The 57,671-nt window shown below is 43.9% G+C and carries 51 protein-coding genes, 2 pseudogenes and 1 riboswitch (2 of these 54 cut by a window edge); of the genes and pseudogenes, 50 read left to right on the top strand and 3 right to left on the bottom strand.

All coding sequences use genetic code 11. The features are described 5' to 3' along the window. The 3 genes in view from REC12_RS16145 to REC12_RS16135 are tightly spaced (at most 20 nt apart) and all read left to right on the top strand, a layout consistent with a single transcriptional unit that may run on beyond the window. A protein-coding gene (locus REC12_RS16145) for an alkaline phosphatase family protein (RefSeq protein ID WP_308896236.1) crosses the window boundary here: on the top strand, positions 1-1,233 show its 3' portion. It extends 756 nt beyond the left edge of the window; 1,233 of the gene's 1,989 nt are visible here — the last part of the coding sequence; its start codon lies beyond the left edge, outside the window; it ends in the stop codon at positions 1,231-1,233. A 20-nt stretch (positions 1,234-1,253) separates the two neighbouring features. Further along, on the top strand, positions 1,254-2,501 hold the full coding sequence (gene trxB, locus REC12_RS16140) for a thioredoxin-disulfide reductase (protein ID WP_374214216.1): 1,248 nt from the start codon (positions 1,254-1,256) through the stop codon (positions 2,499-2,501). A gap of 2 nt (positions 2,502-2,503) precedes the next feature. Continuing rightward, positions 2,504-2,833 (top strand): thioredoxin family protein, encoded by a 330-nt coding sequence (locus REC12_RS16135; protein WP_308896234.1) that lies wholly within the window; start codon positions 2,504-2,506, stop codon positions 2,831-2,833. Here the strand turns inward: REC12_RS16135 and REC12_RS16130 are convergent. Then, positions 2,826-3,728 carry a LysR family transcriptional regulator gene (locus tag REC12_RS16130; RefSeq protein WP_308896233.1) on the bottom strand — a complete coding sequence of 301 codons (903 nt, stop codon included), beginning with the start codon at positions 3,726-3,728 and terminating at the stop codon, positions 2,826-2,828. The genes REC12_RS16135 and REC12_RS16130 overlap by 8 nt on opposite strands. Before the next feature lie 356 nt (positions 3,729-4,084). Here REC12_RS16130 and REC12_RS16125 point away from each other — a divergent pair, with 356 nt between their 5' ends. The 5 genes from REC12_RS16125 (at position 4,085) to REC12_RS16105 (ending at position 8,591) form a co-directional block, all read left to right on the top strand. Beyond that, positions 4,085-4,837 (top strand): ABC transporter ATP-binding protein, encoded by a 753-nt coding sequence (locus REC12_RS16125; protein WP_308896231.1) that lies wholly within the window; start codon positions 4,085-4,087, stop codon positions 4,835-4,837. A gap of 74 nt (positions 4,838-4,911) precedes the next feature. Further along, positions 4,912-6,015, top strand: a complete 1,104-nt coding sequence (locus REC12_RS16120) for an NrtA/SsuA/CpmA family ABC transporter substrate-binding protein (RefSeq protein WP_308896229.1) — start codon at positions 4,912-4,914, stop codon at positions 6,013-6,015. 197 nt (positions 6,016-6,212) lie between these two features. After that, positions 6,213-6,998, top strand: a complete 786-nt coding sequence (locus REC12_RS16115) for an ABC transporter permease (RefSeq protein WP_308896227.1) — start codon at positions 6,213-6,215, stop codon at positions 6,996-6,998. 4 nt (positions 6,999-7,002) lie between these two features. Continuing rightward, positions 7,003-7,839, top strand: coding sequence for an ABC transporter permease (locus REC12_RS16110; RefSeq protein WP_308896225.1), 837 nt, complete (start codon positions 7,003-7,005; stop codon positions 7,837-7,839). Continuing rightward, positions 7,818-8,591, top strand: a complete 774-nt coding sequence (locus tag REC12_RS16105) for an ABC transporter ATP-binding protein (RefSeq protein WP_308896224.1) — start codon at positions 7,818-7,820, stop codon at positions 8,589-8,591. The genes REC12_RS16110 and REC12_RS16105 overlap by 22 nt, the downstream gene beginning before the upstream one ends. A gap of 118 nt (positions 8,592-8,709) precedes the next feature. On the opposite strand, the gene REC12_RS16100 is transcribed toward REC12_RS16105, so the two are convergent. Then, on the bottom strand, positions 8,710-10,104 hold the full coding sequence (locus REC12_RS16100; RefSeq protein ID WP_308896223.1) for a sigma-54 interaction domain-containing protein: 1,395 nt from the start codon (positions 10,102-10,104) through the stop codon (positions 8,710-8,712). Positions 10,105-10,489: 385 nt separating this feature from the next. Between REC12_RS16100 and caiT the strand changes: the two genes are divergently transcribed. From caiT to REC12_RS16015, 17 genes and pseudogenes are all read left to right on the top strand, one after another. Continuing rightward, positions 10,490-12,079 carry an L-carnitine/gamma-butyrobetaine antiporter gene (gene caiT / locus REC12_RS16095; protein WP_308896312.1) on the top strand — a complete coding sequence of 530 codons (1,590 nt, stop codon included), beginning with the start codon at positions 10,490-10,492 and terminating at the stop codon, positions 12,077-12,079. A gap of 33 nt (positions 12,080-12,112) precedes the next feature. Next, on the top strand, positions 12,113-13,537 hold the full coding sequence (locus tag REC12_RS16090) for a trimethylamine methyltransferase family protein (protein ID WP_308896222.1): 1,425 nt from the start codon (positions 12,113-12,115) through the stop codon (positions 13,535-13,537). Positions 13,538-13,651: 114 nt separating this feature from the next. Continuing rightward, positions 13,652-15,103, top strand: a pseudogene (gene mttB, locus REC12_RS16085) ([trimethylamine--corrinoid protein] Co-methyltransferase). Positions 15,104-15,204: 101 nt separating this feature from the next. After that, a complete protein-coding gene (locus REC12_RS16080; protein WP_308896220.1) occupies positions 15,205-15,840 on the top strand; it encodes a cobalamin B12-binding domain-containing protein in 636 nt (211 codons plus the stop codon). A 324-nt stretch (positions 15,841-16,164) separates the two neighbouring features. After that, positions 16,165-16,998: a VanW family protein gene (locus REC12_RS16075; RefSeq protein WP_308896219.1), complete on the top strand. Its 834-nt coding sequence runs from the start codon at positions 16,165-16,167 to the stop codon at positions 16,996-16,998. Between the two features lie 332 nt (positions 16,999-17,330). Beyond that, a complete protein-coding gene (gene spo0A, locus REC12_RS16070) occupies positions 17,331-18,125 on the top strand; it encodes a sporulation transcription factor Spo0A (RefSeq protein ID WP_308896217.1) in 795 nt (264 codons plus the stop codon). 543 nt (positions 18,126-18,668) lie between these two features. Next, positions 18,669-19,637, top strand: coding sequence for a LysR substrate-binding domain-containing protein (locus REC12_RS16065; protein WP_308896215.1), 969 nt, complete (start codon positions 18,669-18,671; stop codon positions 19,635-19,637). A gap of 157 nt (positions 19,638-19,794) precedes the next feature. Continuing rightward, positions 19,795-20,484 (top strand): DUF1287 domain-containing protein, encoded by a 690-nt coding sequence (locus REC12_RS16060; RefSeq protein ID WP_510167177.1) that lies wholly within the window; start codon positions 19,795-19,797, stop codon positions 20,482-20,484. A 230-nt stretch (positions 20,485-20,714) separates the two neighbouring features. Further along, a complete protein-coding gene (locus REC12_RS16055) occupies positions 20,715-21,119 on the top strand; it encodes a cupin domain-containing protein (protein WP_308896213.1) in 405 nt (134 codons plus the stop codon). 26 nt (positions 21,120-21,145) lie between these two features. Next, the gene (locus REC12_RS16050) at positions 21,146-21,466 is read left to right on the top strand and encodes a carboxymuconolactone decarboxylase family protein (RefSeq protein WP_308896211.1); all 321 of its coding nucleotides are present in this window, start codon (positions 21,146-21,148) and stop codon (positions 21,464-21,466) included. Positions 21,467-21,478: 12 nt separating this feature from the next. Further along, the gene (locus tag REC12_RS16045) at positions 21,479-21,952 is read left to right on the top strand and encodes a flavodoxin (RefSeq protein ID WP_308896210.1); all 474 of its coding nucleotides are present in this window, start codon (positions 21,479-21,481) and stop codon (positions 21,950-21,952) included. Between the two features lie 313 nt (positions 21,953-22,265). Then, entirely contained in the window at positions 22,266-22,988 is a 723-nt protein-coding gene (locus REC12_RS16040; protein ID WP_308896208.1) for a FadR/GntR family transcriptional regulator, read from the top strand. 482 nt (positions 22,989-23,470) lie between these two features. Further along, positions 23,471-26,020: a molybdopterin-dependent oxidoreductase gene (locus REC12_RS16035; protein WP_308896206.1), complete on the top strand. Its 2,550-nt coding sequence runs from the start codon at positions 23,471-23,473 to the stop codon at positions 26,018-26,020. Positions 26,021-26,034: 14 nt separating this feature from the next. Further along, positions 26,035-26,586 carry a DMSO/selenate family reductase complex B subunit gene (locus REC12_RS16030; protein WP_308896204.1) on the top strand — a complete coding sequence of 184 codons (552 nt, stop codon included), beginning with the start codon at positions 26,035-26,037 and terminating at the stop codon, positions 26,584-26,586. A gap of 44 nt (positions 26,587-26,630) precedes the next feature. Continuing rightward, on the top strand, positions 26,631-27,503 hold the full coding sequence (locus tag REC12_RS16025) for a dimethyl sulfoxide reductase anchor subunit family protein (RefSeq protein ID WP_308896203.1): 873 nt from the start codon (positions 26,631-26,633) through the stop codon (positions 27,501-27,503). 84 nt (positions 27,504-27,587) lie between these two features. Further along, positions 27,588-27,716: pseudogene (locus tag REC12_RS16020) on the top strand (lipid II flippase family protein); the annotation flags it as partial. 158 nt (positions 27,717-27,874) lie between these two features. Next, entirely contained in the window at positions 27,875-28,462 is a 588-nt protein-coding gene (locus REC12_RS16015) for a hypothetical protein (protein WP_308896201.1), read from the top strand. Between the two features lie 1,086 nt (positions 28,463-29,548). Here REC12_RS16015 and REC12_RS26525 read toward each other — a convergent pair. Then, positions 29,549-30,058 carry a CBO0543 family protein gene (locus REC12_RS26525; protein WP_374214218.1) on the bottom strand — a complete coding sequence of 170 codons (510 nt, stop codon included), beginning with the start codon at positions 30,056-30,058 and terminating at the stop codon, positions 29,549-29,551. A 291-nt stretch (positions 30,059-30,349) separates the two neighbouring features. Between REC12_RS26525 and REC12_RS16010 the strand changes: the two genes are divergently transcribed. From REC12_RS16010 to REC12_RS15890, 25 genes are all read left to right on the top strand, one after another. Further along, a complete protein-coding gene (locus REC12_RS16010) occupies positions 30,350-31,480 on the top strand; it encodes an aldo/keto reductase (RefSeq protein WP_308896199.1) in 1,131 nt (376 codons plus the stop codon). A gap of 342 nt (positions 31,481-31,822) precedes the next feature. Further along, positions 31,823-32,455: a cobalamin B12-binding domain-containing protein gene (locus REC12_RS16005; protein ID WP_308896198.1), complete on the top strand. Its 633-nt coding sequence runs from the start codon at positions 31,823-31,825 to the stop codon at positions 32,453-32,455. A 102-nt stretch (positions 32,456-32,557) separates the two neighbouring features. Further along, positions 32,558-33,352 carry a methyltetrahydrofolate cobalamin methyltransferase gene (locus tag REC12_RS16000; protein WP_308896196.1) on the top strand — a complete coding sequence of 265 codons (795 nt, stop codon included), beginning with the start codon at positions 32,558-32,560 and terminating at the stop codon, positions 33,350-33,352. Between the two features lie 21 nt (positions 33,353-33,373). Next, complete coding sequence (locus REC12_RS15995) at positions 33,374-34,804, top strand: trimethylamine methyltransferase family protein (protein WP_308896194.1); 1,431 nt, start codon at positions 33,374-33,376, stop codon at positions 34,802-34,804. Positions 34,805-34,825: 21 nt separating this feature from the next. Then, positions 34,826-36,094, top strand: a complete 1,269-nt coding sequence (locus tag REC12_RS15990; RefSeq protein WP_308896191.1) for an MFS transporter — start codon at positions 34,826-34,828, stop codon at positions 36,092-36,094. Between the two features lie 194 nt (positions 36,095-36,288). Beyond that, entirely contained in the window at positions 36,289-37,563 is a 1,275-nt protein-coding gene (locus REC12_RS15985; RefSeq protein ID WP_308896189.1) for a PocR ligand-binding domain-containing protein, read from the top strand. A gap of 13 nt (positions 37,564-37,576) precedes the next feature. Continuing rightward, positions 37,577-38,239, top strand: coding sequence for a cobalamin B12-binding domain-containing protein (locus REC12_RS15980; RefSeq protein WP_308896187.1), 663 nt, complete (start codon positions 37,577-37,579; stop codon positions 38,237-38,239). Positions 38,240-38,436: 197 nt separating this feature from the next. Then, positions 38,437-38,629, top strand: a riboswitch (cobalamin riboswitch). A gap of 639 nt (positions 38,630-39,268) precedes the next feature. Continuing rightward, positions 39,269-39,799, top strand: a complete 531-nt coding sequence (locus REC12_RS15975) for a helix-turn-helix domain-containing protein (protein WP_308896184.1) — start codon at positions 39,269-39,271, stop codon at positions 39,797-39,799. Positions 39,800-40,301: 502 nt separating this feature from the next. Beyond that, on the top strand, positions 40,302-41,714 hold the full coding sequence (locus tag REC12_RS15970) for a trimethylamine methyltransferase family protein (protein ID WP_308896183.1): 1,413 nt from the start codon (positions 40,302-40,304) through the stop codon (positions 41,712-41,714). Positions 41,715-41,743: 29 nt separating this feature from the next. Further along, positions 41,744-42,310, top strand: a complete 567-nt coding sequence (locus REC12_RS15965; RefSeq protein ID WP_308896181.1) for a helix-turn-helix domain-containing protein — start codon at positions 41,744-41,746, stop codon at positions 42,308-42,310. Between the two features lie 419 nt (positions 42,311-42,729). Then, positions 42,730-44,136, top strand: a complete 1,407-nt coding sequence (locus tag REC12_RS15960; RefSeq protein ID WP_308896180.1) for a trimethylamine methyltransferase family protein — start codon at positions 42,730-42,732, stop codon at positions 44,134-44,136. Between the two features lie 193 nt (positions 44,137-44,329). Beyond that, the gene (locus REC12_RS15955) at positions 44,330-45,205 is read left to right on the top strand and encodes a branched-chain amino acid ABC transporter permease (RefSeq protein WP_308896178.1); all 876 of its coding nucleotides are present in this window, start codon (positions 44,330-44,332) and stop codon (positions 45,203-45,205) included. Positions 45,206-45,218: 13 nt separating this feature from the next. Then, positions 45,219-46,226: a branched-chain amino acid ABC transporter permease gene (locus tag REC12_RS15950; protein ID WP_308896176.1), complete on the top strand. Its 1,008-nt coding sequence runs from the start codon at positions 45,219-45,221 to the stop codon at positions 46,224-46,226. Between the two features lie 142 nt (positions 46,227-46,368). Continuing rightward, positions 46,369-47,646, top strand: a complete 1,278-nt coding sequence (locus tag REC12_RS15945) for an ABC transporter substrate-binding protein (protein WP_308896175.1) — start codon at positions 46,369-46,371, stop codon at positions 47,644-47,646. A gap of 87 nt (positions 47,647-47,733) precedes the next feature. Then, positions 47,734-48,453: an ABC transporter ATP-binding protein gene (locus tag REC12_RS15940; protein ID WP_308896310.1), complete on the top strand. Its 720-nt coding sequence runs from the start codon at positions 47,734-47,736 to the stop codon at positions 48,451-48,453. A gap of 68 nt (positions 48,454-48,521) precedes the next feature. After that, complete coding sequence (locus tag REC12_RS15935; RefSeq protein WP_308896174.1) at positions 48,522-49,229, top strand: ABC transporter ATP-binding protein; 708 nt, start codon at positions 48,522-48,524, stop codon at positions 49,227-49,229. A gap of 219 nt (positions 49,230-49,448) precedes the next feature. Then, entirely contained in the window at positions 49,449-50,882 is a 1,434-nt protein-coding gene (locus REC12_RS15930; protein ID WP_308896172.1) for a trimethylamine methyltransferase family protein, read from the top strand. Between the two features lie 25 nt (positions 50,883-50,907). Continuing rightward, complete coding sequence (locus REC12_RS15925; protein WP_308896170.1) at positions 50,908-51,804, top strand: sugar phosphate isomerase/epimerase family protein; 897 nt, start codon at positions 50,908-50,910, stop codon at positions 51,802-51,804. A 155-nt stretch (positions 51,805-51,959) separates the two neighbouring features. After that, a complete protein-coding gene (locus tag REC12_RS15920; protein ID WP_308896168.1) occupies positions 51,960-52,586 on the top strand; it encodes a cobalamin B12-binding domain-containing protein in 627 nt (208 codons plus the stop codon). Between the two features lie 101 nt (positions 52,587-52,687). Continuing rightward, entirely contained in the window at positions 52,688-53,485 is a 798-nt protein-coding gene (locus REC12_RS15915; protein ID WP_308896167.1) for a methyltetrahydrofolate cobalamin methyltransferase, read from the top strand. Between the two features lie 41 nt (positions 53,486-53,526). Continuing rightward, the gene (locus tag REC12_RS15910) at positions 53,527-55,263 is read left to right on the top strand and encodes a methyl-accepting chemotaxis protein (protein WP_308896166.1); all 1,737 of its coding nucleotides are present in this window, start codon (positions 53,527-53,529) and stop codon (positions 55,261-55,263) included. 125 nt (positions 55,264-55,388) lie between these two features. Continuing rightward, a complete protein-coding gene (locus REC12_RS15905) occupies positions 55,389-55,724 on the top strand; it encodes a (2Fe-2S)-binding protein (RefSeq protein ID WP_308896164.1) in 336 nt (111 codons plus the stop codon). After that, entirely contained in the window at positions 55,717-56,943 is a 1,227-nt protein-coding gene (locus tag REC12_RS15900) for an NAD(P)/FAD-dependent oxidoreductase (RefSeq protein ID WP_308896162.1), read from the top strand. The genes REC12_RS15905 and REC12_RS15900 overlap by 8 nt, the downstream gene beginning before the upstream one ends. A gap of 28 nt (positions 56,944-56,971) precedes the next feature. Then, positions 56,972-57,247 (top strand): (2Fe-2S)-binding protein, encoded by a 276-nt coding sequence (locus tag REC12_RS15895; RefSeq protein WP_308896160.1) that lies wholly within the window; start codon positions 56,972-56,974, stop codon positions 57,245-57,247. Then, a protein-coding gene (locus REC12_RS15890) for an NAD(P)/FAD-dependent oxidoreductase (RefSeq protein ID WP_308896158.1) crosses the window boundary here: on the top strand, positions 57,240-57,671 show its 5' portion. Its footprint extends 756 nt past the window's final position; the window shows 432 of its 1,188 coding nt (coding positions 1-432); the start codon lies at positions 57,240-57,242; its stop codon lies off the right edge, out of view. The genes REC12_RS15895 and REC12_RS15890 overlap by 8 nt, the downstream gene beginning before the upstream one ends.

Raw genomic sequence — 57,671 nt, 5'->3', positions numbered from 1 at the left:
AGGCGTTTCGGCTTAATTATTGCCGAGGATGGCCAAACCTATAATAAGCTTCAGATTTATGTCACGAAAAATGACGAGCGGCCCATCGGTGAAGCACGAGTGAATGAATGGAGCAAGTTTATTTTTGACACCTATTTAATCAATGGTGAGAAACGGCCTGTTGCCTATAAAATCAAGGTCACAAAACTAAATCCGGAGGGCAGCAGTCTGGAATTTTACTATTCCTTTGCTCAAGATCTGCAAGGGGACAAATATTTTTATCCGCCTGAACTATGCGCCGAGCTTGTGGAAAATGTAGGCCCGATGCTGCAGCCCTCGAATTATGACCGCCATAATGTAATTGCGGATACGATAGTCATTGAATCTATGGCGGATTATTACCAATGGCACGAGGCTGCCTTTGCTTACTTGCTGACAAACAAAGATTGGGATTTGGTCTACAGCCATATTCACGGCATTGATATGCTTAATCACTACTACATTGATTATACTTTGGCGCAAAATTCCCCTGATTACGAACGCTACATTGGCCTAATTGCGCAGATGTATGAAATAAGTGATCATTACGTCGGTGAATTACTCAAACATGTCGATGAAAACACTGCAGTGGTGATAGCTTCCGATCATGCCGCCATCACGCGGAAAGCGGGGTATGAGTATCCCTTGATCGGCGACATGTGGGGGATGAACGTCGGGGTTATGTCTGAGCTGGGCTACACAAATTTGCAAGAGGTCAACGGCGGACTGCAAATCGACTGGGAAAACAGCCGGGCTGTCGCTCAAAGAGCCATGTACATTTATGTCAACCTTAAAGGCCGTGATCCTCAGGGAATCGTCGAACCGGAGGAATACGAAGAATTGGTTCGGGCTATTATTTCTGATTTGTATAGTTATCGCGATCCCAAGACCGGCCGCAGAATCATCAAAGTCGCCTTGAACAAGACCGATATGGAGGCCTTGGGCTTGGGCGGTCCATACTGCGGGGATATACTGTACGTTCTGGAAGACGATTTCAGCCGGACGCATGGCAATGGCTTCAGCAATCAAACCTTGAACGGCTATTCCTGCAAATGCCTGTTTATGATGGCAGGGGCCGGGGTTAAAAAGGGTCATGCTCTTGACAACAGGACCGTCCGGGTGGTTGACATTGTGCCGACCATCTGCCATTTGGCCGGAGCGCCGATGCCTGCGAATGTTGAAGGCGGCGTAATTTACCAGGCTTTGGAAGGATAGAGGCGAGTAATGGGGGACAAATGATGGAATACGATCTTGTCATTGTTGGCGGTGGCCCGGCAGGACTTACCGCGGGAATTTATGGGTCCAGAGCAAAGCTGAAAACAGCGATTATTGAGAAAGCCGCATTGGGCGGGCAGGCTTCTGCCACGCGGGAAATAGCCAATTTCCCCGGTTTTTTGGAGAATAGCGGCGGACCGGAATTGATGAAGGCCATGTCGGACCACGCGCAAAGATTCGGAGCGGAAATTATTAAAGATGAAGTGACGAAGCTCGAATTGGAGGGTGAAAGGAAAAATCTTTGGACGAAGAAAGGCAGCCGGATGACAGCAAAAGCTGTCATCCTGGCCGCCGGCTCCCAGCCCCGCTCCTTAAATATTCCCGGAGAAAAGAAATTCAGAGGCAGAGGGGTTTCCTATTGCGCCACCTGTGATGCGGAGTTTTTTGAGAATGAGCAGGTCGTAGTGGTTGGCAGTGGGGATGCGGCCCTGGAAGAAGCCGTCTTCATTGCTAAGTATGCGAGCAGGGTCACTGTCATCGTCATCCATGATGAAGGGCATGTCGATTGCAATAAAGTAAGCGCAGAAAAAGCCTTTCAAAATCCAAGCATCGAATTCCTTTGGCATTCGGTTCTAACAGAAATCGAAGGTCATGAGGATGTCGAGTCCGTAACTATAAAAAATTTAAAAACCAACAGTACGACCCGTTTTAAGACTAACGGTGTGTTTATCTATGTAGGCGGAGTTCCTCAGACCGAATTCCTAAAAAAGCAAGTGGCTGAAGATGAAGCAGGTTATATTCTTACCAACGATCTGATGGAAACATCGCTCAAAGGGGTTTATGCTGCCGGGGATGTCAGGGCCAAATATTTGCGCCAAGTGATTACGGCGGCAAGTGACGGGGCTATAGCCGCTGTTGCCGCAGAAAGGTATCTCGCAGAAGAGGCGGATTTTCAAGCTCAGATCTTAAACTCCCCCAAGCCCGTATTGCTCTTCTTTTGGTATCCGGGCGACGAACAGGCTCTCAAGTTGTTGTCTTTGCTGGAAGGGATTGCCTCTGAATTAGACGATAAGATTCGCCTGGCAAAAGTGGATATGTCCCGCAAGCAAGGGATTGCCCAGAAATATAACGTTCAGACGGCTCCGGCAGTCCTGCTGCTGCACAAGGGAGAGGTTTGCCGGGAACTCCCAAGCGATCCTGAGCAGGCAGGCTCACCTGGCTACCGACAACTGCTGCTAAAATACTTAAGTGTGGGAGAGGAGGGATAGTTGTGGCTCAAGACCTGTTAAGCGGTATTTCTGCCGGCGAATTTGACAAAGCAACTTTCGACAGCAGCATACCGTCCCTGGTTTTCTTTGGCGCCGCAAGATGCCATGTCTGCAAAGAGCTGCTGCCGACAGTTGAAGAAACTCTGTCTCACTATAACGGCAAAATCAAGGGGTTCTGGGTTGATGTCGACGAGAATAAACCCTTGTTCCAGCGTTTTCGCTTAAAGGGAATACCTAATTTGCTGCTGATCAGCCAGGGTGAAGTTAAGTGTAAGCTTGGAGGTCTGCACACCCGGGAAGAGCTCCTGGAGATGATTGATCAATTTACGTAAGGAGCGTATTGTGGCAGGCAAGTTTAAGCGTCTTGACAAATTCCTGAGCTGCTAAAGAAATGGGAAAGCGCTTGGACCAAATTAATCCGACCGTCATGTCTAATTTAACATCATTGATGTCAATCGGGATCACTTCACCGCTTTTGAAGTAGGTATCATCTTTGGCCATAAACTTAGGGAAGAAAGAAATGGCCATTCCCTCAGAAATCACTCGCTTAATGATTTCAAAGTTGGAAAATCTGAAAGAGACTTGCGGGATCGTATAGTTTTTAAGGATACTGGAGATCCCCCCGTTGTTTCGAAACTCATTGTTGTAGGCGACTATGGGATAGTTCAGAGCTTCCTTTAACGAAACGGATCTTTTTTGCGCCAGCGGGGATTTCTTGCCGACGTAGATTAAAAATTCGTCATGGAATAATTCCTCGCTGCAAATATCTTTGCCCTGGATTTCCTGAGTGAGAATGACCCCTCCGATCTCAAGTTTGCCGGACTGAATTCCTTGAAGAATATCAATCGACTCTTCTTCTAATAAATCCACTTCAATATTAGGTTGGCGCAGTTTCAAATCCGCTATGGCGCAAGGAATAATTTTATTGCACAGGCTGGGGATCATGCCAACGCAAACGTGGCCGGTCAGGGTAGAGGAATTGGCAATTTGTTTCATGTCCTTGATTTCTTCCAGAATTCCCAGAGCTTTTTTAATAATAATTTCTCCTACTTCCGTAGGGTAAACACCGTGAGTCGTGCGTTTTAGGAGGATAGCACCCAGTTCATCTTCGAGTTTGCTGATTGACAAGCTGATAGCCGGCTGCGAGATGTAATTATGCTCCGCTGCTAAAGAGATTGACTTATACTTAGCAACCTCTACCAGATGAATCAACTGTTCTAGCCTCATATTCCGCGAACCTCGATTCCTTATTTCAGGTAAATTCAATTGTCTATTCTCCAATATCAGGGCGAAATCCTTTTTTAGGAATACACTCCTGCTTGAAATCGAAACCTGAAAAGCAACTAAATCATTAGATTATAAAATTAGTTCCAACAGTCAATGATTGGCATATGAATTGCAATTATATCTGCTTTAAATCTTATACCCGGTATATATGCCTGTCATTGCACTTTGAGCACTGTCAATCCTGTTCGGGCCTTCAAAAGAGCGACCCTTAGCTCGGAAATTTAGAAAATTCCGGCACGTATTCGGGGATTAAGGTTTAAACCACGGCTATTTAAGCTCTGAAAGGGGGGAAACCATTGTCCGCTGAAACCAGTAACCCGAAAGTGGTTGTAACTAATTTAACGAAACAATTCGGCGATTTGCTTGTTCTGGACGACATCAATTTTACGGTCGGCAAAGGAGAATTTCTCTGTATCGTTGGCCCTACAGGCTGCGGTAAGACCACGTTTCTCAATCTTTTATCAAAGTTGATGCCCTCAACCAGGGGAAACATTTACATTGACGGTGAAATCGCCGATCCCAAACGGCATAATATTTCATTTGTATTCCAAGAGCCTTCTTGTATGCCTTGGCGCACGGTCAGACAAAATGTGGCCTATGGCATGGAGATCAAGAAAATACCTCAGGAGCAGGCCAAAAGCAGATTGGAAAAAACGTTGAAGCTTGTCGGCCTGGCTGATTGTGCAGATCTTTATCCCAATCAGATTTCTTCAAGCATGGAACAACGAGTTGCGGTTGCCCGAGCCTTTGCCGTGAACCCGGATCTCCTGTTAATGGATGAACCCTATGGTCAGCTCGATGTTAAATTGCGTTATTACCTGGAAGATGAACTGATACGTATTTGGGGAGAATTTAAAAATACTGTTATTTTTGTCACCCATAACATTGAAGAGGCGGTTTATCTGGCGGAAAGGATTCTAATTTTAAGCCCTAAGCCGACCACTGTAAAATCCGAGCTTAAAGTTGACCTGCCCAGGCCCAGAAACCCGCTTGATCCATCGTTTATAGAACTGAGAAAACAGGTTACAGAGTTAATTAGGTGGTGGTAAGCAAAATTCAGAGAAAGGAGGATAAGGTCAGTTAAAGATATTTTGTGCAAAATTTAACGAATGGAGGGATTTGTTTGAACAGAAAGTTAAGGGGTGCGATAACTGTTTTCACAATCATCGTAGTGACTCTCGTTTCTGTCGGCTGCGGAAATTCGGCCACGACGACAAATTCAGCAGCCCAAAACGCTCCGGTCATAAGGGCTGCGCTGCAAGGTGCTTATGATACCTGGCCCGCCTGGGAACTGTCCCAGGGGGATCAAGCCAAAAATGGCTTCCAGCTGAAGATGACCTATTTTGATTCCGGCCCGCAACAAATAGAGGCTTTGGCCTCGGATCAGTTCGACATTGCCCAGATCGGACCCGCTCCGGCTATGGTAGGCGCTTTAAAATATAACTTGCAGATCATCGGCATAGCGGATGACGAATCTCTGGCGACGGCCATTTTGGCCCGGCCCGACAGTCCGCTTTTAAAGACTAAAGGCTACAATCCGCAATACCCGGATGTTTACGGCACACCGCAGGACCTTAAAGGCAAAGATGTTTTTGTTTCCACGGTCACCACCGGGGAAGTATTGCTGATTAATTATCTCAAAGCCTTGGGTTTGAGCGAAAAAGATGTTCACATTACCAACATGGAGCAGCCGCAAATGCTCTCGGCTTTTTCCAGCGGTAAGGGAGATACGGCAGTCATGTGGTCGCCTTTTACCTATACCGGGTTTGATAAAGGCTGGAAAGTTGTCGCCGATGCTTCAACCGCCAAGGCTCCGGCAGTAATTTTTATCGTCGCCACGAAAAAATTCTGCGATCAACACCCTGAGTTAGTGGAAAAGTATTTAGACGCTTATATGAAAAAAGAAGTGGAACTCAAAAAAAATGAAGCGACTCTGGCCGCGGAATACAGCAAATACCTTAAGGAATGGAGTGCTCTCACTTGGGACGAGAAACTCGCCCAAACCGACATGCAAAAGCACCTTACCTATGACCTTAAAGCCCAGTTGGATTGGTTTGATGATTCCCAAGGTCCCAGCAAAATTGAAAGCCTTCTGAGCGATGCCAGCGCTGCTTTTACGGCAGGCGGTAAATTTACGCCTCAGGAAAGAGAACAGCTTGTCAAATTTGCCTATCTCAACACGTCTTTCCTGAAAAACTTAGGCAAAAGCCAAGGGTTAATTAAGTAGCCAAGATAATGGAGATTAAACCTTTGTTTAAAGAAGTGGAAGTGACTGTCACTCACTTCCGCTTCTTTAGCAATAAAAGTTTATAGTTATTGCAAAGCGCTGGTTTTTCAAATCCTTAGTTCAATTAGCAGTCGTTTGTGAAGTGTTGATCACCTGTATACCCATCTTCTAACAGGAACGAATGATGGAGGGCAGCTATGACGAAACCTGAAATAAGAAAAATAGCCTTGACTTGTATCTCCTTACTGAGTTTAATAGCTTTTTTTGTCTTTTGGCAAATGATCATTGAATTCAAGATCGTTCCCAATAACCTCTTAGCCTCCCCTGTCCAGGTCATAAAGTTATTTTTTGTCAAGTTAACGGCAGTCGATCCGGAAGGGGCAACGTTGATCAGGCATACTATCGTCAGTCTGGAAGAAGCGCTGCTGGGCTATGTCTGTGCCCTGATCATCGGGATTCCTTTAGGCTTAGCCATGGGGTGGTTTAAGGTTGTCGACGGCTTGGCCCGGCCGATTTTTGAAATGATCCGTCCCATTCCCCCGGTGGCCTGGATTCCCTTAGCTATTTTTTGGTTCGGAATAGGGCTGACGAGCAAAGCCTTTATTATTTTCTTTGCGGCCCTTGTGGCGAGTGTCATCAATTCTTACACCGGCGTGCGCCTGACCAATCCAACCTTTATAAGAATGGCCCGGGCCTATGGCGCTTCCAATTGGGAAATCTTCTGGCAGGTTTGTATCCCCTCCGCCTTGCCTATGGTTTTTGGAGGCTTGCAAGTGGCTTTAGCGGGGGCTTGGACCAGCCTGGTAGCCGCCGAACTCGTGGCCGCCGATTCCGGACTTGGCTATCTCATCAATGTGGGAAGACGTCTGATGAGAGTTGATCTGGTAGTCCTGGGCATGTTCATGGTAGGGCTGACCGGTGTGCTGATCGCCTTTATTGTCAACAGAATCGAACGGCGTCTGGTTGCTGGAGTTAGGAGGTAGGCAAATGATTGAGCAGAATACCGGTACGCGCCGGCAGCGGGGAAATCAGGGCGAAAAATTGGCAATACACGCCTTGTTGGGGAGCAAGAAAATTTTGTATTTGATTTCCCTGCTGATATTTTTCGGCTTGTGGCAGCTGGTTCATATCACCGGGTATCATGGGCAAAGCATCTCCGGGCCGCTGCAGGTAATTCAGGAGCTAGTTAAAATGTCCGGCGACGAGCTGGCCGGACATACGATCTTCGGCCATCTTTGGATTAGTTTTCGGCGGGTAATTATAGCCTTTGGGATTGCCGTGGTCATCGGAGTGCCTTTGGGCGTATTAATGGGCTTTAGCCCCATAGCCAACGCCATCGTGAGGCCGGTTTTTGAATTATTTAAGCCGATGCCGCCAATTTCCTGGATTTCTTTAGCCATTCTCTGGTTTGGCATTAGTGAAACTTCCAAGGTATTTATTATTTTAATCGGGGCCTTAGTACCTTTGATAATAAACTGTTATAACGGAATTAGAGTAGTGGATGAGGAACTTTATCATGTTATCCGCATGTTAGGCGGCAATCGGCGCGACGAGATTATTAAAGTCATGTTTCCGGCTTCTTTTCCGACTATTTTTGCCGGTTTGCAAATCTCTTTAAGTATGGCCTGGGGCAGTGTCCTGGCCGCAGAAATGGTAGGGGCCAGAGAAGGCGTTGGTTTTATAATTATCGCCGGAATGAATCAAAACGATACGGCCATGATTTTTGCGGGCATGGTAATTATTGCGTTAACCGCCTTTGCTATTTCAGCTGGCTTAAGCTATTTAGAAAGGTGGATTTGTCCATGGAAAACAGACCTGAATTAAAGGTGAAGATCGAATGTCAGAATGTAAGCAAGTCATTTTACGAGCAGGGCAAGGAACTGCCCGTTCTGGAGAAAATGGATTTGACCATTCGTGAGAATGAGTTTGTCGTAATCCTCGGTCCCGGACAATCGGGCAAGACAACCTTGTTTAGAATGATCGCCGGTTTGGAGAAACCGACGACGGGCAAAATATTCGTGGAAAATAAGGAAGTGACCGGGCCGGGCAGGCATGTGGGGATCGTATTTCAGCGTTATATGGTGTTTCCCTGGAAAACCGTTTTTGGCAATGTGGAAATGGGTCCTAAATTAAAAGGTCTGAAGAAACAGGAGAGAAAAGAAATTACGAATCACTATATTGATCTGGTTGGCCTGAGAGGTTTTGAGAAGGCCTTTCCGCATCAGTTAAGCGGCGGCATGAAGCAGCGTGTAGGCATTGCCCGGGCCTTGGCGAATGACCCGGAAATCCTGCTGATGGATGAACCTTTTGGCCAATTGGACGCTCAAACCCGTATGCAAATGGAACAAGAAACCTCCAGGATCTGGGAAATTGAAAAGAAGACGGTTTGTTTTGTCACCAACAATATTGACGAGGCGATTTACCTGGGAGACCGCATTATTGTTCTGGAGGGGAAATTGCCGGGCAGAATGCATAAAATTTACAAGGTTGATCTTCCCCGCCCCAGGGAATTTACAGATCTGGCCTTTCTTAAATTAAGACAGCAAATTACCAATGAAACTGAATTAGTCCTTTGAGGACAGCGGGTAAACTATGGAGAGCAAGTTAAGGCGGAATCCGGCGTGACTTTTCCCAATGCAAAAAAAGTTACTTCAGATAACTCAGGTTGCTGAGAATCCAGAGTAACTTTTTTGCTTATTTCAAGCCGGCATTATATTTGCGCACGATCCGCGACACCTTGCTTTGGCTGATCTTGAGGGAATTCGCGACTTTATAAGAGCTTTTTAATTCCTGGTAAGTCTGGATAATCAATCGTTCTTCGTCGGCTTTTAATCCTCGGGACAGTGTCTCACTAAACAGGTTTTCCCTATTTGAGCTTGGCTGCAGGGGTGACAGAATTTTTGGCGGCAGGTGTGCCGGCTCAATAGTGATTTCCGAAATTGTAACAACGAGGCGCTCCACTAAATGTTCCATTTCCCGGACATTGCCCGGCCAGGCATAGCCGGACAAAATGTCTAAAGCATGGGGGCTGAATTGGTGGGAAGTTTTATACTTGGAGTCAAACATATTTAAAAAATAGTAGAGCAAAGGCACGATGTCTTCCTGCCTTTCCCGCAAGGGAGGAATTTCGATTTCAAAAACGTTGAGCCGATAGTAAAGATCTTCGCGAAATTTCTGCTCTTGGACTAATTGGGCTAAGTTTCGATTAGTAGCCGCAATTATTCTAAGATCAACCAGCTTAGGACAATTGCCGCCCAAAGGGATAAACTGGTGTTCCTGAATTAGCTGCAGCAGCTTCGCTTGGGTGGCATAGGGAATGTCGCCAATCTCATCCAGAAATAAAGTTCCTCCCGAGGCCAGTTCGGCCAAGCCTTTTTTGCCGCCTTTATCCGCTCCGGTGAAAGCGCCGCGGCAATAGCCGAATAACTCCGACTCAATTAAATGATCAGGAATAGCCGCGCAGTTAATGCTGAGAAAAGGACCGTTTCTGCGGCTGCTTAAATAATGAATCGTTTTAGTCAGGACATTTTTACCTGTTCCCGATTCACCTAAAATCAGGATTGTGGAATCAATCCGGGCAATCTTGCGGGCCGTTTCCAAACAGAGCTTCATGGCTTTACTATGGGAAGTATAGCCCTCAAAGGGCATCTTTTGCCGCAGCTCGCTTACTTCGCTTTCATACTGTTCCACTAATTTGCTGGTTTTCTGGAGGCTTTCTTTTAGTTCTTCAATCTGAGTGATATCCCGGCTGTTCATAACGATAAAGCTAATCTGATTATTCCGGTTAAAGACCGGCGTGGCGGTAACTAAAAGTTTACGGCCAATATTCGTTTCCTGTTCCAAAGTAAGTCTTTTTTTCTTGCGCAGGACAACAGGGGCGATGGGAGGCCAATAATACCCTTCATTAATCAGATAATTGATGGATTTACCGATAACATTCGATGGCTTTAAGCCGTAGTGTCGTTCACAGGCTTCATTTACGTAAACAACCGTTCCCTCGGCATTGACGACAAAAATTTCATCAAAAGAATTGTCCATGATATTTTTTAAGTCAGCCCATGTTAAATCACTTGGGGTAATATCCGTCAATTCCAAACAACTCCTTTGATAAGTTGTTAAAAAGGGAACGCCGTGACGTAATTGTGCTTTAAATTAAGTTTACTATTCGCTGTTTAAAACTAATTTTCCTTCTATGAAATAAGTCTAAAAAACTTAAGTTTAAGTCGAAATGACTTAAACTTAAGTTTTTTAATTAGTTTCGCCGAATATTGTCACGTTTTAAATTTAACTAAAACATGGTATCAAAATTGCAATACAGCAATAATAAGAGGTTTTAACTCAAGATGAGTTTTAAAGAATTGGAGGTGAGAAATGCAATTAACAAGTAATCCTAACAATAGCCCAAGGAAGCTCTGCGTCTCAAGCTGGAAAATCGTTTGGAAGTTAGCTATCACTTAGTAAGAATGGGGGAGATATTATCAATACTGCAAAGGAGAATAAGTCAAAGGTAGAACCATGGGTATTTTTCCCGCCGCTGATTTTTGTAGCCGCCTTTGTTATTTGGGTTTTTCAGAGCACGCCTAAAAATGTGGCCCTCAGTTTAAAATCGGCTTTTAACCTTGTAACGGACAAAATGGGAGGAACTCTGGAGATTTATGTTTTTTTTCTATTCCTGCTCTGCTTTTATTTTGCCTTTGGCCCCTATGCCAAGAAAAAATTAGGCAATGAAACTCCTGAGTTCAGTACTTTATCCTGGTTAGGGATGATCTTTACGTCCACTGCCGGTTTAGGCGTTTTAACCTGGACTTCAATCGAGTTCTTTTATTACATTCAAACTCCTCCCTTTGGTTTAAAACCCATGAGCACGGAAACATATTCCTGGGCTTTGGCCTACCCAATGTTTCACTGGGGATTTACCGCCTGGGCTATGAACACAATTTTTGGTTTGGTTTTTGCTTACTTCTTCTTTGTCAAGAAAAAGGACGACGTTCGCCCCAGTACGGCCTGTGAAGCTTTAATTGGCGGAAAATTGAGCAAAGGCTGGCTGGGCAAGTTGATTGATGCTTTGTTTGTCATCGGTTTCGTGGGAGGGGTAACAACATGCATTGGGGTTAATGTCCCGACCGTTGTCGGCTTGCTGACCAAAGTCTTGGGAATTAACGAAAGTCTGTCGTCTGACGCCGTGCTGATTTTATCCTGGTCCCTTTTTATGGCCGTTTTGCTCTATACTGGACTTAAGAAAGGGATTCGCTACTTAAGTGACATTCGGGTCTATTTCGGCTTTGGCATCCTGGCGGTGATACTTTTACTTGGTCCTACGTCTTATATCATTAATACATTTACGGATACCGCCGGGCAGCTCCTGCAAAATTTTGTCCGCATGAGCTTATATACCGATCCTCATTTTAAATCCGGGGTTCCTCAAGCCTGGACAATTTGGTACTGGGCCTGGTATTTGGCCCTGGTTCTGCAATGTGGCATCTTCTTAGGGAGGATTTCCAAAGGCCGAACGGTCAGAGAATATATTATTGGTTCCTTAGCGGCTGCTACTGCCGGGAGCTGGATCTTTTTTGCCGTATTTTCCAATTTCTCGATGTACGTATTCACCAAGGGTACTGTGCCGATCGCCGATATCATGTCCAAGTACGGCCAAGGCAGGGCCATTGTAGAAATCTGGACGCAGCTGCCTTTAGGCGGGTTCATGATGGCGATTCTCCTGGTTTACGGCTATATTTCCATGCAGACCCTCTTAAATGGCGCCACTTATACCTTGTCGATGGTTACCACTAAGGAACTCTCCGGGGAAGAAGAGCCGCCGAAGTGGAACCGGATCTTCTGGTCTATTGTTCTCGGGGTCATCGCCATCGCCTTGGCCTATGTCGGTGGTATAAGTTCCGCTCAAACCACAACGATCATTGGTGCTTTGCCGATGTTTTTCATTACAATTCTGATTTTGATTTCCTTCTTTAAAGATATCCGCAAAACTTGGGGGGTAAGCAAAACAACCCCAACACCGATAATAGGGGGGATGGATCAGGCAAAGGGCGTGAGAGAAGTCCAATAACTGTGAACAGACGAACTTCAGGAGGTACTGCAAATGGTTCTCAAATCAAAATTAGAGGTTTTATCCCGAGAGGATCTTTTTAAGGTTCACGAGGCCTCTCTTAAAATCTTACGGGAAACGGGTGTCAGGTTTTTAAATGAAGAGGCGTTGGAAATTTTCCGGAAGCATGGAGCACGGGTTGACAACAAAACAGTTTACATCCCGAGTTCCTTGGTAAATCAGGCTTTGTCCCTTGCGCCGCAAACCTTCAGGATGGTTGGGCGCGATCCGCAATACTCCATAACCGTTGGCGAGGGCTTTTTAATTCAGCCGAATGTCGGGCCGGTTTTCATCCAGGATATGGATTATGGCCGCCGCGAAGCTACCTTGGCAGACTATGCCAATATCCAGAAGCTTTGCCAGGCCAGCGACGCTGTTGATCTGGCAGGAACTATCCCGGTGGACCCGGCTGACGTTCCGATAGCGGATAAACACCTTCACATGATGTATCAGGTTCTGAAAAACTCCGCTAAGCCCTTGATAGGTTTCTGTGCCAATGCCAGGCAAGTTCGCGAACAATTGGATCTCGTTGACATCAGCTTTGGAGGACAGCAATTTCTGCAGAATAACCATTGTGCCGCCGTATTGGTGAATTCTTTAAGCCCTTTAAGTTATGCTCCGGAAACTTTGGAAACGATGCTGGAGTTCGCTAAGCGCAATCAAGTCATCTTGCTGGCACCTTGCATTATGGCGGGAGTCAGCGGCCCGATTTCTTTATTGGGCACGGCGGTATTGCAAAACACGGAAATTTTAGCCGGCTTAGTCTTAATGCAGCTGGTCAACCCCGGCACTCCGGTAGTTTATGCAACGGCCTCGACAACGGCCTACATGAAGGCAGCCAGTTATGCGGCCGGTGCCCCTGAGGCCATGCTCATCAACACCGCCAATCTGCAAATGGGACTGGATTTTTATCATTTACCGACGCGGACCATGTGCGGCATCACCCATTCCAAAGCCTTAGACGCTCAAGCGGGGTACGAGACGATGCAAAGTATTTTGCTCGGCAGCTTAAGCGGTGCCCATATGGCCGTTCAATGCCTGGGTGTTCTGGATGCGATTATGACAACGTCCTATGAGAAATTCGTCATTGATGTCGAACTTATTCAGAGAGTGAGGCGCATTGCCCAAGGGATCGACACTTCAGAGGAAGCCCTCTCGGTCGGGATTATTCAGGAAGTGGGGCATGAAGGCAGTTATCTCACCCACCCGTCAACGTTTAAGGATTTTCGCAAAATTTGGACCCCCGCAATTTCCGACTGGAACTCTTATACGGATTGGGAAAAAGCCGGAGCGGAAGACGTGGTGACGAGAGCTAACCGGAAGTTTAAAGAGATCCTCAGTCAGGCGCCGGCTACTTTATTGGATTCCGGGATTGAAAAACAACTGCAAACTTATATTCAGAAAGTCAAGAGTGCTTAATTCGGAAGCAAAGATGCGAATATCCCATACTCTCAAGGGTAAAATTCCGAGCCTGATCAATGATTCTGTAGAAAAGCCGAGGTGGATCTTGTGAGAACGAATGTCATTGCGGGCATGTCCAAGGTCGATGGTTTTGGACTCCATGCTTTTTCCGAGGAAGAGTTGTATGCCATTCATTGTGCTACCGTTGATGTTCTGGAGCATACAGGAATTAAAGTGCCTTGCCGGGAAGCTTTAGAGATTTTTGCCGCCGGAGGGGCAACGGTAGACTTTAAGAAGAAGGTCGTTAAAATTCCCCAATACATTGTGGAAGAGGCCATCCAATCTGCTCCCAGCACTATTTTGCTGGCCGGTCGCGATCCGAAACATGATATCGTCTTAGATGGCAAAAGGGTGCATTTTATCAATTTTGGCGAGGGAATATCTATCATTGATCCTAAAACCAAGGAATACAGGCCGACAACGAAACAAGATGTCGCCGATATTACCCGCTTTTGTGATGCCATGGATCAGATAGACGCCGTGCTGCGGCCTGTTGCTCCCCATGATGTTCCGCCGGAATCCGCAGTATTGCACAATGCCGAAGTGATCTTCAACAATACTGCCAAACACGTTTTTATAGGGACTGAAGGCGGCAGGAACTTTAAAAAGGTTTTCCAAATGGCTGCCCTTGTGGCAGGCGGTGAGGATAAACTGCGGGAACGTCCGATTTTCTCCTGCAATGTCTGCCCGACGAGTCCTCTGCAGCTGGTAGACCATTGCGCCGAAGTGATTATAGAGGGGGCGCGGGCGGGAATTGCCGTTAATGTACTGTCGATGGCCATGTCCGGAGCCACCTCACCGATTACTTTGGCGGGCACTTTGTTAACTCATAACGCCGAAGTCTTAAGTGGCATCGTCTTAAGTCAGCTTACCCGCAAAGGCGCGCCGGTGCTTTACGGCAGCTCGACAACAATAATGGACCTGCGTTTTACGACGGCGCCTGTTGGTTCTCCGGAACTGGCGATGATTAACGCGGGGGTTGCCAAACTCGCTCAGTACTACTTGTTGCCGAGCTGGGTGGCCGGCGGGTAGGTAGACAGCAAAATTCCGGACGCTCAGGCCTCTCATGAATTTACCATCACAGCAATGTTGACAGCGTTGGCAGGCGCCAACCTGATATACGGAGCAGGCATGCTGGAACTGGGAATTACCTTCGATTATGCCCAAATGGTAATGGACAATGAGATGGCCAAAATGATTAAAAAAGTAGTTAATGGGATCAGCGTCTCTGACGAAACCTTAGCCGTGGATGTTGTCAAAAAGGTAGGTACCGCCGGCAACTTCCTCAGCGAAGAACACACTTTAAAGAATATGCGCTCACAATCCCGCAGCCTGGTTATTGATCGGCGCATGCGGGAAACGTGGCTGGAGTACGGTGCTAAAAGTTTTACGGACCGGGCCTATGAGGAAGCAATTTCCATCTTGGAAACCTATAAGCCCGCATTCCTGCCGGAAAGCGTGCAGGCAGCTTTGAGAGGGATCGTGGAAGAAACGGAGAAAGAATACGGAGTTGCCAAATTATAGTTATTTCTATAGCAACTATCCGGGGCCTGAATTTTATTGTCAGGCTTTAAGCAACTAAATAAATTAAGAATTGATCTGCGTAAGGGAGGGATTACTACTCTATGGAGAATTATGCCAAACTTGCTGAAAGTGTTATAGCCGGCAACGAGGAGCAAGTCAAAAATCAGGTTCGGGAGTTTATTGCCTCCGGGAATGCTCCGGTGGATATTATTAACCAGGGACTTATCGCGGGGATGAATGTCGTGGGACAACGTTTTAAAGTTGGCGATATGTATGTTCCGGAGGTGCTGATGTGTGCCCGCAGCATGAACGCCGGCCTGGAAATTGTTCGTCCTCTGCTGGCAGACTCCGATGCCGAAAGCTCCTGCAAAATAATTATCGGTACGGTCAAAGGGGACCTGCACGATATCGGAAAGAATCTTGTCAGCATGATGATGGAAAGCGGCGGCTTGGAAGTCATTGATCTCGGGGTAGACGTCTCCGCTGATGATTTTATTGCTGCCATAGAGAAGCATAAACCGGATATTTTAGCGATGTCAGCGCTGCTGACAACGACAATGCCCAAAATGAAGGAGGTCATTCAAGCATTAGAAGAGATGGGCCTGCGTGATAAGATTAAAATTATTATAGGAGGAGCACCTGTCTCGCAAGCCTTCGCCCAGACAATCGGAGCCGATGGTTATGCGCCTGATGCCGCTTCGGCCACCGAGCTTTGTAAAAGCTTATTTGCTCAGTAAAGCCCTATTTAAGAAGACAGGAAAGATGTTTTAAATGAAATTAACAATTACTATTTTATTATGTATCATCTTACTTGCCTTTCTAAAAGCTTGCTTAAGTGATTAATACACCATAAACGTCATTAAATGCCGGAACGTTTTGAGCGTTCCGGCATTTAATTTTTAATTGCCTGTGCTTGGCGGAGGAATATTCTCCAAAGGTGTAGAATGCTTGAGTGATGGAGATTAAGCAAGATGTTGCTAAGCAAGGAACAGAGTATTGACATGAGGAGTCGGAAGTTGATTCTATTATAGTCTTATTTCCGGCGTCGGAGGAGATTCTCAATGAGACCGAGAGGCAAATTTCACTCTGCAAGACCAAGAACTCGTTCTAATCTGCGTATGTTTTTAGGAAAACTATATTTTACGTTTCTTCGCCACATTCAATGGCGATGCAAACGCTTAAAACCATACGCAACCGGCAATCAGGCGGAAGAACTGCCGGTTCTTGTGACCTCCCATAAAACACCTTTGTATCGACAGCTGCGCAACGTAGAGATGTGGCTGCAGGAAAACAAGGTTAACAATCTCAAACTTGCTTGTGAAAAGCTTAACGGAATACTCTTGAATCCGGGAGAAACCTTTTCTTTCTGGCGAATTGTGGGAAAGCCAACGAAGCGCAAAGGCTTTAAGAGAGGAATGATCTTGATCAACGGGGGCTTTAGCGATGGGATTGGCGGTGGACTTTGCCAGCTTTCCAATCTTATCTATTGGCTGACTCTTCACACCCCGTTAACAGTCACGGAGCGCTGGAGGCATACCCACGATGTCTTCCCGGATTCCAAGCGGACACAACCTTTCGGGAGCGGTGCGACTGTTGTCTATAATTATGTTGATCTTCAGATCCAAAATGATACTCAGCAGGTCTATCAACTGAAAGTTAAGGTTGGAGATCAGGAACTGGAAGGTGAATGGCGCTCCACTCAGCCCTACCCCTTTAAGTATAAGGTGTATGAAAGCGAGCACTCAATCAGCCATGAATGGTGGGGAGGGTACATGCGCCATAACGTAATTAAGCGCAAGATGTTCGACCAAAAGGATTGTGAAATAAGCGATGATTTCATTACTGAAAACCATGCGATTATGATGTATGAGCCTTTGCTGGAAAAAGTTAAATAGCAATCCTTTTACAGCGAAAAGAGTAAAGATAAAAAATTCAGACCTTTATAAATTAAGCCTGGACATAAAAGAATACTCTGAAACAAAACGTAAAATAGGAATCAGCAGCTAATATTCAGACAAGAAATAAATGAAAAAAGTCGAATAATAGAGTATAATTAAAGGGAATTCCAATACTTTTAGGTTATAGTAATTTATAATTGTCTGGCCTTTAAAAGTTTAGTTGTTAGATAACCTGAGTCTAATTGGTCAAGAATTTTAGGCAATAAGTTTTTCTTAGTTAAGGCTTGTGAAAAAGTTTATAAGAACATAAGATAAAGGGGACCTTACAGATGAACAAGCCAATACGAATAGTAATAGCAGATGATAACCGGGAGTTAATCGAAGTATTGAAATCTTACCTTCAAAGTCAAGATGATATGCAATTGCTTGGTGTCGCTTATCACGGCAATGAAGCCTTGGAAGTCATTTACCGTGAGCTGCCGGACGTATTAGTGTTGGATATAATTATGCCTCACTTGGATGGCATAGGCGTGTTAGAAAAGCTGCAGTTTGAGAAACAACGGCCTCGTGTTATTGTCTTGTCGGCTTTTGGTCAGGAAGCAATAATTCAGCGAATCGTTTCTCTGGGGGCTGATTATTATATGTTAAAGCCTTTTGACCTCGATACCTTGGGTAAACGAATTCGGCAGTTAGGCGATGAACCTATGTATATCAGTTCATTTGGCATGAGCTCCCCCCAAAGTACAATTGCTCAAGCTGTCGATATGCCCGCCAAAAGCACCGTCAAAAATTTAGAGGAAGAAGTAACAAAGGTGATTTATCAAATGGGTGTCCCCGCCCATGTAAAAGGCTATCAATATTTGCGTGATGCGATCGTCAGTGTCATCCAGGAGGTTTCTCTAATAGGCGCCGTAACCAAAGAGCTTTACCCTTTGATAGCTGATAAATACCAAACTACTCCCACTCGGGCGGAGCGAGCAATCCGGCACGCCATTGAATTAGCCTGGGACCGTGGCAACATAGACTTTATTAATAAGTTTTTTGGCTACAGCATCAACACTGAGCGCGGTAAGCCTACCAGCTCGGAATTTATTGCTATGGTGGCTGAAAAGTTAAGAATGTAAATTAACCAGGCAAGATTTGCTTTTGAACCTGAGTGGTGGGTATCCTCCGCTGATCAAGCGATTGAACTATTAAAAAGATCAGTTAGCAAAAGCAGGTTAAGAAATGGGTAGACAAGGTTTTGCTCCTCAGGAGTACTTTTATCCGGACATTCAATTTCACCAAAAACTGTGGTAAGGCGCTGTTAGCATTTAGTTGCCTGTCTTACTAATACTTTCTTGTCAGCATAAGTGAAGCTAACGGCTTTGGCTTTTGCAAGCTCGGTACAAACCGAGTTTTTTTTATTGTCTCTTCAATATAGCGGGAAAGAATCAAAAGTTTTAGATTGATATCTAGGACTTTTTTTAATTCTGCACATGACAATTTAGTGTTCTGGGAAGGACTACCTTTGTGAAACACTGTAAACAGCTCTAAAAACTCCAAAATGGTTGCTTAAAGACAAATCCATTCGGAAAAATACTCGTTATAGGGAAGCTTTTGTTTCAAGATGATGAAAGCCCTTTTTAAAATAATAGAAAGGGGCTTGGAAAGGAGAAGCACTTTAAATGGAACAATACTTGCAAGTCTTTAAAGAGGTGGCCGAAACTAAAAACATAACCTTAGCGGCGAAGAAACTCCACATGAGTCAACCCAGTATAACCTTGCAGATTCAGAATCTGGAAAATGAATTTGGTGCACGCTTTTTTGACCGCACTAATAAAGGAGTCACACTGACTAAAGAAGGAGAAATCTTTTATGAGCATGTTCGCAAGGCTCTCAATATTCTGGCAAGAGCCAAAGAACAGATAAACGCCCTGGTTAAAGACCACAAAAAAGTGATTTACCTCAGTTCAGCTTTAACCATTGGAGAATATATTCTTCCCAATATTTTAGCGTTTTTGTTCAAAACTTATCCTGACGTTGAGTTTAAAGTAAAGATCGCCAATACGGAGTCTATTTCTCAAGATCTCATCGAAAGAAAAATACATATTGGCCTAGTCGAAGGATCAGTCTATGAACATAATGGTCTTAACGTAGAAAGTTTTTGGCAGGATGAGCTAGTCGTGGTGGTTCCTTATTTCCACCCTTGGGCAGCAAGGAAAAGCATTAGCTTGGAAGAACTTTCTCATGAACGTCTCGTGACAAGGGAGGAAGGCTCCGGACCCCGCGAAGCCATAGAGAACGCGCTGAGGGAGAAAGGGCTGGACCCTGATCAATTGACGATAAGTATGGAATTGGGAAGTACCCACGCCATCAAGCAAGTTGTTGCGGCTGGGCTGGGAATTACCATTATCTCCTCCCTAACGGTGACTAAGGAAAGCGAACAGCACATCTTTAAACTCTTAAAAATTCAAGATGCCCCCCTTTATCAGGATTTGAATATCCTCACAGATGCTCATGTTGCTCAGAGCAAAGAGGAAAGCGTATTAATCGGCTTACTCCACGATCATAAATTAATTGAGGACATTCTAAGCAGAGATTTTTATGAATTAGACAAATCAGCCAATAAGCTGCATTTGCTAACCTCAAAATAAGTTTGTTAAAGGCTCATGAGGGCTGCTGAATATTTTATGGAGCTGTGTTCAAGGGCAGGAAATAAGGGACAGATGTGGAATGGAGTTAAGGTAGTCATAATAAACTATGACTGCCTTCTTTATTATTTAGTTATTTTAGGGCAGCGGGGTGGAGAGTCTGAAAAGGTTTTACAAACGAAGCATTATCCTTGTAAGCTTAATTGTTTTAGCTTTAGGCATAGGAGCCGGTATTGGCCGCTTGAATTGGGGAGATAAGCTGCCCTTCGGACAGTCTGTACATATCCCCAATATTTCTTGTTCAAGCGATAAAGATAACGACGGTGTTAATGATTTGCAAGATATTGTTAACGGGGCAAGGGCGGAAGTCAAAAGAAAGCCCCGGTACCGCAGTGCCTATTATCAGGGAGGCTATCCGCCGGACAATGAAGGGGTGTGTACGGACGTAGTCTGGAGGGCGATGCGGGATGCGGGCTATGATTTAAAGGCCTTGGTTGACAAAGACATCCGCGAAAACTCCGCAAAATATCCTCGGGTAGCGGGCAGTCCCGATCCAAACATCGATTTCCGGCGGGTTCCTAACCTAATTGTCTTTTTGCGAAGGAACGGTATGGAGCTGACTAAGGATATAAAGCCCGGTGACGTTGAAAATCTTTACCAGTGGCAGCCAGGGGACATCGTCACCTTTGACATCCCCCACGAGCATATTGCTATCATTTCGGATAAACGCCGTCAAGACGGTGTGCCCTATATCTTGCATAATGCGGGTCCCACGCCCAGTGAGACGGACCAGCTGCAAAGTTGGCCTTCGAAAATTACCGGACATTTTCGCTTTCCTAAGCTCGATTGATAAGCAGCCAAGGGGTGTGTGCCGCTTTCAGGCAGACATCCCTTGGCTGCTTTAGCGTTTATTTACTTTTTTTCAGGAAAGGTATTGACTTAAAGTTAGCTTTAAGTTGCATACTTTAAGCAAGCTCGTATTTGCCTTGTAATAGCCAGCATACAATTCTTCAGTCAAGGAGAAGAAAAATGAGTTTTCAAAAGTATGTACTCACAAATGAGCGGAAAGGAAGGGTTTAAATGATGAGGGAAAAGTTTTCAAGCGTGTTCCCCACCGGGGAAAAGAATGAGGCCTATGCAAAATATTTTGTCGGACAAAGCTACCTGAATATGCTGTCCACAACAGGCGTGACGATTGGCAATGTGACCTTTGAACCGGGTTGCCGCAACAACTGGCATATCCATCACCAAGGCGGGCAAATTTTATTAGTGACAGCCGGACGGGGATATTATCAGGAATGGGGCAAACCGGCGCAGGAACTGCACCCCGGCGATGTCGTCAACATCCCGCCGGAGGTTAAACATTGGCACGGCGCCGCGCCGGACGGTTGGTTTGCCCATCTCGCCGTTGAAGTCCCGGCGAAAGGTGCTTCTAACGAATGGCTGGAAGCGGTCAGCGACGAAGCATACAGCAAATTGAAGTAAAAATATACAATAGGGAGGATTGTTCCATGAAGAAGGTTACAGCCGGAAGAGATATTTTGGGCAATTTCGCACCAAAATTTGCAGAGTTGAATGATGATGTCCTCTTCGGCCAGGTCTGGTCGCGGGAGGAACAGCTCTCTCCCAGAGACAGAAGTCTGATCACCGTTTCCGCCCTGGTGGCAAGCGGGATTGTGGACAGTTCTTTGCAAAGCCATATTCAAAGGGCTAAAGAGAATGGCGTAACAAAGGAAGAAATGATTGAAGTTTTGACGCAGCTTGCTTTCTATGGGGGATGGCCGAAGGCTTGGGCAGCTTTTTATATAGCGAAAGAAATCTATGCCGATTGATGGAGGATAGGGATGAAAACCTTGATTTTATATTATTCTTACGGTGGCAACACCAGAACCGTCGCTCAGATGATTCAAAATGAGATTGGCGGCGATTTAGAAGAAATCGAAACCGTAAAGCCCTACAGCGACGATTATAATTCGGTTGTAAAGCAGGGGAAGCAGGAAGTAGAAAGTGGTTTTATGCCGGAAATCAAGCATTTTAAAGCAAATATTGCGGCTTATAACCGGATTGTTCTGGGAACCCCTGTCTGGTGGTACACGTTTGCCCCGGCAGTCAGAACAGTCCTTTCACAGAACGATTTGACCGGCAAGACAATTTATCCTTTTGTTACCAACGGTGGTTGGCTTGGACACACCTTTAAGGACTTAAAAGAAGCCTGTGCGGGAGCTGTTATAAAAACCGGATTAGATATTAAGTTTGATGAAGACAGGTTACGCACCCCGGAATCAAAGATAAAAGATTGGCTGAAAATAATTATCTGAATTACAGAAAACAAGAATAAAAATGGAATTCAACTTCAGGTCAATGCGGCCCGAAGTTGAATTCCATTTTTATACTTTTCCGGGGATTGCCGGGGCTAATTGCTATGTCCATATGGGCGTTCCCCTCGTCTGCTGTCTGAGAGCAGGTGCTTTGACCATGACTTTATTTAGAAGATCCGCTCTAACCTGAGCTCAGGCCAAATGTCTTCTGCTGGATTATTTTCTGGAGGTGTTTGTTGAATAGAAGGGAATTCAATGCTATTATAATTACGTCTAAATGAAGGATATTACTTCGATTTTAGGTAAGGTGGATATGGAAAATATAACGAAAATCTGCAGAGACAGTGTATCGGAACTTGTGTATAACCAATTATTGGATAAAATCATCAAGGGTGACTGGGTCCCGGGGGATAAGATTCCTTCAGAACATCAACTGGCTTCGTTATTCGGTATTAGTCGGGTATCCGTAAGAGTAGCCCTAAAAAAAATGATTACTTTGGGTTTACTCGAAGCAAAAGTAGGCGAAGGTACGTATGTCAAAGAGTTCACGCCCGGAGCCTATTTAAGAGAACTTGTCCCCATTATTATGCAGCCTAAAAACCAGATTGAAATCCTGGAATTTAGAAAGGCTTTGGAAAGCGAAGTCATCCGCCTGGCAGTTGAACGGACTAGTGATGAGGAAATTCAAAAACTTGAAGGTACCTATTTACAAATGTGCCTGGCGTCTGAAAAATCGGATCTGGAGGAGTACTTTTATCTGGACATTCAATTTCATAAATGCCTTTTTGACATGTCCAAGAACAGTATGTTCATTAGCATCTTTGACAATCTGCGCGATCTATTATTTGTTCACTATCAATTAACTGTAAAAGAAAGCTGGGAAGTTGACGGCATACCAAAGGCCATTGAAGACGATGAACATTTTAATATCGTTCAGGGTTTAAAAAATCGCGATGCCGCCCTAGCTTTAAAAGCCTATCTTGCTATGATCAATGCCAAATTGGCTATGTTTAGTAAGAAAAATAATCAGCTCTAATGATTGGAAATATTGCGAAATCATTGGGGCTTTTTTCTATTTGTCGATAAATTGATTTAAAAGTTATATTGACACGAAAAAAGGCGTAATGATAAGATGTTAGTAGTTAGTTGTATGACAACTAACTACTAACATCTTTTTAAAATCCCTTAAAGTGGACCGTTTAAAGCTAATTTTAACCGCGATAAATTTTTCTCTCCCTAAAATTTGCAGATCGTTTAATTGATGATTGGCTAATGATTAGCTTTACCGAATATGATAAAAAAAGCACAAAAGCAAATTCGATCAACCACCTAAATTTTCTCCAAGCCTGTTTTCGAAAAAGGGTTCGCCCAGCCTATGAGGCGGTACTTCAGGTTCTGCGCCCAGAATTATCCGGGAACGGCAAATGCTTAAGTGGGCGTACCTAATTCCAGGCTAATAGCTCTTAAGGAGCTTTTAGAAATATTATTAGTTTTTCTACAATTCGTGGGGGTGAAACTATGAGTTTAATCGAGAAAGCTAGAAACTATGTCATGAGTAGAAGGTCTTTTCTCGGTGCAACAGCAACCTTGGCAGTTGGAGCCGTAGCAGCGGTAACCTTACCAGGTTGCGGGTTGCAAAAAGTAGATTCGGACAGGGCGGCAGAGTTGGCCAATGAACAAGGAGAGTGGATTACCGCCGCTTGCTGGCATAACTGCGGCGGACGCTGCCTAAATAAGGCCTATGTCGTGGAAGGTGTGGCAATTCGTCAAAAAACGGATGATACACATCAAGACAGCCCGGATTATCCGCAGCAAAGAGGATGTGCCCGCGGCCGTTCCCATCGAAAAATGGTCATGGGAGCAGATCGCCTTAAGTATCCGATGAAGAGAAAAAATTGGGAACCCGGGGGCGGTAAAAAAGAGCTTCGGGGTAACGATGAATGGGTGCGCATTTCCTGGGATGAAGCTTTGGATATCGTGGCAAGTGAAATTAAACGTATTAAGGGAAAATATGGGAATGTGAGCATTTTCGCGCCGGTCGGCGGTTCGGGCGGCGGTTTGGAACCCCTTCGGGTGCTCAATGCCTATGGAGGATGCACCGAGCGCTGGGGGAGTGTTTCCTGGGGAGCATGGCCTGTCGTTTGGCAGCAGGTAACGGGAATTGCCGATACCGGAGCAGCGTCGGGAAACGATCGCTTCAGATTGCGCCAGTCCAAGCTGATTATTCTTTGGGGCGCCAATCCCGCTCAGTCCAGTCAAGGACTTCCCACCTTCAACTATTTGCAGGCTAAAAAAGCGGGAGCGAAATTTATCGTTATTGATCCTTTATATTCGGAGTCGGCCAGAGTCCTAGCGGATAAGTGGCTGCCGATTCGGCCTGCTACGGATACAACCCTTATTTTGGGGATGGCCTATCATATCTTGACGAATAATTTATTGGATCAAAAGTTCCTGGACAATTGCTGCCTGGGCTTTGATGCCGATCATATGCCGGAAGGAGCAGATCCTAAAGATAATTTTAAAGATTATCTCTTAGGTACTTACGATGGAACACCTAAGACGCCTGAATGGGCTTCTCAAATTTGCGGCTTAAGTGCCGAGACCATTCGTGAGTTTGCCCAAGAGTATGCGACGACCAAACCTGCCGCGATCATTTCCGGCGGCGCCCCGGCCCGAATTAATAATGGCGAGCATTTGCCGCATGCCATGATAACCTTAGGTTTAATGACAGGCAATGTTGGGATTCCGGGTGCGGGAGTTAGTCCAAATATGCACAATTCTTCGACCAACGCCGGGCCGGCTTTAGTTAAGCCGGGCAACAATGGTATCCCGACAGTTAAAAACCCCTTGAAGAGCAGTATTAACAGCGGAGAAATGTGGAGTGCGGTTCTGCACGGCAAGTACACGGAAAGTAAAGGGAACGTAAAAGATGTCAATATCCAGATGATTTGGGACTGGTTTGGGCACACCATCAATCAGAGAGCGGGCGCTACTCTGGGAATTGAAGCGCACCGCAAAGTGGAATTCTCTCTTGCTCAAAATTTATTTTTGACTACAGATGCCAGATACTCTGACGTTGTTTTGCCTGTTATCTCTCAGTGGGAAAGTCTTGGCGGCTTATTGACCGGAAACCGTGAAATCCTCATCTATTATCGTCAGATTATGAAACCATTGTTTGAAGCAAAAAGCGACATGTGGATTGCTACGGAATTGGCTAAACGTCTCGGAGTAGATCCTAAGATCGTTAACCCTATTTCTGAAGCACAAGCCCTCTACAACCAAATTGCCGGGGCAATGGTCATGAAAACTGACGGCTCGGGTTATGAGAAGTTAGTCACGTTGACGGCTGACGATATCAAGGAGCTTGGGGCTCAGGGAGCTCCTCAGACAGGGCGTATATCGTATAAGGAATTCAAGGAAAAAGGAATTTACCAAGTCCCCAGATCGCCCGGAGATAAGTTGGAATTCACGAGCTTCGTGGATTTCCGGGCAGATCCGGCCGGGAAAAAATTGGCGACTCCGAGCGGAAAATTTGAAATCTATTGCGATTCTCTGGCCAAGGCTATCGAAAAGGTTGGCTTTACGACAAAGTCTCCTATACCGAAGTATGATCCTCCGCGTGAAGGGTATGAGGATGGCGCCAAGAATGGCTATCCTTTCCAAGTGATTACTATCCATTATTTCAGGCGTTCCCACTCTACGCTGGACAATGTGCCCTGGCTGCGGGAAGCTTTTCCCCAGGAACTTAGAATAAATACAAATGATGCTGAAAAAATGGGAATCAAAAATAATGACATCGTTAAAGTAAGCAGCCGCCACGGCTCGGTTATTCGCCCCGCTATGGTTACAGAACGCATCATGCCGGGTGTTGTCGCTTTGGGAGAAGGGGCCTGGATAGAAATGGATGAGCAGGCCGGAGTGGATAAAGCCGGTTGTACCGGAATACTTGACGGACACATTCCTACAGGGCAGGGACACACCGGATTCAATTCCTGTAATGTTAAGCTTGAGAAATATGCCAAGCCCTTGGACCCTGATGTCAAATGGCCTCAACGAATCATTTTCTAAGGATGTGAAGAAAAATGGCGCAGCTCGGATTTTATTATGACATGACCGTATGCAGCGGGTGTAAAGTTTGTCAGATTGCCTGCAAGGATAAAAATAATTTAGATGCCGGGACTCTTTTCCGCAAAGTTTATAGTTTTGAAGGCGGAAAATTCCCCAATCCCTGGGAATATAACCTCTCTATTGCCTGCAATCACTGTGCTCAACCTAAGTGTGCTCCAAACTGTCCGACGGGGGCGTTATATAAACGTGAAAAAGACGGTATTGTTATGCATGATCCCGATAAATGCATCGGCTGCCGTCTCTGCACCTGGTCTTGCCCTTATGGTGAGCCTCAGTATATCGAAAAGTTGGGTAAGGTGGGGAAATGCACCTTCTGTGCGGATTTGCTGGATAAAGGCGAAGAACCGGCATGTGTCGCCGCCTGTCAGATGAGAGCGCTCCAATTTGGCGATATTGAGGAACTGCGTAAGAAGTATGGGGCTCTGGCGGATATTAAACCTTTACCTTCTTCAACGATGACTCATCCATCGCTTACCATTAAAGCAAACAAAGAAGCGCTGAAGTAGAGCAAAAGACTTTTTTTAAGTGACGAAAGGGGGGCCAATTTAAGATGTTTGCTGAAGAATGGCCTTTAATGATGTTTACCCTTATCAGCCAATTGGCCATTGGCAGTTTTATCATCCTTGTCTTTGTGCGCGCTTTTTTGACAAAGCAAGATGCTCCCATGGCCGTGAAATTGACAAACCCCGGTTTTAAAGCGGTGGGAGTGCTGATGGTATTGTCCTTGATCTTTTCCCTGTTTCATTTAGGAACACCTTCGGGAGCATACCGTTCCATTCTTAATTTAGCTTCATCCTGGCTCAGCCGGGAAATTTTAACGGCAGGCGGCTTTTTAGTTTTTTGGTTTGCAAGCTACAGGAGCTACCAAAAAAACAACGCGAGTGCCTTGGGCTGGATCACTTCCTTAATCGGGTTAGCGGCTGTTTTTAGTATGGTTAATATTTATAGCCATTCCGTGCGCCCGGCTTGGACGAATGTTAATACCTATATTGCCTTTTACGGGGCCATGCTCGCCTTGGGCAGTTTAGGTGCCGCGGCCATGATTGCCTATGCGTCAAAAGGAACTGAAGTTTCCTCTTCAGTGATAGCTCAACTAAAGAAGGTAAATATAATTGCCGGCGCTGCCGTAATTCTTCCTCTTGTCTATCTGCCTGTCTATATTAACGGTCTGGCCAACGGGGATGCAGCGGCTCAGGCCTCGTCCCAGCTTCTAACCGGAAGTTATGTTTTCCTCCTGATCTTGAGAGGTCTAATATCTCTGGTCGGAGCAGGACTCCTCTTTTACGCGATCAGACAAATAGGGAAAAAGACGGCTTTTCAAAATTGGGTTTATGGGGCACTGGTTCTGATTTTTATGGGAGAGTTCATTGGTCGTTATGTTTTCTACGGGTCTGCGGTTTCAATAATGATAGGGTTAAATTAACGAATAATTAAGCAAAAGGCTTCCGGAGCTAATTTCTGGAAGCCTTTTGTTTTGCTGAAAATCAAAATTCATGTCAGATCAGTTGAACACAGACTGGCAGTTGTGGCTTTATCAGGAATGATCAACAGACTTGCTTCAATTTTACTTAGGTCGCTCATTGACCCTAAGTCGGCAATGATAACCGACCAAGCCTTGAGAGGGAAAAGATCCTATGCATGAACCAGGCATTGTCAGTAGACGCCTAGAATTTTCCCTTGAGACCTTTTCTATTAAAATTAAAAAGCCGATTTTGTCCAAGTTGCCGGGATCTCTCTTTGTTCATAGGCTATATAAGCTTGAATTAATTTAAGGACTGTGAAAGAGGGAGAAACATGAGTAAGATGGATATTATAAAAAAGTTCTTGACTGTAATCCAAGAATCTCAGCCTGCTCCTGCTCCGGATAGAAGTATCAATGACAACTACGAACCAGTCGACAAGGAGGAGGAGAATATTATGGCTACTTCAGAGGAAGAAACAGTAAAAGAGCTGGCCAGGAATTTTGCGCAAGCCTTAACTGAACGGGATTTTGAACATTTGGACGGCAGGGCAGAGTATTATTTTTACACAGTTGACTATCTGATAGAGCTTATCAAGAACAATGATGAGCAAAGCACGATAAAACTGTTCAAAGAGAACAAAATCAAGTCCAAATATGAAAATTGTGAATTCCTTTCGATTATTTTCAGCGCGGACCGGGAACAAGCTGAGGTGGTTTATAAGATAATGACCTCTCTGCTCAATGCCGATGACAAATACTTTAAAGAACTTAACAAAAAGAACAGTAAGAAAACTAGAATTAGCCAAGGAACGCCTTTCAGTACAACTTACACGCTGCTGGTTAAAAAAGAGAAAGGAACTTGGAAGATAGACAAGGTTGAAGTGTCTGAGGAAAATATAAAAATAACTACAAGTCCTTAAATAGCCTGTTATTAGGCACTCTTTTGAGTACGGAAACATTCGGCTAAAAAGGCATTATTGAATTAATTAAGTGCTTATGATAATTGCTTGGTTAATCACTGAAAGCAGAGAAGTTGAGATTAGTTATGGTATTAAGTAGTTGTTTGTTTTGACAGCAATTTGTCAAAGAGGGCGACCCAAAAATAACAGCCAAACAAATCAATGGATGTAACTAGGAAAAACAAGCCGTTGTGGATATAAATATAACCTGCTTTATACACTAAATATTGAGCAAAAAACAAACAGGATAAAGCTAATGTTTTTATAAGCCGGTTTAGTTTGGCTTTATATAAAAATATAAAAAAGTTAATGATAATAAATTGGTAAACAAATCCGGAGGATGTGTTGTTTTTGTTCATGTCCGTAAAAAATAGTTTGCTCTGTAAGAGCTGTATGCCCAATAATCGTTGACTGAGAAAAATGGTAAACGTACTGACTGAAGCAACGCTAAAGTAAAGTGAAAAATAATGAACCAGACCTTTGTTGGAGTATTTGATTAGTTTATACCATTTTCTGATTATCAGCGAGAAAATAATGAAGCCAAAAATCGTATAGATAGATTTATACCAGAAATGTTCATAGATCCCTAGTTTGACAAAGAGAATATCCAATATGAAATAGATTAAACTAAAAATGCAGTACCAAATATATGAAAGATCGTAAACAGCCAGGAATAAGGCGGTTGAAGACACTGATATTTGCGAAAAGTAATTTCCAAAAATTATGTCCAGGTAAGAATCCCTGAATAATTTAGGATAATAACTGTAGGCATGTAAGCCCAGCACTAAAATTGCTTCTAGTAAGAATGAAAAGCCGATGATAGAAAAAAGAAAGGTAATGGTAAATTTAACCTTCTTAGTTTTGTGCAGGATTAAAATATTAGTAAAAATGCTGGTGATAAATAGTAAGAGGAACCATATTGTATTTGTCCAAAATGTTGAATTCATGCTTGAGTCTCCTTGAGAAGTTCTCTGACTGCGATAAACTCATAGCTAAAGTTAAATCAGCAAAGACAGCCTGTTTTCTAGGGCTGTTCCGTTGGACTAATTACTTGATTACGTTAAACATATTAAAGGGCAAATCAAACCAGTATATCATTGCAGCTGCTAAAATAAGAGATAGAGGCCAAACTAAAAGTGACTTTTTGTAATGCAGTAAAAGAAGTGGGAACATTATAAAATTAAGGCCAAAGGACCAGTAAAGGCTCCAGCCGTTATGGTAAGTAATGAACCCCAGCTTAAATGAAAGCCACTCAATGGAAGTGTATAATGTGGCGCAAAAGAGGAAGAAGAGAGAAATATATACTGTTTTTCGGTAGCTTTGAACTTTCGCGTAAAGGGCAAAAAAAACAAGACATGTACAGGGGAAACATATAAAAGCAATCAGAAATTCGGAAAAATCATTGCTGATAGTCGGCGATTCAAATTGCCAGAGGGTTTTATTTGTTGTCAGCAAAACACAAGATAGGTCCCCGATTATTAGATACAAAATTGTCGAGTAATATTGTTTCCAGTTTCGCCAATCTCCCCATTTCCAGGTAATGATCACGGAAGCCATTGCTAGGAGAACATGATAATCCGGCATTTTTCAAACCTCAAATAGTTATTATTTATGTCTTTAGTCATTTTGTCTTTTTGTTTCTAATTATATGCAGAGAGGATCTAAGGTCCAGTTCGGCATTTTAGGCAGCTGTGTGAAAACATTTTACTTTGTTGCCTTGATTATCCGCGGATGCTATTGACTTCGAGTGTACTCGAAAATATACAATAGGAATTGTGCAGAGGCGTTTTGGAAAACTCCGGTTTAAAAACCCCTCCCCAAAGAAATCATGGAAAGAAGGTGAAGTGCATGGAATATGTGCAATATGGCAAAACGGGGATGAAAGTCTCCAGATTCGGACTTGGCTGTATGCGATTTCCAGCTGCTGAAAAAGAAGCCATTGCAATGGTGCGTTATGCCATTGACAATGGGGTGAATTATCTTGATACTGCCTTTGTTTATAAAGACAGTGAGGTTATAACAGGAAAGGCTTTAAAAGACGGTTATCGGAACAAAATTTATTTAGCGACGAAAAGCCCTATTTGGAATATAACGAAACATGAAGATTTCGAAAAATATTTAGACGAAGAATTGGTGCGCCTGGGCACGGATCATATTGATGTCTATCTTCTGCACAATATGAATCACAGCAATTGGGAGAAGGTTAAACAATTTGATGGCTTTACTTTCTTAGATAAAATGCTGGAAAAAGGGAAAATAGCCCATAAAGCTTTTTCTATTCACAATACTTTAGAGGCATTTAAGGAAATTGTCGACGCCTATGATTGGGAGATGGCCCAAATTCAGCTTAATATACTGGATGTGAAGCAACAAGTTGGGGTTGAGGGTCTAAAATATGCGGCCAATAAGGGCTTGGCGGCAGTTATCATGGAACCCCTTAGAGGAGGCTATATCTTAAATACTGTTCCCCAGGAGGCGCAGGATTTATTGGATCACTATTCTGAAAAGCGATCGCTGGTAGAGTGGTGTTTTAGATGGCTGTACAACATGCCTGAAGTGTCTGTGATTTTAAGCGGTACAAGCTCTTTGCAGCAGCTAAAGGATAATCTGAAGATTTTTGAACAAGCGGCTCCTAATGTTATGTCAGAAGCAGACCTGAATTTGATTGTCAAGATTCGTGAGGCGTATGAAGCCAAAAAGAGCATTGGCTGTACCGGTTGCAGGTACTGTATGCCCTGTCCCCAAGGAGTAGCAATTCCTGAAATCTTTAAGCTTTACAACAGTCAGCAGCTTATGAAAGCACACGTGATCGACACTGCAGTCTATCAAAGCAGCTTAGTACCTGCGGGTTCCGGTGCGGATCAATGTGTGTCCTGTGGAATCTGTACAGGCCAATGCCCTCAGGCGCTGGAAATACCCGAATTATTGGAAAAGGTTCACTCTGAATTCATGAGCACTGCTTACCCACCCAAAAGGTAAGCGGGCTATCCCGGGTCAAAATAATTGACTGCCTGACTTCTCAATATTCTTAAGATTAACCTGAATAGTGACCTAACCCGCTCATGCGGGTTTTCCAGACAGTGACACCCCCCGCGTTTTAGACCAGACGCAGGGGGTGATTTTTTTGTCTGGAGTTTTAATTTGCTTATTTTCCGGATTCATATTAAAGGTAGCAAATTTTTCGAAAATTTGCAGGAATGTGTTTAAACATACATAAATGTATCGAACAAATAACTATTGCTTCATGTTATTGTGTACCTAAGCAATGATTCATTGGTTAAGCAAGGATTATTACTAACAAATACAAGGAGGTATTTATTGATGAATGATTTTAGTAAATTAGCAGATTCGGTATTTAGAGGCGATTTTAGTACCGTGGCGAACCTTACCAAACAATTAATCGATAATGGTGTTGACCCTTTAGAAATTATCAACAAAGGACTTATTGAGGGGATGAACATCGTAGCGCCAAAATTCAAAGCAGGAGAGATGTTTGTCCCTGAAGTTATGATGGCGGCTAAATCTATGCATACTGGTTTAGAATTAGTTAAACCCTTGATTGCGGATTCCGATGTCCCGTCCAAGGGCACTGTTTTAATGGGAACTGTAAAAGGAGATTTGCATGATATTGGTAAGAATCTGGTAGTCATGATTCTGCAAAGCGGTGGTTTTAAGGTCATTGACTTGGGTGTGGATGTTCCCGCTGAGAAGTTTGTGGAAGCGGTAAAAGAGCATAAGCCACAAATTGTTGGTTTATCTGCTTTATTAACAACCACTATGCCGGCCATGAAAGAAACAATTAATGCTTTGCAAGAAGTGGGTTTACGTGATGGTCTTAAGATTCTTGTGGGTGGGGCACCCGTTTCTCAGAGTTTTGCCAAGGAGATTGGAGCCAATGGCTATGCCAACGATGCTATGGCTGCCAAAGAGTTGTGTGAAAACTTGTTAAGCTAAAATTATTAAGCTGAAATTATGTCCCTAAGGCCCTGAATTTTGTATCAGACATCAGGAGTTCGTCAAATTATATATAAAAATTTTGAGTTTGGAGGAAAAACAGTGCTTATTATCGGTGAATTGATTAATTCCAGCCGCAAAGCAATTAAAGAGGCGTTAGAAAAAAGAGATGCCGAGTATATCAGGCAGATTGCTAAAGATCAAGTAGCGGCAGGAGCCGACTATGTCGATGTTAACTGTGGGACCATGGCAAATGAAGTAGAGTCCATGGCATGGTTGGTGAACACTATTCAGGAGGCTGTGGAAGCTCCTTTGTGTATAGACAGTCCTAATCCCCAAGCTATCGCAGCCGGATTAGCTTTGTGTAAATTTGGCCAGCCTATGCTCAACTCTATTTCAGACGAGAAAGAACGCTTTAACACTATCTTACCCTTGGTGGTTAAGTTTAAAACTAAAATCGTGGCCTTGTGTATGGACGATACAGGTATGCCTAATACTGCGAAAGATCGTATGAAAGTCGTTAAAAGCTTGTATGCCAAATTAACCGAGGCCGGAGTGCCGGAAAACGATATATATTTTGATCCCTTAGTTAAGCCGATTAGTGCTGTCGCCTCAGCAGGGCTTGAAGTTCTGGAAACTATTAGGGCAGTGAAAAAAATGTATCCCAACGTTCACATGACTTGCGGACTTAGCAATATATCCTATGGACTTCCCAATCGTAACTACCTGAATCGTATGTTTGTAACCCAAACGAATACGGTTGGTATGGATAGTTATATCTTAAACCCGACCGATAAAGGAATGATGGGAAATATCTATGCATCCCAGGCGCTGCTTGGTCAGGATTCCTATTGTATGAATTATTTGACCGCTTACAGAAAAGGTTTATATGAATAAACATAATAGGGAGGTTTTTTTATGGAACGTATGAAAATGGATGACGATTTAAGACAAATTCATGAAGCTTCTATGGAAATCTTAGAACAGTGTGGGGTAATATTTCATCACCCTGAAGTTTTAGAGGCTCTTAAACAGAATGGTGTAAGGGTCGAAGGAAAAACAGCATTTTTTAGCGAGCGTCAGGTCATGGATTGGCTTGCCAAAGCCCCAAGTGAATTCAAAATATATGCCAGAAATCCGAAATATGACATGCTGATAGGTGGTGACGAAGTTAACTGTGTTCCTGGTGGTTATGGGATGTCCAAAATAGTGGAACTTGATGGGACGAAGCGAGAGGTTACGAAAGAGGACTATATAAATTTTGTGAAACTTATCCAGCAAAGTGACTACTTTAAGGCCAATGGCGGTGTTATTGTCGAGCCGGAAGATCTGGTCAGCGGAACTTATTTCCCCATTATGATGTTAACAGCACTAAACTATTCTGATAAAACTTTGCAGGGCTATTTAGGCGGAACTGAAATGACGGAACAGACAATGGATATGCTGGGGATTGTTTTTGGCGGTAAAGATAAGCTGAAAGCCAAACCAAGAATCGCAACCATCGTCAGTACGACCAGTCCGCTTCAATATGATAAAACGATGCTTGAAACAATGTTGGTTTATCTTAAATATGGGCAGCCGGTCATTTTAACTCCCGCAACAATGGCAGGAACCACTGGCCCTGTGACTCTGGCCGGAACTATTGCTTTGGCCAATGCGGAAACTTTGGCGGGCATTGCGGCTGCTCAAATGTTAAAAGAAGGAACCCCGGTGATTTATGGATCAGCATCGACGACGGCTGACATGAAATCGGGAGGTATAGCCATCGGAGCTCCTGAGAGTGCTTTATGTGCGGTTTATTGTGCCCGCTTGGCTAAGGCCTATAATCTTCCTTGCCGGGGTGGCGGAACGCTGACCGACGCTAAATCTTTATCCGTACAAAGTGCTTATGAAGGCATGATGGTCTTCCTGGCAACTCATCAGGCAAACATGAATTATATTATTCATAGTGCCGGGGTGATGGATGGTTATGTATCGTTTTCCTACGAGAAATTCATTGTTGATTTGGAAATCATCGGAATGGTGAAACGTTTCCTTTCCGGTGTAGCAGTTAATAAGGATACGCTGGCTGTGGATGTGATTAAAGAAGTGGGACCGGCCGGAGAGTTTCTTACTTCCATGCATACTATGCTGAATTGCCGAAAAGAACCTTTCATTCCCAGTATTAGCCTTAGAGAAGCTATAGAGGATGACCCTAATAAGAAAATAATTGAAAACATCGAAAATAAGAAGAAAGCTATGTTAGATAGTTATGTCAAACCTGAATTGCCGGAAGATGTCCAGAAACAGCTTGTTGACTATTTAGTTGGAAAAGGCTTTAAAATTGAGCTCATTAATAGCATGCTCTAAACTGTTTTAAGGAGGAAGAACATGGCTAGCTTAGGGGAGAAATCATTGAAAAAGTGGGTCCGGCTGGCAATTCTGTGTATTGGGGCAGGTATGATTTATCAATTGCCTCTTTTACAGATGACCTATTATAAACCACTTCAAGCTGCCTTGAAATTAACAAATGAGCAACTGGGTTTTTTGACCAGCACTTATGGTCTGGTTGCGATGTTTTGTTACTTTCCCGGCGGTTGGTTGGCAGATCATGTATCATCCAGAAAATTGTTAGCCATTTCCTATGTTGCGACTGGGCTGGGAGGATTTTATTTAGCGACATATCCTTCTTATCAATTGACTATTTTATTGTATGGTTACTGGGGCGTTACGGCCATACTCACCTATTGGCCGGCTCTTATTAAAGCAACCCGAGATTTAGGCGATAGTTCCGAACAGGGCAGGTTATTCGGATTTCTTGAAGGCGGCAGGGGATTAGCCTCTACTTTCGTGGGGATGGCCATCTTGTTTGTGTTCGCCAAACTGGGGGAAGGGGTTTTGGGACTGAGTTGGGTTATCAATCTTTATGCCCTAATGTGTGTGGCTGCCGGAATTTTGACTTGGCTTTTGTTTGAAGATTTACGTCTTTCTGAAACAAGTGAATCACTCTGGGCGGGTGTAATTCGGGCCATCAAAATGCCGGTGGTTTGGATAATTGGGGTCATTATTTTTTGTACCTATACCATGTTTGCAGGCCAGAGCTATCTGACACCCTACGTAACGGATATTTTTGGCGCCTCGGTATCGCTGGCAGCTTTGCTGGGCTTAGTACGCACCTATGCGCTGCAAACCTTGGGAGCTCCGGTTGGAGGAATTATTGTCGATAAGGTTGGTTCGGCAACTAAAATTATTGTTTGTGGTTTTATCGTCATGCTTATTAGTTTAGGCTTGTTTTTGTTAATTCCAGGAAAACCCAATCTTTTAGTATTAGTGATTATTAATATGATCGTTTTGGGATTAATTGTTTATGTGATGCGTGGTATTTATTATGCCACCGTGGATGAGGTTAAGATACCTTCTTCCTTCACCGGAGCCGCTGTTGGTTTGGCATCTTTGATTGGATTTTTACCGGATGCCTTTATTTATCCCCTTTTTGGACGTTGGATGGATTCTCATGCCGGAATCGCAGGGTATAAAATCATATTCACGTATTTGACTGTTATTGGAGCAATCGGTTTAGTGTTTGCCGTTATTTTGTTAGGAATGATTAAAAGCAAAAATGTAGCTAAAAATGATCCCTTAAGAGCGGTTGCCAAGTAAAGTGAGTTCTTGAAAGTTTAAGTTCTCAGGTGATTATAATCATTAATCACCCGAGAACTTAAGGTTTTTAACGGAACTGGTCACAGCTTCCTCCAGTGCTGGACCCAAGGCCGGATATAAGGGATTTATTATAATTGTTAGAAATAGATTTTAAGATATAATCAATGTAGGATATAGTTATATAGGTGATATGAATGAGCAGTATTATTGAAGCGAAATTTCTTAACCAAAAATACATGCATAAAATGTTAGGCAGTTTTAGCCAGGCTACCGGACTTTATACAGAAGCTGTTAATATGGAAGGAAAAACTTTTTTTCTTCCTGGCAATGCGGAGAGATGCGAATTTTGTAAATTTGTCCGTAGTCAATCTAAAGGAACGGTAAAATGTCAGGAATCTTATAAAAGGGCCAGTTTAGAGGCCGCTAAATGGCAGGAGCCGTATTTTTTCCGCTGCCATGCTGGTTTGGTCTTATGGGCTGTGCCGATACTAATTAACGAAGAATCTTTGGGGAGTATAATCTGTGGACAAGTTTTGATGTGGGAACCGGATGAATTTTATTGGGAGGAATTAAAGCCTTTTAATGAAGGAAATGTTGATTTCGAAGAATTAAAAAAATTAGTGCAAAAATTAGAGATTGTCTCACCTAAACGGACACAGGCAGCGGCGGATATGTTATTTGTAGTGGTTAACCACTTCTTAAAAAGAAACATTCATATTCTAGAGGAAAAAGAAGCTTTTCAAGAGCAACTACAGCAATTCAGACAAGAACTGGAAAAAAAGAAAAAGCTGCCTTCTTCAGAAACTGATGATTACGAAGGTTATTTAAAAAAAGAAAGAAACTTCTTAAGCTATATCCGTCTTGGCGACAGGACCAGAGCAGAGAAAACTTTGCGAAAACTGCTTATAGACCTTTATGATAAAGTGGCTGGGGATAAAAAAACAATCAAGCTGCGCTTGATTGAACTGGCAACCTTAGTATCCAGAGCTGCGGTAGAAGGTGGCGCTAATGCTGAACGGGCTATGGCAATGTTAAATGAATTTAACGAGGGTGTGATTGCTCTTGACAAAGTTGAAGAATTTCTTTTCAAGATCCATACAATAGTAGAAAAGCTTTTGGAGGAAATTTTTGCTTTAGCAGATAAAAAACACCTTAGTTTAGTTAAAGAAGCCAGGTATTTCATGATGGAAAACTACTCACGGTCTATTAAGATAGATGATATTGCTGGCCACCTTTGTATAAGCCCATCTCATCTCAGCCATTTGTTCAGAAAGGAATTAAATTGCACCGTAAATGACTATCTTACCAGGGTTAGGGTGGAAAAGGCCGTGGAATTAATGAAAAAACATGAGCTAAGCGTGGAACAGGTTTCCCGCTCTGTGGGCTTTAAAAATCAAAGTTATCTTGCGAAGGTATTTAAAAAATACATTGGCGTTTCCCCGATGGTCTATAGAAACAGCTTGTTTTAGGAGGGATAAGCGGGTGTTTAATTATGCTGATATAAGTAAGGCCGTTTTTGAAGGAGATGCGGATAAAACCATTGAACTGACCAGATACGCCTTAAGCTTAGGCTATCCCGCTAAAAGCATCTTGGAAAAAGGGCTGATTAATGGCATAAATAAAGTCGCAGATAAGTTTCAGGAAAGATCCGTTTTGGTTCCCGAAGTCCTTTTAACCACCCGGGCCTTGAATGCCGGCATTTTAATAGTCAAGCCCCATATGAAAAATATAATTAAAAAAAATAGCCCCAAGATTTTGATTGGGACAGTTGCGGGAGATCTTCACGATATTGGTAAAAGTTTAATCAGGGTTGTGATTGAAGCTGATGGAACTCAAGTTATTGACCTCGGAGTAGATGTTACTATTGAAAAGTTTATACAGGCTGTGCGTAAACAAAAACCTGATATATTAATGATGTCCGCTCTCTTGACCACAACGATGGACGTTATGAAAGAAGTTATAGAAGAATTAGTAGCACAGGGGTTGCGTGATAAGGTCAAGGTTATGATTGGCGGAGCACCGATTACTGATATTTATGCCAAAAAGATTAATGCGGATTATTATTTTAAAGATGTTTTTAGTTTGAAAAAGTTTTTGGATGATAATTCAAATAAACTTTGGGGTAAAGTGAGCCGGTATAATTAAGCCGGTAATTTTTATATAAAAGGAATGCGCACGGTAAAATAAAAACCAGGGCGTATAGGTGGATTTTTCCCACCCATTTAGGCCTGGTTCTTCCACTGTGGCAAGCCGGTTATCGCAGCCATATCGTCATCTTCCTCATCTTTTTTAGAATTATCTGGACAATCATCCGTTTTTCGTGGTAATCTTAGGACATATAACTTAATCATGCGGTCATGAGTGATTCTTATCCAATCCAAGGGTAAGAAATGAAAAGGGAAGTCAGTGGAAGCTGACGCGGTGCCCGCCACTGTAAAAGGGAGTCAATTCACAAATTGTCACTGGAAATATCCGGGAAGACGTGAGTTGATGATGATCTTGAGCCAGGAAACCTGCTCATGCTAAGCACTTATTAAAACCTACGGGATGTTTAGGAGAGAGTGGTCGGTATCTTGGCCTTGTGGCTGGATACTGATTACAGCGTTGCGTCCTTCCGGTGGGAAGGATTTTTTAGTTTGCGGAGAGAGGATAAAGTGATAAGACCAAACTGCAATGACAATGACTGACCGAACGGAAGCATTGCTCATTTTGAGGTTAAAGCAGTGAAAAAAATTTATTCAGGAAAGGAGTGCAGCCAAATCAGGTATTTCACAGGAAGAAACTTTAGACTAAGAAGCTATGACCTAAGCTCATGGCTTTTCAGGCCCGGCTCTGGGAACGACAGGGCAGTATAGCGGTGTTAAAGATGGGGCCGAAACTAATTTCAGGCTTGCCCTTCCGGAGGATTCCAGTATATAATTTGAAAATGATACCGTATAGTTTAGCCAATAAATATACTAGCAAGCTAGGTTTCGTTAGCTGTCAAGAGTAATCAGGAATTGTTTTAGCCTGCAAAAGGGATAGTCAGCTACCAGATAATTTATAAAATGTATTTAAGTCACAATCGGACTTTTCATGAGCCCCTAATTACAACTTGCGTACGCTTGTGATTGCAGAAATAAACAAAAACAACATGATTTGACATAATAATATTAGACAGGAGAAGGTATTGTTATGACAGACAAAATTTTAGGAGAAAGAATAAAAGCAATAAGAAAACAACGCAATATGACTCTGCAAGACTTAGCTGACAGATCGGGGCTATCTATTGGATTTATTAGCAAAGTCGAACGCGGATTAACAAGTCCGGCATTCAGCGCACTGTTAGAAATTTGCAGAGCGTTTCAAGTTGACTTAGTTGAGTTGGTACAAGCCTCAACGGACAGACGATCGGTGATCAGGAAAAGCGAACGCATACCGATGTTTTCCAAGACGGATGATGAGATAAAACATGAGTTTGGAACCCAAGGTTTTAGAAAAATTAAGGGGCTTTGGATAACTATACAGCCTGGCGCAGTAGATATTTCCAGAGGTCATTCGGAAGAGGAACTGGGGATTGTCATTAAAGGTAGTCTGAAGGTTACCATCGGAAAAGAAGCTCATATTTTAGAAGAGGGAGACAGTCTCTATATAGATTCTTATGTCCCACACAGTTTAAAAAATATTGGTGATTGTGAATGCTTGTGCTTTTTTGCCATCAATTAGTTATAATTTAAAAATAATAAGAACTGTATAAATCCGGTTCTAAAAAGCGTTTAAACAAAAAGTTTAGGCGCTTTTTTGTACCACCGGAAAGTTATAAACTTGCGTTATACCTTTCTAAGCATAAGCAACTAGGTGGCCGCCTGCACCAGAGGCTGCAAGAGGGTTAATTCGTGTGAAGACAGTCTCTTAGGGTGCCAGACAAGTTTTCTTTCTGCGCTAGGCAGCGTTCTTGTTTTTTTACCAATTCTTAAGTCCTAGCCGGCAGGCTAGGGCTTAAGAATTGGTGACAGAATAATGAAAAAATAATTTACTTTTCGGTTGATTTTTCTAATTATAAAGAATATTATATATGTATAAAAAGACTCTCGAATTTTTATCTTCTTGAGCAATTTATAATCGCCTGCGTCGAGTCAACTCAAAGGAAAAATGTCCGTTTATAAGTAGTTGTTTATTTTATCTCTAAATTAAAAAAGGTACTAAGGAATAAAGGAGGTGTATTTAAGTGAAGGACGATTTAAAGGAAATTCATCAAGCCTCCATGGAACTATTGGAGAAGATAGGAGTGAAATTTTATCACGCAGAGGTATTAGATCTGCTTCAAAGTAAAGGGATAAAAGTCGTAGGCGAAACAGCTTATTTTAAACCAGACCAGGTTATGAACTGGATAAATAAGGCGCCTGCGAATATTAAAATTTATGCCCGGAATCCTAAGTATGACATGGAAATCGGGGGGGAGAAGGTTGAATATACTCCAGGTAATTCCGGGTTTCCCTGGATAGCCGATTTTGAGGGCACCAGGCGCAAAGCGCTATTAGAGGACTATACTACCTTAGTAAAACTTGTCCACCAGACTCCTTTTTTTAATATTAATGGCGGAATGATGGTTACACCAACAGACTTACAGCCTACTCCCATATACCCAATGATGCTGCTTATTGCTTTGAGCCATTCTGATAAATGTATGTTCGGTGGCTTAGGAAGCGCTAAAGAAGCTGAAATGATCATGAACATACTCCAAATCGTTTTTGGAGGAAAGGAAGATTTAATCACTAAGCCGAGAATTGTCACAACAATCAGACCTTTATCTCCGCTTCAATTTGATGAGACCATGCTGGATACCTTACTTATCTATGCGAAGTTTGGTCAACCCATGATTATCGCTCCTGCCGCAAGCGCCGCCAATACAGGTCCGATTACCTTGGCAGACCGGATAGCATTGTCAAATGCCGAAAGCTTAGCCGGCCTTACAGTTTGTCAAATGATTCGTGCAGGAACTCCGGTAATTTATGGGTCGGCAAGTCCGGCTTCAGATATGAGAACGGCAAATTATGCTTTTGGACCGCCTGAATCAGCCCTTTTTACCGCTTATTGCAGCCGCTTAGCCAAGTCTTACGGCCTTCCTTGCAGTGGAGGGGTGATGTTAAGCAACGCTAAGTCAGTCTCGGTTCAAGCCGGGTACGAGAGTATGCTGGTTATGCTGGTTGGAGTTCAAGAAAAAATCAATGTTATGCTGCACAGTGCAGGGGAGCTGGAAAGCCGTGAGGCAATGTCCTTTGAGAAGTATCTTGTTGATTTGGAAATAATCGGGATGATAAACCGCTTTCTTCAAGGAGTAAAAACAGAACTTAACGATCTGGCCTTGGATGTAATTAAAGAAGTAGGCCCTGGGGGAGAGTTCATTACCCATCCAACCACCATGGAACTTTGCCGCAAAGAACTTTGGAGTCCTGACATTAGTTTAAGAGGGCCTATGATCAATAAAGATCCCAATGAATGCCTGAAAGAAAATATACACAAGAAGATGCAGAAGATGCTGGAAAGTTATTCTCCGCCGCGATTTCCAGGGGAGACCAAATTAAAACTTCGACAGTACTTAATGGATATTGGGGTCGATCCGGAACTAATTAATTGTTAATTTTAGGATAAAAAGGGAAAGAACTATTCATGAACATTATCAAAAATGGACCGGAAGACATGGTTATGAGCGACGAGCTTTTAGGAGAAAGGATAAAAACGGTAAGAAAACAACGCAGTATGACTCTGCAGGACTTAGCTGACAGATCGGGACTATCTATCGGATTTATCAGCAAGGTCGAGCGTGGATTGACAAGTCCGGCATTCAGCGCATTGTTGGGAATTTGCAGAGCGCTTCAAGTTGATTTAGTCGAGTTGGTACAAGCCTCAACAGACAGACGGCCGGTGATCAGGAAAAATGAACGTATGTCAATGTTTCCCAAGGCAGATGATGGCTTAAGACATGAGTTTGGAACCCAAGGTTTTAGAAAAATTAAGGGTCTTTGGCTAACCTTACGGCCTGGTGCGGAGGATATTTCCAGAGGTCATTCGGAAGAGGAACTGGGGATTGTCATTAAAGGCAGGCTGAAGGTTACTCTTGAAAAAGAACCTTATATTTTGGAAGAGGGGGATGCTCTTTATATTGATTCTTATGTCCCACACAGTTTGAAAAATATTGGTAATGGTGAGTGCGTCTGCTTTTTTGTTTTTAATTAGTAAGCAATATTGACGTTGTTTTTACTAAAACGCTACTTCCACCAGTTGGCCCCTTTAAAGTTAATGTGTACCCGGTTATTTAATGGGGGAGATAATAAGCAAGCAGTTTGCCTGAAGTTTATGGACATTTAAGCAAAATATTTAATTATCTAAATATTTAATTTTTTTACCTCCAATTTTTCCTATTGTAAATAATATTATATATGTGTGAAATAAGAAACAGCTTAGCCTAAGTCTATACTGCTCAGCGATAAATTATTTCTAAGTATTGGATAGTTTTTTTAACATTATCTTAAAAGTTGTTTGTTAACGTTTAGATTAATGCCAGAAAAACATTTCTTTTTAAGGGGTTACTAAAATATCGGCAGATAAACTTAAACTGATTTAAAGCAATAATAATTTCAAGGAGGTTGCTGTCTTTGAATCAAGAATTAGCAAAAATTCATGAGGCATCACTTCAAATATTAGAAACCACCGGGGTAAGGTTTTTCCATCCACAAATTCTGAGCATGCTTAAAAAAAAGGGTGTTAAGGTGAACGGAGAAACAGCTTTTTTTTCTCCCAGCCAAGTAGAGGAATGGATAAAGAAAGCACCTGCGGTTTTTTCTGTTTATGCCAGAAATCCTCAATACAATATTCTGCTTGGGGGTGAAACAACAGAATTTGCTGCGGGCTACGGGGCTCCTATTATTATTGATCAAAAGGGTATGAGAAGAAAGGCTAAGTTTGATGATTACTTAAATTTTCTAAAGCTGATTCAACAATGCCCTTTTTTTAATATTAATGGAGGAATTCTTGTCCAACCGGCCGATATCGGCTCGCGTCACGGTTATCCGTCTATGTTGTTCGCCACCTTGGCTTATTCCGATAAATGCCTGATGGGAGGGGCCGGCGGGGCGGAAGAGGTCAATATTGTTCTGGACATGTTGGATATTGTTTTCGGAAGAGAAAGTCTAATGACTGCACCGAGGATTTTGGCGATCTTAAATAGTACAAGTCCCTTGCAGTTTGATAAAGATACTTTAGACACACTGCTGCTCTTTGCTGAATACGGTCAGCCGGTAATTATTACGCCGGCAGTAATGGCAGGAACTACCGGACCGATAACCATCGCGGGAACCCTTGCCTTATCCAATGCGGAAATCCTGGCCGGTATTACTGTAGCTCAGATGATAAGGGAAGGAACTCCGGTTATGTACGGCATGCAGTCCACTGCGGCCGATATGAGGACTGGCGGGATTGCAGATGGTTCGCCTGAAAGGGCGATATGTGTCGCCTACGGAGCCCGTCTGGCGAAAGAATATGGCATACCCTATCGGGGCGGGGGGACAGAAAACGATGCTAAAAGCTTATCGGTACAAAGCGGCTACGAAAGTATGCTGGATATTTTGGTTGCCTGCCAGGAGCAGACTAATTTGATTATTCACAGTGCGGGGACTTTAGATAGTCATGGGGCGATGTCCTATGAAAAATTTATAGTTGATCTGGAAATTTTAGGCATGGTAAAGCGGCTTCTTCAAGGGCTGAATACGGCTCAAGGGTCCTTAGGGGTTAAGCTGATAAAATCCTTTGGCCATGGAGCCGGATATTCTTTAGATGATCAGACAAGGCGACTTAGCAAGGAGGAAACCTATACACCTTTTATCAGTCTCAAAGGGTCCCTGCCTGAAGGCGCCACTCCTGAACAAGAGTTGCTTAATAAGATTAATAGCAAAAAGGAAGAGATGTTAGCTCAATATTGTCAGCCCGAGCTATCGCCCAAAGTCCTTACCCGGCTCAAGGCATACTTGGCCTCAAAAGAGATTGAAACAGCGATTTTGAAGTAGGTAAAAGTCATTAGGTTGTATCAATTAAGTGCACCAAGAGCGAAGGTTCGAATTGAAATATTCCGGGCGCTTTGCTCAGTTAGGGCTAAATTTCCTGGCTGAGGATTATCTGATCAAAGGAAGTGAATCTATGACATGTAGTAAAGCACAAAGCAGATAGTTTAATTAATTGGTCTAATAAGGGGGTTAACTAATGATATTTATGAATTTGTTGCTAGGGGCGGTATTAAGAGGAGGTATTTATGTCTTAATGGCAATGGGCCTTTCCTTAGTCTTCGGAGTAATGAAAATCCCGAATTTTGCGCATGGAGAGTTTTACATGGTAGGGGCTTACTTGATGTATTTCGCCAGTGTGACGTTTGGTTTGCCCCCGGTTGTCTGCATAATTATTGCGGCTATAGGTGGTTTTCTGATTGGCGCTATTGCTGAAAAACTTACGTTACAACCTTTGAGGAAACGATCCAAGGGTGATTGGATCGTGAACACCTTTATGCTGACAGCCGGTTTGTCGATCATAATGCAAAATCTGGCTCAGGTTTTGCTAGGCCCTAACTTTAAAGGAGTGACTCAGCTCTGGAAGGGAGGCATAGGGATTTTTGGCACTAATGTTACGTTCGACCAACTGTTTGGCTTCATAATTGCCATGGGTACTGTCGGCGCCTTCTGGCTCTTTTTGAAAAAGACTAGGACGGGCAATGCAATCCTGGCTGTTTCAGAACATGAAACCGGTGCCATGTTAATGGGCATAGAACTCAATAAAATACACACCTTGACGTTTGCCCTGAGCAGTATGTTGGCGGCGATCGCCGGAGCCGTATTGTTATCGCTCATTCCCGCTTATCCGTTCATGGGTTTAACTCCCTTGTATAAGTCTTGGTTTGTAGTAATTTTGGTCGGGTTAGGCAATGTTGAAGCAACTGTTGTCGGCGGATTTATGGTTGCGATTATTGAAACGCTGGCCGCCTATTATCTGGGGACAGGCTGGCAGGATGTAATTCTCCTTTCCGTAATTATTCTGGTTTTATTAATTAAACCAACCGGCTTGTTCGGAAAAACTTTAAAAGTATAGGTGAGGCGATATAATGACGAAGCTATCCGGAATTTATACTAAACTTTGCGGTGTGGATGCGGTTCTGAAAAAGATGGGACTGTCTTTGCTTAGTGTAGTTATGTTTGCGTTACTGGCACTTGCTCCTTACATTATCGGAGAAGAGTACATCATTAATTTATTAGTTGTAAGTCTCATGTACGGTACCTTGGCTATGGGATTTGATTTATCCGCAGGCTTTATCGACGTTGCGAATTGGGGATATGCCGGACTTATGGGTTTAGGCGGTTATACGTCAGCTCTCCTCCTAACTGACCTTGGTGTTTCTCCCTGGCTGGGAATCATAGCAGGCGCTTTGCTGGCAATGCTGGTTGGAATGATTATTGGTTTGCTCTCCCTGCGTATGAACGGTTTATTTGCAGCCATCCTGGCCTGGTTTGTCGGCTTAGTACTCATGGCTATGGCGAATACCCTTCAAAATTTTACCCGGGGAGCCCTTGGGCTCAATGTGGATTTGTTTTTTCAAACGGCCTGGTCCAAACCTTATTTCTACGTCATTTTAGTCATTTGCGTTATTACTTTCATCGTTTTAAGATTGGTTACCAAATCCAGATTTGGCCTGGCTTTTAAAGCTTTGGGGCAAGACGCCGAGGCGGCCCGTGCTTCGGGGGTAAATCCTTTAAAATACAAGGTGCTTAATTTTACAATCTCCTGTTTTATCGCAGGCTTAGTTGGAGGGTTTTATGCGCACTTCACAGGTATTCTAACCCCGGATGTTATGGCGACTACTCATACCTTAGAGATACTGGTGATTGCCTATATCGGCGGGAGAGGCAGCATATGGGGCCCATTGTTGGCGGCGTTTATTATAGAACCGGTTTTTTCCTACCTCAACGGCCTAATGGAGTGGAAGTTTGTAATCTATGGTCTGCTGCTTATTCTGGTAATGATTTATTTCCCAGGCGGAATTGCTAGTCTGGCGGAAAAAGTTAAAGATTTTGTTCGAAATACAAAATTAAAAAAACAACAACTTATAGGGTGATTTCTCCTTAGGGAAATCAATAATTAACCAATGCTGTGTTTTGAGAAAAGAATGGGGGGTGAACATTAAATTATTTTAACTCTGTACTAAAATACCATATCCCAAAGAGAAGCCAACTTACTTACAAAAAAGGAGGAGTAAAATGAAAAAGCATCTGAAACTGACGTCTCTCGTTTTGGTGGCGGGCTTAATGGTGACTTCAATCTTGACTGGTTGCTCATCAAGTTCGACAAACAGCAGCAGCAATGCGGCGAAAACTCTAACCATTGGTGTCGATCTTCCGCTTACGGGACCTTATTCCAAGGTTGGTATGGAATTCAAGGATGCCTGTCAGATGGCTTTTGATCAAGTCGGTGACAAGATTGGCGATTATCAGGTGAAGCTGGTTTGGATCGATGACCAATCCGATCCGGTCAAAGGCGTTGCCGCCTACGAGCAGGCAATTCAGCGGGATCACATTCAAGTGGGTATGCTGAACTGGAATAGTTCAGTTGCTGTAGCGCTCATGGACGTGGTGGCTAAATATCAAATACCGCACTTCTTCCCCTTGGGTGGCGCAGATACAATTAATCAAAAATGGCTATCCAATCCCAAATACCATTATTGGATTACCAAAGGATGGGCCGAATCAAGTAAAATGACCGTGGCCTATACCGACACTATCCAAAATGCAATTAAGAACGGTGATTTCAAACCAAGGAATCAGAAAATGGCTATCTATGGTGAGCAGACCGACTGGGCCACAAGCCTTGGGAAAAGCCTTGCTGATGAGTTTAAGGCCGCCGGTTGGGATGTAGTGGATCAGCAGTATTTCAAATTAGGTGAAACGGATTTTAACTCAATCCTGACTAAATTTAAGAGTGAAGACGTTTCCCTGATTGCAGGCACCATCGGTTCTCCGCCTTCCATGGCAGCATTCTTAAAGCAGGCCCAGGATCAGAAGTTGCAAAGCCTGATCATTGCCGACGCATTGAGTGAAAACGCCGATATGTACAGTTTAACAGGCAGTGCCTCGGACTATGTTTTAGATAACCGTCCCTTGTTTGTTACGGACAAAGCCCAGAAGTTCGAGGCTGACTTTAAGGCTAAATATGGCTTTGATCCTTCCGCGGCGGCAGGCGGACAAGTTTATGATTATACAAATTTCTTTATTCAGGTAGCTAACGATTGCTTGAAACAAAACGGCGAGCTCACCAGTGCCAATCTTTATAAATTCGCTCAGGATAAGTTATTCACCGGACAAGAAAAATACACAAATGGTATATTATTCAAATCCATAGAGTATGATCAAAAATCTCTTCCGGACCCGGTGGTCGGGGAAGGAAAATACATTTTCCCTGTCTTCCAGTATTCTTCAGGAAAACCGCAAGTGGTTTGGCCGGATGACTTAAAGCAAGCACCGCTGAAGGTCAAAAACTAAGCGGAAATTTAATAGTCGGGTGCCCGGCAACAACCGGGCACCTGACAAAACGTTTGACCTAAACCAGAAGGGAAGGTAGGTGTGTCTATGATCTTGACAGCAGAAGGCGTGGGAAAACGCTTCGGTGGATTGGTTGCAGTCGATAATGTGTCGTTAGCAATTAATCAGGGTGAGATTTTTGGCTTAATTGGACCGAACGGGGCAGGCAAAACTACTTTTTTGAATTGCATATCCGGTTTTTACAAGCCGGAAAAAGGGACGGTGACCTTTAAAGGTCAGAACATTGTCGGACTGTCTTCCCACCAGCTTTGTCATAAAGGGATAGCCAGGACATTTCAAATCGTCAGATCATTTGCCAAACTCAGCGCAGAGGAAAATGTTAAAGTTGCTTTAACCTTTGGGAGGGGAAAGCAGCAAAAATCTTCCAAAAGTGTGCAAGAACTGCTGGATTTTGTAGGCTTTACGATGCCCAAACAAATGATAGCTGAAAATTTGAATACCATGCAATTGAAACGACTGGAGTTAGCCCGGGCCTTGGCTACGAATTGCGAACTATTACTGCTTGATGAAGTGGCTGCCGGCTTAACGCCGTCAGAACTGCCGGAATTCATCGAGTTAATTAAACGTATTAGAGATGGCGGAGTAACGATAATTTCGATTGAGCATGTTATGAAGTTTATCATGGAAGTATGTGATCGTATTGCGGTTCTTCAGTTTGGTAAAAAAATAGCTGAAGGAACTACTGCTGAGATAAAAGATAATCCTAAAGTCAAGGAAGCTTACTTGGGAGAGGAGCTAGTTCATTAATCTATGGCGGTGTTTTAAGTGTTATTGCTGACGTCTTCTGTACTAACTTCCTGGTAGGAGTTGATTAAATGCTGAAATTGAGCAAGGTTAATGCCGGATACGGTAAGCTGGGAGTATTGTGGGATATTTCCCTTTCTGTAGATCAAGGCGAGTTCGTGGCCTTAATCGGCCCGAACGGTGTGGGAAAAACGACAACATTGCGGACGATTGCGGGACTCGTCAAGCCGACGGCAGGCGAAATAGTCTATATGGGACAAAGAATTGATGCCAAACAGCCCCAGCAGATAACCAGGCTGGGAATCAGTTTTGTGACGGATGATGGCTGCCTTTTTTCTGGTATGACCGTTTATGAAAATCTCTCTTTGGGCGCCTACAGCATTCGTGACAAAGGAAAAGCCAAAGCGATACTTAAAGATGTCTTGGAACTATTCCCCAGGTTAGCTGAGCGCAAAAAGCAAAGTGCAGGTACTTTAAGCGGCGGCGAGCGCAAGATGCTGGCTATAGCCAGGGGGTTAATGTCTAGTCCTAAACTTATGTTAGTTGATGAACCTTCCTTAGGTCTTGCTCCCAAGTTAGTATTAGCAGTATTCGAAACCTTAAAAGAATTAACCAAGAGGGGAGTTACGGTTTTGTTGGTTGAGCAGAACGTTAATACGACTTTGAAGATTGTTGATAGAGCTTATGTATTGGAGCAAGGGCAAATTAGTCTGGAAGGTTCGAGTTCTGAATTATTGAAAAATGAACATGTCCGGAAGTCTTATCTGGGGATTGTTTAAAAGATGCAGACTGAAACAAAAGTAACCAGACATGGGCAGTAATTAACAAGACTGAATCGTATTGCTTATGGAAAACGCTGTTGGCAAATCACAGTGACTAATGCCGAAAAATTTTGAAATTAATTTTTCAGGTTAGCAGGAATAAATAAATCAATGAAGAATATTTTCCATATGTAAAAATAAATTTTTAAATAGAAAAAAATTAAGGAGAGGTCAAACATGAGATCAAATTTTACACAATTTGCCACACCCCAAATGCGTGTATTGTCTGACGATCAGATCAAAGCAATCTATTTAGCCGCCCTGGAGATTCTGGAAAGAACAGGAATGAATGTCGACAGTAAGGAAATCCTCCAACTCCTCGCTGATCACGGCGCTCTCGTGGGCCCGAAAAACAGGGTAAGAATTCCGGCATTTCTGGTAGAACGTGCTTTGAAAACAGTACCGCCCCGGGTAGTTCTCTGCAACAGGGATGGGGAAAGAAAATTATTCTTAGAAGATAACAATGTTTACTTTGGCTGCAACCCTGATAACCCTGATTACCTTGATCCTTATAGCGGCGAAAGACGCCCTTTCACAAGTCAGGACGGTAAAGATCTGGCCAAAGTTATTGATTATTGCCCTAATATAGACTTTGTATTAAATGCCTGCTTTAGTGCCGATGCGCCAAGGGATGTTGCCGACCGGGTAATCATCAGACAAATGATGCTTTATATGAGAAAACCAATAGGCTTTAGCTGTACCAACGCAGATTCTTTATTGGACATTATTGATATGGCGGCAATTGTCGCCGGTGGCTATGAAGAATTACGAATGAACCCCTACATCTTCCACATTCAGGAACCGATAAGCCCGCTGAGCCATGATGGCAATGCCATGAAAGAAGTACAAATTTGTGCGGAAAAAGGAATTCCCTTGGTCTACTATCCAATGCCCATGGCCGGTGCGACAGCGCCCGCAACTTTAGCAGGTATGCTGGCCCAGAATTTAGCGGAAGCCTTTACCGGTATGGTCGTTCATCAGCTTACAAAACCCGGCGCACCCTTCATCAGCGGCGGTGTGGCCTCAATTATGGACATGAAGACAACCCGTTTCTCCTATGGAGCGCCGGAAATGAGCCTGAGTGTGGCGGGTCTTACCGATATACTGCATTATTTTAAGATACCTGTCTGGGGCACAGCGGGTTGTGTCGATGCCAAAACCGTAGATCAACAGGCAGCCGCGGAAATAGCAGTATCCTGTTTAATGGCCGGCTTAAGCGGAGCTAATCTTGTTCACGACACTGGTTTGATGGATCAGGCAACGGTAACTTGTCCTGAAGTTCTCCTTCTGGCCAATGAAATTCAAGGGATGGTCAGAAAGATCCTGGGCGGGATTCATGTCAGTGACGAAACTCTGGCCCTTGATGTAGTCAACGAAATCGGAAATGGCGAGAGCTATATTAGTCATGAACACACTTACAATCATTTCAAAGATTTTTGGGTACCGACGTTATTCGATCGCTCTGTCTTACAGAAAGGACAAAAACTTCCCTCTTTAACGGAAAGATTAAACGAAAAGGCTCGTTATGTCATTGAAAACCATGAGGTTCCGCCCCTGCCGGAAGATAAGCTGAATGATCTCTTGGCATTAGAAAAGAAATGGCTGGGATAGTTTCTCAGCTCTGGAGGGGAAAATCGTGACAAAGAAAATGAAACTTGGCTTACACACCTATACTCTTCATCTCTGGGGATTAGGTGAAAATTATGCTAATTTTAACGAATACCGCCCCAAAGCAATGACCTTAAATCAATTAATGGACAATGCGGTTGAGTGGGGGTTAGACGGACTTCACATTACCGGGTGTGATTTGGAAAGCAAGGACGAAGGGCGCCTTAAAGAAGTGAGAGAGGCTATGAAGGATCATAACCTCTATGTGGAATATAATTTTTCCCTTAATTCTCAATTTGATTCCAGAATAAATGACAGCGTAGAGGACGGGATTAAGATTGCTTCCATGCTTGGCGCGGATATTGCCAAGGTTAGTTTGGATGTTATCCGTCCCCGTCCTTTGTACGGCAGTTGCTTTCATCCCCTTGTGATGAAACAACTGGCAGATATTTATGAAGAAATTAAAGCGACCTTGCCCCTGCTTGAGAAAAAAGGGATTAAACTTGCCGTAGAAAATCACACCGATACTTATGCGGATGAAGTTATTTGGCTGATTAAACAAATCAATCATCCTCTGGTTGGCGCCTGTGTGGATACGGTTAATTCCATGTGTGTGCTGGAAGATCCAATGAGCGCGGTTGAAAAACTCGCACCCTATGCTTTTGTCAACCATTTTTGTGACCATAAGCTTGACAGAGATGAGTTCGGACTGCGTTTCCACGGAGTAGCCTTAGGAGATGGCGATATTGATTGTCTCAAGGTCTACAGCTTAATTAAAGAAGTATCGCCAACTGACCGTATTACGTTTGAAATCGAATGGGATATGGAAGGCGACTCCCTCGAAGTAGCTCAGAAGAAACAACTTGAGGCCTGCCTTAAAAGCATACGATATGCCCGGGAAGTTTTAGGGGTGGGAAAAGCATAGTCTGGATTTTGTCGGACGAATTAAAGTCGGCACAAATTGTTGTCATCTTTCGGCAGTCTATTCAAGATAATCGGCAGTCTGTTCAAGAAAAATTGTACAGAAGTTATTTTGGCTAAATTACACAATAGCCAATATGAGAAGGGAGCACAAATATCATGAAAAATTTTGAATCTTTGAAGCAAAGTGTTATTTCCGGCAAGGTAGCAGAGGTCAAAGAAATAACCAAGGCCATGGTAGATGAAGGAGTAAACCCCATTGAAATCATCAACGAGGGGTTAATTGGCGGCATGAATGTCGTAGGCGTTCGTTTTAAAAATGGAGATATGTTCGTTCCCGAGGTACTTATGTGTGCGAAATCTATGTCAGCCGGGATTGAAATCGTAAAACCGTTCATAGCCGAGAAGGATATGCCCAACAAAGGCAATGTCTTAATCGGAACCGTTAAAGGCGACCTTCACGATATCGGTAAGAACTTGGTGGGTATGATGATGGAAAGCAACGGCTTTAAAGTCATTAACTTAGGCGTAGACGTTGCCCCCGACAAATTTGTGTCGGCCATAAAAGAACATAAACCCGATATCCTTGCTATGTCCGCTCTGCTTACCACTACTATGTTGAGCATGAAAGATACTATTGAATTAATCAAAGAAGAAGGCTTAAAAGTAAAATGCATTGTTGGCGGAGCCCCGATTTCTCAAGACTTTGCCGATGAAATTGGGGCAGACGGGTTTGCTCCCGACGCGGCTTCTGCGGCAGATTTGTGCTTAAAGCTGCTTAGCTGATGGAATTGAATTAGATGCCTAAGGCCGGTAAGGCAGAAAAGTTTTTTCTGAGCGGAAGAGTTTTGAGCGTCTCGGGAAAATCTTAAAAAGGAGGACAAGGTATGTTGATCATCGGTGAACTGATAAATACAAGCCGGAAAGCCGTTAAACCGGCTGTCGAGCAAAGAGACGCCGCTTTTATTCAGGATTTAGCTAAAAAGCAAGTTGAAGCCGGGGCCCATTATGTGGATGTCAACTGCGGAACAATGGTGTATAACGAGGTAGAAACCATGGAATGGCTTGTTAACACTGTCCAGGAAGCTGTGTCCGCGCCGCTTTGTCTTGACACGCCGAGGGCCGAAGCGATGGAGGCGGGGCTGGCGGCGGCCAAGAATGGTCAGACTATGGTTAATTCAATTACTGCGGAAAAAGAACGATTTGAAAAAGTATTGCCTATGGTTTTGAAATATAAAGCCAAAGTAATCGCTTTGTGCATGGGGGATAATGGTATTCCTAATTCAGCCGAGGAACGTATAACAATTGTTCGTCAGTTAATCAGGGATCTGACCGCCGCAGGGGTTGCGGAAGATGATATCTACCTGGACCCTCTGATCACTCCCATCAGCACCGGAGAAAAGTTTGGTCTCGATGTTCTGGAGACTGTCCGCTTTATCCGGCAGGAACACCCCCGGGTTCATGCCGCCTGCGGCTTAAGCAACATTTCTTTTGGGCTGCCTAACCGGAAGATTCTTAACCAGGCGTTTATGATTCAGACTATGGCTGCCGGCATGGACGCTTATATCTTAGATCCTTTGGACAAAGCTATGATGGGATTTGTCTATGCCTCGCAGGCTTTAGTGGGACAGGATTCTTTCTGCATGGGATATCTTAATGCCCACCGGAAAGGATTGTACGAGTAACTGAAAATGAATAGTCAATTGGATAAGCCTGGTTACGAGGAGTGATTCAAATAACTGTTAAGAAGAAACTCTATTTAGGCTTTTCGTTGGTTATAGTTCTCTTTATAGCGGTTGCCGTTACCAATATAATCGTGCAAAGCATCGTTTCCCGGCAAAGATCGGAAGTCTATAATTTGCAGGCTGCCCAGAAAACTGCCGCTAATCTCCGCTACCAGACAATGGCTGTCAGCAGTACCGGCGCCTACTATTTGCTATCCAATTCACAGCAGGAAGCCGATAAATATTTTAAAACTTATTCGGAAAATGTCCGGGATGTGATGAATGGTTTTGACGTAATCGGCCAAATGACCATCAATCCGGATAGTCTGAAGTATCTCACTGCCGCTAAAGATCAATTTGATAAATATATAAGCGGTAATAATTCCGCCTTTATGATTTATCAAACTTGTCTCAAACTTGGTAAAGACGGAACAACTCTTGAAAAAGACCCGGCAGGGGTGATACAGGCTCAGAAAGAATACTTTTCGGTCCCCAGGGATCAAGTGTTTGATAACCTCACTAAATTTACGGACACCCTTGACGAGCTGATGGCACAGAATCAGGTGCGTATGGATAGTCTGGAAAATTTAGCGCGCTTAATAAATATCATACTGACCCTGATAGCAATTATTATAACCGGTCTGATCATCTATCTTATCACCAAGAATCTTGTCAAAGCTTTGGCCCTGTTACAAGTTGCCTTTACGGAAATTGCCGGGGGTAAACTGACCGAGCAAGTACCGGTGCGGTCTCATGATGAATTAGGTGAATTGGCCAAGGCTTTTAATAAAATGAGCTCAGACCTTAACCGCATCGTAAAAGAAGTCATTGATACGGCAAGCAGTTTAGCCGCCGCCAGTGAGGAACTGGCGGCTTCGGCCGGGGATGCCGGCAGAGCCGGTGAACAAGTTACGGCCATGATCGGGCAACTCGACAGCGGGGCAATCGGCCAGGCGCAGTCTGTGGCGGAAACAAGGGCAACGATTAAGCAACTGGCGGCGAATTCCAGCCAGGTCGTGGAAAATACGGAGCATGTCAGCCAGAGCAGTGAGAAAGTGGTCCGGGTTGCCGAATCAGGGGTAGTTCAGGCTGAAAACGCTGTGCGGAAAATTGAAGAAATCAGGGAGGTCACGGTGCAAACGGCCGCCGCGGTAGCGTTGTTGGGTGAACGATCGTTGAAAATCGGGCGAATTGTCGATGTTATTAAAGGAATTGCCGATCAAACTAATTTGTTGGCCTTAAACGCCGCCATCGAAGCGGCGCGGGCAGGGGAACAGGGACGGGGGTTCGCTGTTGTCGCTGAAGAGGTAAGGAAGCTTGCGGAACAATCTTCTGCTTCGGCCCAGCAAATCGCCTTGTTGATTGGAGATATGCAAAGAGAGACTGAACGTGTCGTACAAGGAATGGAAAAAGGCAAGCACGAAGTTGCGGCAGGAGTTGAAACCGTGAATTTGACCGGTTCGGCGTTTCATATGATTGTTGCGGAAATCAACGTAGTGGTCGGTCAGATGCATCAGGTATCCACGGCTACTCAACAAATGGCTGCCGGAATTTCTCAGGTTGTTCAAGCTGTGGACAATATTGCCGGTATAGCGGGTGAAGCTGAAAATAGCACCCAAGAGGCTTCCGCCGCTTCAGAGGAGCAGCAGGCGACGATGGAATCTATCGGCAAAGCGGCTGAGGAACTGGCCAAGCTCGGGGAAAGGCTGATGGGCCTGGTAGGGAAATTTGAGGTTTAAGAAAAGACAGAATATTTAGATATGGAGAATTGACTTCTGCAGGTTTGCCGAGATAGATATGCCCTCATTATAAGTGGGCATGATTTTGTATGGTAGTTTAATGAAAATATAAAGGGGGGAAAAAGGTGACGAGATTACTGGACCATCCCATCCTGGGAAAACTACCGGAACGTAAAGCCATTTCATTTCAATTTGACGGCAAGAAATATCAGGCTTATGAAAATGAAACAATTGCCGCCGCACTGCTGGCAAATGGGGTTAGAACGCTGCGGGTGCATGAGGTGAGCGGAAAACCCCGCGGGATTTACTGCAACATCGGCCATTGCCTGGAATGCCGTGTAACGGTTAACGGGCAACCCAATATAAGAGCCTGCCTGACAGTAGTTAAACGGGGCATGGTGGTTGAAAGCGGTAAGCAGCTTCCTAACGCTATTAAGAGGATGGAAGATGACAATGAGTAATGTAATTATCATCGGGGCAGGACCTGCCGGCTTGGCAGGGGCCATTGCTTGTGCGGATTTTGGTTTGAAAGTTACCGTCCTGGATGAATTTTTCAGACCTGGGGGCAGGCTGCTTGGCCAGCTTTATCAAGAACCTTCCGGTAAGTGGTGGAATGGGCTTAAAGAAGCGGAGCGCCTGCGGGAGAAGGCTAAAGCTTTAGCGATTGATATCCGCTGTGGAGTTTCGGTTTTTAATTTGGCAAAGGATGACTCTCTCTGGCAGGTGCATACAACTGCGGGAACGCTGACGGCATCTTATGTCCTTGTTGCAACGGGGTCCGCGGAATATCCCATCCCGGTCCCCGGGTGGACTCTGCCTGGGGTTATGTCCATCGGGGCCGCACAAGTCATGACGAATGTCCATCGCGTTCAAGTCGGGAGCAAAGGAATCATTATCGGAGCAAACATTTTGGCTTTTGCCATTTTGACTGAATTACAGATGGCCGGCATCAAAGTGGAGCGGATCGTCCTGCCGGAAAAAAGTCCAATCAGCCAAGAGGCAGGCGAACCGGAAGAAGTGCTCAAATCCCTCTTAAGTGCGGCCCATCTTGCTCCTTCGTTTTTGCTTCGTTGGGGAAGCGTTTTTATGAAAATCGGCTTGTTCAGAAAAATTGCCTTGAACTTCTATCCCAAAGGCGGTATGAAAATCAGCGGCACTCCTTTACAACTGCGCAAAGCTGCTGTGGAAATCCTTGGGAGGAACCAGGTGGAAGGGGTGCGCGTAGTTGATATTGACCCTGCCGGAGGGATTGTTCCGGGTTCCGGAAAGATTTATGAAGCAGATTTTGTCTGCATTGCCGGAGGGTTATATCCCCTGGCGGAACTTACCGCAATTGCCGGATGCCCCTTCCAATTTGTTCCGGAACTGGGCGGACATATTCCGCTTCATGCGGAATGGATGGAGACGCCTCTTCCCGGCCTTTTCGTGGCTGGAAATATTACGGGGATTGAGAGCGGAAAAATTGCCATGGCCCAGGGAACTGTTGCCGGTTTGGCCATTGCCAAACAAGCCGGCAAAGGAGCAGGTTCTGTCGATCTTCTGCTGCAACAAGCTGTCGCTAAAGTCCGCCAGGAAAGGGAGCAGGCGCCGATACAATTCAACCCTGGCGTAGATCAGGGCAGACAAATGATGAAGGAATTGTGGGAGAGCGAGTTTGTGAAGCCAAGCCTCAAATTATAGGCAATTAACCTTTAAGGGGGGAAGAACAATGAAGGACACTGAGCTCCTGGTTTGCAGATGTGAAGAAATATCGGATGAAGAAATACGGGAAGCCATAAGACAGGGAGCCCGCACAGTCACCGGCATAAAACGGAGAACCCGCGCAGGAATGGGCCCCTGCCAGGGGAGAACTTGTCAAAAGCTCGTTGCCCGTATCTTAGCGGCGGAAACAGGAATGAAGCCGGAGGAAATTAAGATGGGAACGGACAGACCGCCTGTAAAACCAGTTTTATTTGGTGTGCTGGGTGGTGCTGCCCATGTCTAGCAGTGCTGATGTTGTAATAATAGGCGGAGGAGTTATCGGATCAGCCGTTACATATTATTTGGCAAAGAAAAACTTGAAAGTGATCATGGTTGAAAAAGGGGATATTGCCCAAGGGACTTCAAGCAAGTGTGACGGCAATGTGTTGATCCATGATAAACTTCCCGGCTATGACGCCAGTCTGGCCAAGCTAAGCCAGGATATGTTTCCGGGTCTTGCCCAGGAAATTGATTATGATATGCACTGGACCAGAAAAGGAAGTTTGCTGGTTATTGAGAGCGAACAAGAAATGGAAGTTGCCCAGGAGTTTTGCCGAAAACAGCAAGAACAAGGGCTGCCTGTAAGAATTATGGATCAATACGAAGTTCATGAGGATGAGCCCAAGCTGGCTAAGGATATTATCGGCGGCTTGGAGACTCAGTGCGAC

Origin of the sequence: Candidatus Desulfosporosinus nitrosoreducens, assembly GCF_030954495.1 — a bacterium.
GTDB classification, from domain to species: domain Bacteria; phylum Bacillota; class Desulfitobacteriia; order Desulfitobacteriales; family Desulfitobacteriaceae; genus Desulfosporosinus; species Desulfosporosinus nitrosoreducens.
The sequence above is the reverse complement of the archived record's forward strand: the minus strand, read 5'-3'. Positions and strand labels throughout refer to the sequence as shown.

Bases quoted from the DNA above. Each gene is read 5' to 3' on its own strand.
- REC12_RS16035 (WP_308896206.1), top strand. From the start codon at position 23,471: ATGAGTTTAATCGAGAAAGCTAGAAACTATGTCATGAGTAGAAGGTCT.
- REC12_RS16050 (WP_308896211.1), top strand. From the start codon at position 21,146: ATGAAGAAGGTTACAGCCGGAAGAGATATTTTGGGCAATTTCGCACCA.
- REC12_RS15975 (WP_308896184.1), top strand. From the start codon at position 39,269: ATGACAGACAAAATTTTAGGAGAAAGAATAAAAGCAATAAGAAAACAA.
- REC12_RS15965 (WP_308896181.1), top strand. From the start codon at position 41,744: ATGAACATTATCAAAAATGGACCGGAAGACATGGTTATGAGCGACGAG.
- REC12_RS16015 (WP_308896201.1), top strand. From the start codon at position 27,875: ATGAGTAAGATGGATATTATAAAAAAGTTCTTGACTGTAATCCAAGAA.
- REC12_RS15995 (WP_308896194.1), top strand. From the start codon at position 33,374: ATGGAACGTATGAAAATGGATGACGATTTAAGACAAATTCATGAAGCT.
- REC12_RS26525 (WP_374214218.1), bottom strand. From the start codon at position 30,058: ATGGCTTCCGTGATCATTACCTGGAAATGGGGAGATTGGCGAAACTGG.
- REC12_RS16030 (WP_308896204.1), top strand. From the start codon at position 26,035: ATGGCGCAGCTCGGATTTTATTATGACATGACCGTATGCAGCGGGTGT.
- REC12_RS15940 (WP_308896310.1), top strand. From the start codon at position 47,734: ATGATCTTGACAGCAGAAGGCGTGGGAAAACGCTTCGGTGGATTGGTT.
- REC12_RS16010 (WP_308896199.1), top strand. From the start codon at position 30,350: ATGGAATATGTGCAATATGGCAAAACGGGGATGAAAGTCTCCAGATTC.
- trxB (WP_374214216.1), top strand. From the start codon at position 1,254: ATGATGGAATACGATCTTGTCATTGTTGGCGGTGGCCCGGCAGGACTT.
- REC12_RS16045 (WP_308896210.1), top strand. From the start codon at position 21,479: ATGAAAACCTTGATTTTATATTATTCTTACGGTGGCAACACCAGAACC.
- REC12_RS16105 (WP_308896224.1), top strand. From the start codon at position 7,818: ATGGAAAACAGACCTGAATTAAAGGTGAAGATCGAATGTCAGAATGTA.
- REC12_RS16075 (WP_308896219.1), top strand. From the start codon at position 16,165: ATGAGACCGAGAGGCAAATTTCACTCTGCAAGACCAAGAACTCGTTCT.
- REC12_RS15955 (WP_308896178.1), top strand. From the start codon at position 44,330: ATGATATTTATGAATTTGTTGCTAGGGGCGGTATTAAGAGGAGGTATT.
- REC12_RS15945 (WP_308896175.1), top strand. From the start codon at position 46,369: ATGAAAAAGCATCTGAAACTGACGTCTCTCGTTTTGGTGGCGGGCTTA.
- REC12_RS15895 (WP_308896160.1), top strand. From the start codon at position 56,972: ATGAAGGACACTGAGCTCCTGGTTTGCAGATGTGAAGAAATATCGGAT.
- REC12_RS15950 (WP_308896176.1), top strand. From the start codon at position 45,219: ATGACGAAGCTATCCGGAATTTATACTAAACTTTGCGGTGTGGATGCG.
- spo0A (WP_308896217.1), top strand. From the start codon at position 17,331: ATGAACAAGCCAATACGAATAGTAATAGCAGATGATAACCGGGAGTTA.
- REC12_RS15990 (WP_308896191.1), top strand. From the start codon at position 34,826: ATGGCTAGCTTAGGGGAGAAATCATTGAAAAAGTGGGTCCGGCTGGCA.
- REC12_RS15935 (WP_308896174.1), top strand. From the start codon at position 48,522: ATGCTGAAATTGAGCAAGGTTAATGCCGGATACGGTAAGCTGGGAGTA.
- REC12_RS16110 (WP_308896225.1), top strand. From the start codon at position 7,003: ATGATTGAGCAGAATACCGGTACGCGCCGGCAGCGGGGAAATCAGGGC.
- REC12_RS16065 (WP_308896215.1), top strand. From the start codon at position 18,669: ATGGAACAATACTTGCAAGTCTTTAAAGAGGTGGCCGAAACTAAAAAC.
- REC12_RS16080 (WP_308896220.1), top strand. From the start codon at position 15,205: ATGGAGAATTATGCCAAACTTGCTGAAAGTGTTATAGCCGGCAACGAG.
- REC12_RS16040 (WP_308896208.1), top strand. From the start codon at position 22,266: ATGGAAAATATAACGAAAATCTGCAGAGACAGTGTATCGGAACTTGTG.
- REC12_RS16090 (WP_308896222.1), top strand. From the start codon at position 12,113: ATGGTTCTCAAATCAAAATTAGAGGTTTTATCCCGAGAGGATCTTTTT.
- REC12_RS16130 (WP_308896233.1), bottom strand. From the start codon at position 3,728: ATGAGGCTAGAACAGTTGATTCATCTGGTAGAGGTTGCTAAGTATAAG.
- REC12_RS16025 (WP_308896203.1), top strand. From the start codon at position 26,631: ATGTTTGCTGAAGAATGGCCTTTAATGATGTTTACCCTTATCAGCCAA.
- REC12_RS16005 (WP_308896198.1), top strand. From the start codon at position 31,823: ATGAATGATTTTAGTAAATTAGCAGATTCGGTATTTAGAGGCGATTTT.
- REC12_RS15930 (WP_308896172.1), top strand. From the start codon at position 49,449: ATGAGATCAAATTTTACACAATTTGCCACACCCCAAATGCGTGTATTG.
- REC12_RS16055 (WP_308896213.1), top strand. From the start codon at position 20,715: ATGATGAGGGAAAAGTTTTCAAGCGTGTTCCCCACCGGGGAAAAGAAT.
- REC12_RS16115 (WP_308896227.1), top strand. From the start codon at position 6,213: ATGACGAAACCTGAAATAAGAAAAATAGCCTTGACTTGTATCTCCTTA.
- REC12_RS15920 (WP_308896168.1), top strand. From the start codon at position 51,960: ATGAAAAATTTTGAATCTTTGAAGCAAAGTGTTATTTCCGGCAAGGTA.
- REC12_RS15900 (WP_308896162.1), top strand. From the start codon at position 55,717: ATGAGTAATGTAATTATCATCGGGGCAGGACCTGCCGGCTTGGCAGGG.
- REC12_RS15915 (WP_308896167.1), top strand. From the start codon at position 52,688: ATGTTGATCATCGGTGAACTGATAAATACAAGCCGGAAAGCCGTTAAA.
- REC12_RS15985 (WP_308896189.1), top strand. From the start codon at position 36,289: ATGAGCAGTATTATTGAAGCGAAATTTCTTAACCAAAAATACATGCAT.